The following is a 57533-nucleotide window of genomic DNA, read 5'->3' as shown; positions in this document are numbered from 1 at the left end:
TGATCACCACCCCGTCGGTGGCAAACGGCAACGGCCCGTTAAACCAGCTATCGCGCCAGTAGGCGGCATCACGGCGATCATCCAGCGGATACGTATACTCAGCGGTGTCAAAGCCCAGCGCACTCAGTTGGGCTAAGCGGCTTTCCATGTCAGTCGGGCCATCCGGCCAGCCCCAGACAAACAGGCCAATGCGCTCGAGAGTGGCCGCTGTGGGGGAGGATTGCGCCATTGCTCCCGCCACCGCCCCCCGGGCACCCGATGCGGGTGAGCGTGACTGCACGTGTTGGGTTAACCGCCAATACAGCTCGCCTTGGAGTACTGCAGAAACAGGCTCGGGTAGCGTATTGGGAATGGCAGGTATCTGTTGGGCACGGGCTGTCCAGTCCTGGCCCCGCTCGCCGTCGCCACGGCTAACGGCTTCGACCAGTTCACCAGCGGCATAGCGCAGCGTAATCGCCACGCCATCCACTTTGGGCTGGATCCACAGGTCTTCGCGGCGACTGGTAAAACGCCTGACGCCATCGTCATCGGCTTTATCAAGCCCACGCTGCGCCGCCGGGTGCTCAAGGGTGCCGCTACTGTGTGTAACGCGCGTAAGCGGGCGATGGTCAGGTACATTGCCCAGGCAGCGCTGCCAAGTGGCTAGGCGCTCAACCGCTTGGTCGTAAAGGGCGTCATCGATCAGCGCAACGCCTTCGTCGTGGTAGGCGGTGTCCCAGCGGTGAACCTGCTCGGCCAGCGCCTGGCTTTCGCGGCTTAGGCGCTCCTCCGGCCAATCAGGGCATTGGGCAGCCTGTGCGGAAAAAGTGACAAGCCCGATAAGGCCGCCCAATAGCCATGTTCGTACACTCAACAACATTCCTTACCCCCGCGGTAACACATCAGCCTTTAGGCTTAGCGTAGCGCAGGGGGTTGAAACAGCGCATAAAAAAAGCCCCCGGCCGAAGCCAAAGGGGCGATTTAATCCATTTCTTACAAAGGGTATAGCAAATCTCTTACAAACCGGCGGCCTTACGCAGTGCGTCAGCTTTATCAATCTTTTCCCACGGGAAGGCGGTAAAGGTTTCGGTATGCGCTTGGCCTTTATCGTCGCTCCAGGTGTAGCTGTGCTCGAACGGTGCCCGGCCAAAGTGGCCGTAAGCGGCGGTGAGCTGATACATCGGGTGCAGCAGATCGAGCATTTTGGTGATCGCGTAGGGGCGTAGATCAAAGTGCTCGCGAACCAGTGCAACGATCTTGGCATCGTCAATTTTACCGGTGCCGAAGGTATCGATTGAGACCGAGGTCGGCTCGGCAACGCCAATCGCGTAGGAGACCTGAATCTCGCACTTGTCAGCCAGGCCTGAGGCCACCACGTTCTTAGCCACATAGCGGCCCGCATAGGCGGCGCTGCGATCCACTTTAGAGGGGTCTTTGCCGGAGAACGCACCGCCACCGTGGCGAGCCATGCCGCCGTAGGTGTCGACGATGATTTTGCGGCCAGTCAGACCACAGTCGCCTACCGGGCCGCCAATCACAAATTTGCCGGTCGGGTTGATATGGTACTGGGTGGTGTCATCCAGCCACTCGGCGGGGATGACTTGCTCAATGACCTCACGCTTGATCATTTTGCGCAGGTCTTCCTGATCGATCTCTGGGTCATGTTGGGTAGAGAGAACGATGGCATCGACACCGCAGGGCTGGCCTTCGGCGTTATAGCGGAAGGTAACCTGGCTCTTGGCATCCGGGCGCAGCCACGGCAGCAGGCCATTTTTACGCAGTTCGGCCTGACGCTCGACCAACCGATGAGAGTAGTGGATCGGCGCGGGCATAAACGAGTCGGTTTCGTTAGTTGCGTAGCCAAACATCAGGCCCTGGTCGCCAGCACCCTGATCTTCCGGCTTGCTGCGGTCAACGCCCTGGGCGATATCGACACTCTGCTTGCCAATCAGGTTAACCACGCCGCAGGTCGCGCCGTCAAAGCCGACATCAGACGAGTTATAGCCAATGCTGATAATCACATCGCGCACCAGGGTTTCTAAATCAACCCAGGCGGAGGTGGTAATTTCGCCGGCAATGATCGCCACCCCGGTTTTCACCATGGTTTCACAGGCAACGCGGGCCTGTTTATCGCGGGCGATAATGGCGTCTAGCACTGCGTCAGAGATCTGATCGGCAATCTTATCGGGATGACCTTCGGAGACGGACTCGGAGGTAAACAGGGAATATTCGCTCATCGCGCACTCTACCCTCTGTATGACGGCTGTATGTAATCCACAGCATCAGCAGGAAATCATGGCAGGTGACCCCTGCCCGTATTAGTGAAGCGATAGCATTACTTTTCTACCGCGTCGGGAGGCAGAGTCTACACGCTGTCGGCGATGCTTCCCAGAACGTGATCCCGAGAATTTGCCGCTACATTTGCCGCAACATGGGAAGTCAGCGACAATAGCGCCTTTATAATTTCTGTTTTCAGGCGAGGAGCACCCCCATGCCGTCCCGTTTTGAGCTAGCCAATGCCATTCGCGCCCTGTCCATGGATGCCGTTCAGAAGGCCAAGTCCGGCCACCCGGGCGCCCCCATGGGTATGGCTGATATTGCCGAGGTGCTATGGAATGACTACCTCAAGCACAACCCCGAAGACCCCAAGTGGGCCGATCGTGACCGCTTTGTGCTCTCCAATGGCCACGGCTCCATGCTGCTTTACTCCCTGCTCCACCTCAGCGGCTACGAGCTAAGCCTGGAACAGCTGCAGAATTTCCGCCAGCTGCACTCGCCCACTGCGGGCCACCCGGAATTTGGCTACGCCCCGGGTATTGAGACCACTACTGGCCCGCTGGGTCAGGGTTTTGCCAACGCAGTAGGCTTCGCCATTGCTGAAAAAACCCTGGCGGCGCAGTTTAACCGCCCCGGCCACTCCATCGTTGACCACCACACATGGTGCTTTGTAGGTGACGGCTGCTTAATGGAAGGGATCTCCCATGAAGCAGCCTCCCTGGCCGGTACCCAGCAGTTGGGTAAGCTAATCACTGTATACGACGACAACGGCATCTCTATCGATGGCGAAGTGGAAGGCTGGTTTACCGACGATACCGCCAAGCGCTTTGAAGCTTACGGCTGGCACGTAGTGCCCAATGTGGATGGTCATAAGCCTGAAGAGGTGAAAGCCGCGATCGAGCTGGCCAAGAGCCACGACGATAAGCCGAGCCTGATTATCTGCAAAACCATTATCGGCTTTGGCGCCCCCAACAAGCAGGGCAAAGAGGACGCCCACGGTGCGCCCTTAGGCGATGACGAAGTGGCCCTGGCCCGCACCCAGCTCGACTGGCCCCATGCCCCGTTCCATATTCCCGAGCCGATCTACTCCGCTTGGGATGCTCGTGAAGCTGGCAAAGCGGCTCAACAGGCGTGGGACGCGCGTTTCGCCCGCTATGCAGAAGCCTTCCCCACGGAAGCGCGGGAATTCACCCGCCGCATGAAGCGCCAGCTGCCGACGGAACTGCCCACCGAAGCTTTGATTGAGCAGGCCCAAGAGCGTGGCGAGACCATTGCCTCACGTAAAGCCTCGTTTGAAGCGCTCAATGTGATCGGCCCGCAAATGCCGGAACTGCTGGGCGGCAGTGCCGACCTGGCGCCGTCTAACCTGACCTTCTGGAAAGGCGCCAAAGCGATCACCCCGGAAGACGCCAGCGGTAACTACCTGCACTACGGTGTGCGTGAGTTTGGCATGGGGGCGGTCATGAACGGGATCGCCCTACACGGCGGCCTGGTACCTTACGGCGCGACCTTCCTGATCTTCATGGAGTACATGCGTAACTCGATCCGCATGGCGGCGTTGATGGGCCAGCAGGTGATTTATGTGTTTACCCATGACTCTATCGGTCTGGGCGAAGATGGCCCGACCCACCAGCCCATTGAGCAGCTCACCAGCCTGCGCACGACGCCGAATCTAAACACTTGGCGCCCCTGCGATGCGGTCGAAACCGCCGCCGCCTGGGATGCGGCGATTAAGCGTCACTCCGGCCCCTCGGCGCTGGTGCTGTCACGCCAGAATCTGCCCCATCAGCAGCGCACGAAAGCGCAGCTGGCAGCGATTCAAAACGGTGCGTATGTTCTGAAAGATAGCGAAGGGACGCCGGAGTTGATTCTGATTGCCACCGGTTCTGAAGTCGGCCTGGCCATGGACGCCGCCGCCGAGCTCGAACAGCAGGGCAAAGCGGTACGCGTAGTCTCCATGCCCTCGGCCTATCGCTTTAACGGTCAGGACGCCGAGTACCGTGAGAGCGTACTGCCCAAAGCGGTGACCAAACGTATCGCCATCGAAGCCGCTCACGCCGACTACTGGTACAAGTACGTGGGCCTGGAAGGCCGCGTGATCGGCATGACCACCTACGGGGAATCCGCGCCGGCGGGTGATCTGTTCAAACACTTCGGCTTTACCGTCGAGAATGTGGTCAAGCAAGCCAACGAACTACTCGGCTAAGCCATGCCAGTACTCAGTGGCTTTCTGTGGTTGATTAGCTACTGGCTTATCGGTGAAGTGGTGATCCACTTCACCGCTTTGCCGATCTCGTCAGGCGTGATCGGCATGCTGCTGCTCTGCGCGACGCTCGCCGTTCGAGGCCGAGTCCCTACCAGCATTGCCGCTGCTGCCCAACCACTGATTGCGCTCCTTGCTATGCTGATTATGCCCGGCGTTGTGGGGGTATTTTTCATCATCGGTGAACTGGCCGGTCAGTGGACGGCTATCCTAATCGCCCTGGTGGTAGGCACGCTACTCAGTGTGGTGACTACTCTGTGGCTGCTCAAGCGACTAATCGGGCAACCCAATGTCCGCTGATACACCGCTGCTTACTCTATTAACCACCACCCCGCTGTTTGCGGTGGGGTTAACGCTCACCGCTTATTTGCTGGGTAGCTCTCTGTTCCAACGTTTAAGGCGCCCTTCTTGGCTGCCCGCTATTTTGATCGCAGCGCTGCTGCTGGCGGGAGCGTTAGCGCTAATAGGGCTGCCGTACACTACCTATCAGCAGGGGGCCACATGGTTAACGGTGCTGTTGGGGCCAGCCACGGTGGCGCTGGGGATGCCGCTTTATCAACAGTTGCCGCGGATCGTTGAGCTATGGCGGCCTTTGGCGATATGTTTGCCCATCGCCGCGACGCTGGCGGCTTGCTACTCGCTGGCAATTGCTTGGTTACTGGGCAGCTCGGACATCATACTCGCTTCCATTGCCGCTAAATCGGTGACGGCGCCTATCGCTATCGGTATTACGGAGCAGCTTGGCGGCACCACGGCACTGCTGTTGGGCGCGCTGTTGGTGACAGGGGTGATCACCATTCCCTGTGTCAGCCTCGCTGCGCGTTGGCTGCATATTGACGACGAGCGCTTGATCGGTTTCGCTCTGGGGCTTAACGGGCATGCCATTGGCACGGTAAGAGCGTTTGAGATCAGCCCCACCGCTGGGGCTTTTGCATCACTGGGTATGAGCCTTACCGGTATTTTCACTGCAGTGCTGCTGCCACTCGCCTGGCGATTAATAAGCATGGGCAGCTGATAGGAACGGCCGGTTGATAAGAATCGTCGGCTGAAATACGTTATCATCGCAACGAGTTCTAGCCTATTTCGATCATTGTTGAATCACTTTTAAGAGCCACCCGTCTGCATGGCTAATTCTGCTCCCAGGTATCGCATCGCCATTAACGGTTACGGACGCATTGGCCAATGCGTGTTGCGGGCGCTCGTCGAGCGGCGACACCCCGAACTTGAAGTGGTCGCTATCAATGAACTCTCTGATCTCGCGACCATCACCTATCTAACCCGTTACGACACCACCCATGGCCGCTTTCCCGGTGACGTCGAGAACGACGGGCAGTACCTCATCATCGACGGCCAGCGCATCCAGGTACTCTGCGAACAAGACCCACGCAAGCTACCCTGGAAGGCGCTTGATGTGGATCTGGTGCTGGAGTGCTCAGGGAGCTTTAAAGATCGTGCCACCGCCGAGCTGCACTTAGCAGCAGGCGCTAAACGGCTGCTGTTTTCTCAGCCAGCGGAAAATGATGTCGATGCCACCATTGTGTGGGGCATTAATGAAGGCGAGCTGTCGCTTTCTCAGCGCGTTCTGTCTGCCGCTTCGTGCACCACAAACTGTCTTGTGCCGCTATTGACCGTTCTGGATGAAGCTCTAGGCCTTGAGCACGGTGTCACCACGACGATTCACTCGGCGATGAACGACCAGCCGGTGATCGATGCCTACCACCAGACCGACCTGCGTCTTACTCGCTCGGCAATGCACTCTATTGTGCCAGTGGACACCGGCTTGGCGCTGGGTATTAGCCGCTTGATGCCCAATCTTGCGGGCCGCTTTGAATGCCTGCACGTACGCGTCCCCACGATCAATGTCTCTGCCATGGACGTGGCGCTCACCGTCAGCCGCGACACCCACCGCGACGATGTGAATACGCTACTGCTGGCCGCCAGTCAGCAGCGCTTAAAGGGCGTACTTGGCTATACTGAAGCGCCTATGGCGTCGGTTGATTTTAATCACGACCCTCGCTCAGGCATCCTGGACGCTACCCAGACACGGGTAGCGGGCAAGCGCCTTATCAAGCTGCTGTGCTGGTTCGACAACGAGTGGGGGTTCGCTAACCGTATGCTCGATATTAGCCAGCGGCTGGCCAGACTTTCGACAGAAACGTAACCTATTTGCATTAGCTGTTTATATTGAGTTCCACGGCCTAAACACGAGGAAACCGCTTCCATGAATGTAAACAAGATGACTGACCTTCCCCTGGAAGGACAACGCGTGCTGATTCGTGAAGATTTGAATGTGCCCATCAAACACGGCCGCGTCTCCAGCGACGCCCGCCTGCGTGCCGCACTGCCAACAATCCAAGCCGCCGCAAAGGCTGGGGCGAAGGTGATGTTGATGAGTCATTTAGGACGCCCCACCGAAGGTGAGCCCGCCGAAGAGTTTTCCCTGGCGCCGGTGGCTGAACACCTGAGTGAACTGTTAGGCCGCCCAGTGCCGCTGATTAAAGCCTATCTCGGCGAAACGCTGGATCTCGCCAACGGCGACGTCGTACTACTAGAGAACGTACGCTTTAACAGCGGCGAGAAAAAAGACGATGAACAGCTGGCGAAACAATACGCCGCGCTGTGCGATATCTTTGTGATGGATGCCTTTGGCACCGCCCACCGTGCTCAAGCCTCTACCCACGGCGTGGCACGTTTTGCCCCCAGCGCCTGCGCTGGCCCTTTGCTTGCCCAGGAACTCGATGCGCTTGAAAAAGCGCTAGCGCACCCGGCCCGACCCATGGCAGCCATCGTCGGCGGCTCGAAGGTCTCTACCAAGCTGGATGTTCTCACCGCGCTGGCGGATAAATGCGATCAACTGATCGTCGGTGGTGGTATCGCCAACACCTTTATTGCCGCGGCGGGGTACAATGTCGGTAAATCGCTCCATGAGGCCGAGTTGGTGGGCCAAGCCAAAGCGCTGATGGAGAAGGTCTCGATTCCGCTTCCTACCGATGTTGTCGTCGCCACCGAGTTTTCTGAGTCGGCCAAGGCGGTTGTCAAACCGGTAGATCAAGTAGCTGACAACGAGATGATTCTGGATATCGGCCCAGATACCGCTGCTCACTTGGCCAGCATGCTCAAAGACGCCGGCACCATATTGTGGAACGGCCCCGTCGGTGTATTTGAAATCGATCAGTTTGGTAAAGGCACTCAGGTAATCGCGCAGGCTATCGCCGATAGCGCAGGTTTCTCTATTGCCGGTGGCGGCGACACGTTAGCGGCCATTGATAAATATGCCATTGCGGATCGTGTTTCGTACATTTCTACCGGTGGTGGTGCCTTTCTTGAATATGTAGAAGGCAAGCAATTACCTGCTGTCGCTGCACTCGAAGCCGCAGCCAAACGCGGTTAACATTGCACGTCTTGAACCTGAACGCTCAGTCTCTAAAACCCAGTCTCTAAAACATAGATAAGGTAACTTCATGGCTCTGATCAGCATGCGCCAGATGCTCGACCACGCCGCCGAATACGGTTACGGCATTCCGGCGTTCAACGTCAACAACCTTGAGCAGATGCGCGCCATTATGGAAGCCGCTGATGCCACCGATTCGCCGGTCATCGTGCAAGCATCTGCCGGTGCACGTAAGTACGCAGGCGCACCGTTCCTGCGTCATCTGATTTTGGCGGCCGTTGAAGAGTTTCCGCATATTCCTGTGGTCATGCATCAGGATCACGGCACCAGCCCTGCGGTCTGCCAGCGCTCTATTCAGCTCGGCTTCTCATCGGTGATGATGGATGGCTCGCTGGGTGAAGATGGCAAAACGCCAACCGACTACGACTATAACGTCAACGTTACTCGTCGCGCGGTAGAGATGGCTCACGCCTGTGGCGTTTCCGTCGAAGGCGAGCTGGGCTGCCTGGGCAGCCTGGAAACCGGTATGGCCGGTGAAGAAGACGGTATCGGTGCGGAAGGCAAGTTGGATATGGAGCAGCTGCTGACCGACCCGGAAGAAGCCGCGGAGTTTGTGAAAGCGACCCACGTGGACGCACTGGCGATTGCCATTGGCACCAGCCACGGTGCTTACAAGTTCACTAAGCCGCCTACCGGTGACACGCTCTCTATCCAGCGTATTAAAGAGATCCACGCGCGGATTCCGGATACTCATCTGGTCATGCACGGCTCCTCTTCTGTTCCCCAGAAGTGGCTGGAAGTGATTAACCAGTACGGCGGCGAGATCCCCGAAACGTACGGCGTGCCCGTCGAAGAGATCGTTGAGGGTATTAAACACGGCGTGCGCAAGGTCAACATCGACACCGACCTGCGCTTGGCATCTACCGGTGCAGTGCGTCGCTTCCTGGCTGAGAACCCGTCAGAATTCGACCCGCGTAAGTTCTTGAAAGAAACCGTTACCGCGATGCGCGATCTATGTATCGCCCGCTACGAAGCCTTTGGCACGGCTGGCAACGCCAGTAAGATTAAGCCGCTCAGCCTGGAAGAGATGTTCCTGCGCTACGAGCGCGGCGAGCTCGCGCCCAAAGTAAAATAAGCGTGTCATTGACACACTTTTGAAAAAGACGACCAACCGGTCGTCTTTTTTTGGGCTAATTAAATAGATGTTGCAACGCAGCATTGATAGGCTAACACTGAGGGTGAGGCCACGACGTCTCGTGTTCCAGCAAGGAGGCCACAACGCTGATGAAATCGACAACTCCCCTTTCCCTAATGCCCACTACCCCGGTAGCGATGTTCGATATATGGAAAGTCGGCATCATGGCTTTTGAGCTATGGTCGACGTCTTTATCGACAATCACTATGCGAAATCATTTATGGCAAACACAGCCGTTTTTCAGCCCTAAAATGATGCAAGAGAATCAACGCATGGTCACTGAAAAACTCGAGGCCAGCATGGAAGCTGGCCTCGTTATGCAAAAAGCGCTGCTCAACTCAATGAGCGGTAAGCAGGCCCCCTGGTGGGTTACCAGCCAGCGCACGATGAAGCCTTACCACCAGCGTAGTAGCGCGAACTCGCGCAGACTCGCCAAGTAGCGCTTAGGCACTGACGTTACTCATTATCGTCGGTGCCTTCTTCATCATCTTCGCTATTCTCTTCTTCGCTGCTGTGAATGGCATCTTCCGGGCTACCAGTGCCGCCTGTGCCAGCCTCTGGGTTGCGATCTTCACTCTTTCCAGGCTCAAGCTCGACATCAGCCTCGCCCTCGCTGGTGGCTACTTCTTCGTTTTTCTCTTCCTCCTCTTCCTCTTCACGAACACGTGCCTGCTCGTCAGCGCTTTCTGAACCGCTAGAAGAAGTGCCTTCATCTTCATCACGCTTTACTGATCCCGCTTTAATACCGTACTCCTCTTCAAGCGCTTCATCGTCCAGAGGCTCGTGCTGCTCGCCCTCTGACTCATGGCTATCAGCAAACACATAGCCAGTGGTCGTTAGCAAAGCAGCGCTGAGCGCAAAGGGTAGCAACCAAGGGGTTAGACGCATTGGGCGTTCTCCATGTTGTGGTTATGACAAGATAGTGTATCCCTACAATCTCTTCAGCGCAGCTTGGCCATTTCCAACGCTAACGCAACATTGTTTCCCGATGTTAGATCGCATCAAACAGCCCACTAAAACCAGTGTAGCCGTTTAAGCTGGCTCAAGAGTCGCGATCAGGCAAGCAAAAAATAACAAAACAGTGTTCACAAATGACGTAAAATCCCGTTCAATAGCAGTATGGATGGCTTCAACTAACACTGGCAGTGCATAAGCCGCTGCAAGGAATCACAATGCCGCTCCCACTTTTGCTGTTTGACTGTGATGGCACTCTTGTCGATAGCGAGCCGCTACTGGCCGAAGAAATGGCTGCCGGGCTCAATTCAGTAGGCCTGCCTTTCGCGCCTGCTGATTATCTTGGCGAATTTCGTGGAGCGCGCTTTCGACGCATCGTTGCTGAACTGCAGCAACGCTATGGTGACGTTGACCCTGAACAGCTTGACCGCATGGAAGCCTCTATGCGGGCCAATCTAGCCACCCGGCTTGCTCAGGAGTTGATGACCATACCAGGCGCCCACGAAGCACTGGATATATTGTCGGCGTATCCCAGTGCCGTGGTGTCTAATGGACCTGAAAGCAAAATTCGCACTGCATTAGAGGCTACCGGACTCAGCCACTATTTTGGCAAACGCTTTTTCAGTGGCTACACCGCCAATTGCTGGAAGCCCGAACCCTGTTTACATTTACACGCAGCGAGTATCATGGGCTATTCAGCGCGTGACTGCATTGCCATAGATGATGCCTTGGTAGGTGTGCGCGCGGCGCTTCAAGCGGGAATGACGGTGATCCACCTAAACCGTTTCCCTGATGCTGAAACAACGCCTGAAAACGCTATCATGATCAGTAACATGTTTCAGTTACCCGCCGTGGTGGAGCGGCTTACACGTGAATATTGGCAAACGCCCGTGCCTCAACACTCGATTGGAGGATGATAATGGCCTCTTTACGTGACCAGCTTGGTGGGCTGGTTTACTCCACCGAACATGGCAAAATCTGCCCCAACTGCCGTGAACCACTCGATGACTGCCACTGCGATGATTTGAGTGAGCAGCAACGGCTAGCGGCACTTGATGGCGTGGTGCGCATTCGCCGCGAAACGAGTGGCCGTAAAGGCAAAGGTGTTACCACCGTCAGTGGCATTCCTTTACCGAGCGAAGAGCTGAAAACGTTAGCTAAAACGCTTAAAAAGCGGTGTGGAACGGGTGGCGCAGTTAAAGAGGGTATTATTGAAATTCAAGGCGACCACCGCGATACCCTGCATCAGGAGTTAAGCGCCCTTGGCTACCAGGTTAAATTCGCTGGAGGTTAGGCCTCTACCCCACTATGACTTACCATCAGGGCTTACCATTGAGTAAGTCTCTATAGAGCAAGGCACTGCAATGGCTTGGCTGGAATACGTGCTACCCCTGATTTTTTTATTCCCCATGGCGGCAATGGCCAGTATTGTCCTTGCGCTGCGCAGCCTGCATGATGCTCGCGTTCACTCCCCATTCAACGCCCCCCTTCGTGAGCCGGGCCAAGCGCTACGGCATCGCCTTGATCAAGCGTTTTCCAGCCTTTTTTTAAACGGTGCATTAGGGCCCATTATCAGCCTCGCCCCGCTAGTTTACGGCATGGGACGCATGCTGTTTGTGGATAAGCAGGACTGGGTTGAGTGGGCGCTGTATGGGCTGCTTAGTACGTTGCTGGTACTGACTTTTTCACTACTGTTGGTTCGCGACTATCAGCGTATCCGGCGCTTAAAACTAGGCTTAGCTTGCGAACTCGCTGTTGGCCAAGAGCTAGAGCGCTTAGTCCGCCCTGATGCCCACCCTTACTATGTATTTCATGATGTGCCCACCGATAGCTTCACGATTGATCACGTCGTCGTAACGCCGCATGGGGTATTTGTGGTCGAGACACGGGCAAGAACACTCGCGATCGGCACCGATGGTAATGAGCTCAACACCGTAGCGGTGGAGCGCGAGCGGTTGCGTTTTCCGCACTGGCAAGAGCGTCGTCCGCTGCATAAAACACGCCAAGGGGTTAGCTGGCTGACTCACTGGCTCGAGCGACGCTGCGGCGTGCCCGTCCCCGTACGGGGCGTATTGGTGCTGCCGGGTTGGAAAATAGATAACAGCGAAGCTGCCACGGATATTCTGGTGGTAAGCGGTGATACCCTTGCAAAGCAGATAACCGAGCTAACGCCAGCCCCACTCAATGATGACATCCATGACAAGATCATTAATGTTCTACTTGAGCGCGCTCAGTTGATGGAGTTGAAACACCTGAGCCAACCTTCAGTTTAAGTGTTCTCCCCTCCACTCAATCGCCGCGTAGTCGGCCGCCCATCTCCTGGGCCAAATCCACCGCATAGTGGTCTGTCATCCCACCAATAAAGTCCAGCATTCGTCGATAGCTATCGTAGAGTGACCAAGATGGCAGGGGAGTATTTTCGCCGATCAGGGCCAGCACACGCTGATGTTTAAACGATGAGTGCCCTGTGTGATGAAGCTCGTGTGCAGCGCCAATAAAGGCTTCCAGCAGGATACCCAGCGTCGTATAGGCGCCAATCTCCAGCTTTGCCTTACGCTCATTCTGGAAAATACGCTCTCGAGCCAACTGCTTAGCCGCCTGAACGCCCCACCCCAGGTCGGGGTGACACAACTCTAAAAGGTCATCACTGAGCGAGCCACTCAGCAGGGCCTGCTCATGCTGCACAAACACCGCACCGACATCATTAACCGCACGCTCCATGGCAGCGCCTCGTAGCAGCGCAATACGGCGACGCTGAGACACGTTACGGGCTTGCATATCGGCATACTCGGGCGGAAACTCCCCAGCTATTTGGCGTAGTATTTCGACTACCTCTTCATAACGCAGGATGCCCATTTCTAAACCGTCTTCCAGATCCAACAAGGCGTAACAGATATCATCGGCAGCTTCGACAAGCCAAGCCAACGGGTGGCGACACCAGCGTTGCTCGCCTTGGGGCAATAACCCCACCGCTTCAGCCACTTCTTTTAACAGCGCCTGCTCTGACTGGTATGCACCAAACTTGCCTGCGCGCCCGCTGTAGCGAACTGTCCAAGGATATTTAAGCAGCGCCCCCAGTGTGGCCGCTGATAGCCGCATGCCGCCATTAAACTGGTTATATTCGATCTGGGTAATTACCCGAAAACCTTGAGCGTTACCTTCGTAGGTCAGTAGATCCTCGCGCTCAGCGTCTGAAAGACCCTCTAACAAGCCGCTGCTCTGAGCACGCTGAAACCAGTCGCGAATAGCATACTCACCAGCATGACCAAAAGGGGGATTACCAATATCGTGGCCAAGGCAGGCCGTTTGTATAATGACTCCAAGGTCAGCGGGAGTAATCCATTCAGGCAGTCGATCATGCAGCAACTCGCCCACAATCATGCCCAAGGAACGACCTACACAGCCAACCTCTAGCGAGTGAGTTAGGCGAGTATGGATATGATCGTTTTCAGTCAGCGGATGCACCTGGGTCTTACGCCCAAGGCGCCTAAACGAACCTGAGAAAACAATTCGGTCGTGATCTTTATGAAACGGGCTACGGCCAATTTCACGGGTGCTTGTTGAGCGTTGATCGTGAAGACGACGTGGGGAAAGTAACTGTTCCCAGCGCATCTGAGTCATGGGCATTTCTCCTTGAGGAGTACATTCTGACATAAAACGCCGGAAAACCGTACGTTATGGTGAAGAGTGAAGAGTCAGTGTGAGGTTTTTCTACTCACGATTCACGACTTACCCCTTACGCCTCACCATTCACCTCACAAGCAAAAAAAATCCCCCAAGGCATCAGCCCTGGGGGATTTTTCATAATAAGTGCCTGACTATGAGCCGGCCGGCGCTCCGGGACTTTACTCGTCTCGTCCTGAAACTCGCTCTTCGGGCCCGCTAAAGCGGTTCCCGTTTGTTCCCGACAAACGGGTTCATGGGGAGACCCCTTGTTTTTCTTTCGCGCAAACAAAAAACCCAGCCGGTTGGCTGGGTTTCTTGTTAAATAAGTGCCTGACGATGACCTACTCTCGCATGGGGAGACCCCACACTACCATCGGCGCTAAGCGGTTTCACTTCTGAGTTCGGCAAGGGATCAGGTGGTTCACGCATGCTATGGTCGTCAGGCGTAACTGTTAATGCATATCATGCTGACTGTTTTAACTAAATTGTGAGCGTCTCATTGCCTGCCGCCCTGGCAGTCTGTTGCCTGGGCCACACGCTGCGTATCCGGCATTCATTCACGTCATCATTACGACCAGACCCCTTGGGTGTTATAGGGTCAAGCCTCACGGGCCATTAGTACACGTTAGCTCAACGCCTTGCAGCGCTTCCACACCGTGCCTATCAACCAGCTGGTCTCGCTGGGCCCTTCAGGAGGCTCTAGGCCTCAGGGATGTCTCATCTTGAAGGGGGCTTCCCGCTTAGATGCTTTCAGCGGTTATCCCGTCCGACCATAGCTACCCGGCAATGCCACTGGCGTGACAACCGGAACACCAGAGGGTCGTCCACTCCGGTCCTCTCGTACTAGGAGCAGCCCTTCTCAAACATCCAACGCCCACGGCAGATAGGGACCGAACTGTCTCACGACGTTCTAAACCCAGCTCGCGTACCACTTTAAATGGCGAACAGCCATACCCTTGGGACCGACTTCAGCCCCAGGATGTGATGAGCCGACATCGAGGTGCCAAACACCGCCGTCGATGTGAACTCTTGGGCGGTATCAGCCTGTTATCCCCGGAGTACCTTTTATCCGTTGAGCGATGGCCCTTCCATACAGAACCACCGGATCACTAGAACCTGCTTTCGCACCTGCTCGACGTGTCTGTCTCGCAGTCAAGCACCCTTATGCTCTTGCACTCAATGCACGATGTCCGACCGTGCTGAGGGTACCTTCGTGCTCCTCCGTTACTCTTTAGGAGGAGACCGCCCCAGTCAAACTACCCACCACACACTGTCCTCGATCCGGATAACGGACCTGAGTGAGAACGCCAATGATGCCAGGCTGGTATTTCAAGGTTGGCTCCGCCCGAACTGGCGTCCGAGTTTCAAAGCCTCCCAGCTATCCTACACAGGCAACATCAGCGTCCAGTGTGAAGCTATAGTAAAGGTTCACGGGGTCTTTCCGTCTAGCCGCGGGTACACCGCATCTTCACGGCGATTTCAATTTCACTGAGTCTCGGGTGGAGACAGCGTGGCCATCATTACGCCATTCGTGCAGGTCGGAACTTACCCGACAAGGAATTTCGCTACCTTAGGATCGTTATAGTTACGGCCGCCGTTTACCGGGGCTTCAATCAAGAGCTTCGCCTTGCGGCTAACACCATCATTTAACCTTCCGGCACCGGGCAGGCGTCACACCCTATACGTCCGCTTGCGCGTTAGCAGAGTGCTGTGTTTTTAATAAACAGTTGCAGCCACCTGGTATCTTCGACCGGTTCGGGCTTAGAGAGCAAGTCTCATCACCCTACGCCGGCGTGCCTTCTCCCGAAGTTACGGCACCATTTTGCCTAGTTCCTTCACCCGAGTTCTCTCAAGCGCCTTGGGATTCTCACCCTGACCACCTGTGTCGGTTTGGGGTACGGTCGCACATGATCTGAAGCTTAGAGGCTTTTCCTGGAAGCGTGGCATCAGTGACTTCCTGACCGTGGTCAGTTCATCTCGTGTCTCGGCCTTAAAGGATCCCGGATTTACCTAAGATCCAAGCCTACTCACTTTCACCAGGACAACCAACGCCTGGCTCACCTAGCCTTCTTCGTCCCCCCATCGCAACCATGTCCGGTACGGGAATATTGACCCGTTTCCCATCGACTACGCCTTTCGGCCTCGCCTTAGGGGCCGACTCACTCTGCTCCGATTAGCGTCGAACAGAAACCCTTGGTCTTCCGGCGAGGGAGTTTTTCACTCCCTTTATCGTTACTCATGTCAGCATTCGCACTCGTGATACCTCCAGCGAACTTCTCAATTCACCTTCATTGGCTTACACGACGCTCCTCTACCGCGAATCCATATCGAAATATGAACTCACCCGTAGCTTCGGTACCTGGTTTAGCCCCGTTACATCTTCCGCGCAGGCCGACTCGACTAGTGAGCTATTACGCTTTCTTTAAAGGATGGCTGCTTCTAAGCCAACCTCCTAGCTGTCTGAGCCTTCCCACATCGTTTCCCACTTAACCAGGATTTCGGGACCTTAGCTGACGGTCTGGGTTGTTTCCCTTTTCACGACGGACGTTAGCACCCGCCGTGTGTCTCCCACGCTCTACTCACCGGTATTCGGAGTTTGCCTCGGGTTGGTAAGTCGGGATGACCCCCTAGCCGAAACAGTGCTCTACCCCCGGCGGTAATACGTGAGGCGCTACCTAAATAGCTTTCGAGGAGAACCAGCTATCTCCGAGCTTGATTAGCCTTTCACTCCGATCCACAAGTCATCCAAATCTTTTCAACAGATCCTGGTTCGGGCCTCCAGTTGATGTTACTCAACCTTCACCCTGCTCATGGATAGATCGCTCGGTTTCGGGTCTATATCCAGCGACTGTGTCGCCCAGTTAAGACTCGGTTTCCCTACGGCTCCCTATACGGTTAACCTCGCCACTGAATATAAGTCGCTGACCCATTATACAAAGGTACGCAGTCACAGAACAAGTCTGCTCCTACTGCTTGTACGCACACGGTTTCAGGATCTATTTCACTCCCTCTCCGGGGTTCTTTTCGCCTTTCCCTCACGGTACTGGTTCACTATCGGTCAGTCAGGAGTATTTAGCCTTGGAGGATGAATTCCCCGTCTTCAGTCAAGGTTTCTCGTGCCCCGACCTACTCGATTTCACATGATCAGATTTTCGACTACGGGGCTATCACCCGCTACGGCCAGACTTCCCAATCTGTTCGCCTAATCATTCACATGCTTAAGGGCTGAATTCACGTTCGCTCGCCGCTACTAGGGGAATCTCGGTTGATTTCTTTTCCTCAGGGTACTTAGATGTTTCAGTTCCCTGGTTCGCCTCTTACACCTATGTATTCAGTGTAAGATACTGACCTTATGGCCAGTGGGTTTCCCCATTCAGAAATGTCCGGGTCACAGGTTGTTGCCACCTCACCGAACCTTATCGCAGGCTACCACGTCTTTCATCGCCTCTGACTGCCTAGGCATCCACCGTGTGCGCTTAATTGCTTGACCCTATAACCCGAAGGAGTCTGGGGTTCGCAATAATCACGTTTCATTTTGCCGGATACGCTGACGCGTATCACAATTTAAGAAGCACTTCTTGCGAAGTGTTCTTGTCAGCATGATATACATTGTTAAAGAGCGACTGCTATAAGCAGTGATAAGCGTTTTTTCACTTTAAAAAAAGAAGACCTTTTTCTTTTTCTAAGCTAGAAAAGCATTCGCTTATCACTGCTCATACAACAGCTATCTGATCAGGTAATTCATTGTGGACGCTTACCGACTGTGACGCATCGTTTAAGGAGGTGATCCAGCCGCAGGTTCCCCTACGGCTACCTTGTTACGACTTCACCCCAGTCATGAACCACACCGTGGTGATCGCCCTCTTGCGTTAGGCTAACCACTTCTGGTGCAGTCCACTCCCATGGTGTGACGGGCGGTGTGTACAAGGCCCGGGAACGTATTCACCGTGACATTCTGATTCACGATTACTAGCGATTCCGACTTCACGGAGTCGAGTTGCAGACTCCGATCCGGACTGAGACCGGCTTTAAAGGGATTCGCTGACTCTCGCGAGCTCGCAGCCCTTTGTACCGGCCATTGTAGCACGTGTGTAGCCCTACCCGTAAGGGCCATGATGACTTGACGTCGTCCCCACCTTCCTCCGGTTTGTCACCGGCAGTCTCCTTAGAGTTCCCGACATTACTCGCTGGCAAATAAGGACAAGGGTTGCGCTCGTTACGGGACTTAACCCAACATTTCACAACACGAGCTGACGACAGCCATGCAGCACCTGTCTTACAGTTCCCGAAGGCACACCAGAATCTCTTCCGGCTTCTGTAGATGTCAAGGGTAGGTAAGGTTCTTCGCGTTGCATCGAATTAAACCACATGCTCCACCGCTTGTGCGGGCCCCCGTCAATTCATTTGAGTTTTAACCTTGCGGCCGTACTCCCCAGGCGGTCGACTTATCGCGTTAACTTCGCCACAAAGTGCTCTAGGCACCCAACGGCTGGTCGACATCGTTTACGGCGTGGACTACCAGGGTATCTAATCCTGTTTGCTACCCACGCTTTCGCACCTCAGTGTCAGTGTCAGTCCAGAAGGCCGCCTTCGCCACTGGTATTCCTCCCGATCTCTACGCATTTCACCGCTACACCGGGAATTCTACCTTCCTCTCCTGCACTCTAGCCTGACAGTTCCGGATGCCGTTCCCAGGTTGAGCCCGGGGCTTTCACAACCGGCTTATCAAGCCACCTACGCGCGCTTTACGCCCAGTAATTCCGATTAACGCTTGCACCCTCCGTATTACCGCGGCTGCTGGCACGGAGTTAGCCGGTGCTTCTTCTGCGAGTGATGTCTTTCCTAATGGGTATTAACCACTAGGCGTTCTTCCTCGCTGAAAGTGCTTTACAACCCGAGGGCCTTCTTCACACACGCGGCATGGCTGGATCAGGGTTCCCCCCATTGTCCAATATTCCCCACTGCTGCCTCCCGTAGGAGTTCGGGCCGTGTCTCAGTCCCGATGTGGCTGATCATCCTCTCAGACCAGCTACGGATCGTTGCCTTGGTGAGCCATTACCTCACCAACTAGCTAATCCGACATAGGCTCATCCAATAGCGGGAGCCGGAGCCCCCTTTCTCCCGTAGGACGTATGCGGTATTAGCCTGGGTTTCCCCAGGTTATCCCCCACTACCGGGCAGATTCCTATGCATTACTCACCCGTCCGCCGCTCGTCAGCATCTAGCAAGCTAGATCTGTTACCGCTCGACTTGCATGTGTTAGGCCTGCCGCCAGCGTTCAATCTGAGCCATGATCAAACTCTTCAGTTTAAGATCTATGCGGTTCTTACCTGCCACCCTAAAGCGACAGAAGCGAACCAAACTTGGCTCAAGGTTCAAACGAATTCATTCAAAACAGATTCCAAAGGACGAATCCTTTAAAACCTTATTGCTTGAGTCGCTTGCCTTGATATTGGGTGATTTGTCACCAACATCAGCAAGCGCCCACATGAATTACCTGATCAAATTGTTAAAGAGCTGTTTCGCTGTTAGATTGCTATGAAAGCAACCGGGCTGCCGTTGACTTGGCTTGCCTCAGCGAGGAAGGCGCATTCTACGCATTTCCTGGTGTTTGTCAAGGGCGTTGTTTTCGATGCAAACCTGACCACATCCAAAACCGCTGGCTTTCGTAAAAGCACTAACTACCTGACAAACCGAAGCTTTTACACTTCATTCACCGCTGGTGACGCTTGGCGTCCCCGGCAGCGGATGCGTACTTTACGGTTTCGTTGCCGAGTTGGCAAGCGGTTTTGTAGAAAAATTACAGATTGGTCGCCATGAGCGAATGAAAGCCCTTCGGCACTACCCTTATTGGCGGTTACACTAGCGCTATCTACCACCTTACTGAGGTCCGCCATGAGCCACCACCTGCTAACTGTCGACTCATTAAACCGCGAAAGCGTTGATCATTTACTGCGTGTGGCTGCACGCATGGAGCCAATCGCTCAGCAGCGCCAGGTGACACGCGTGTTGGAAGGGGCGGTACTCGGCAACCTGTTTTTTGAAGCCAGCACCCGTACTCGGGTAAGCTTCAATGCTGCCTTTTGTCGTTTAGGTGGCAGCGTTTGCGACACCACGGGCTTCACCTTCTCCTCTATGGCGAAGGGGGAGTCACTATACGACACCAGCCGAGTAATGAGTGGCTACTGCGACGCCATTGTAATGCGCCACCCCGACCAGGGCTCGGTGGCTGAGTTTGCTGCGGCGACGAATGTACCGGTGATTAATGGCGGCGACGGCCCCGGTGAGCACCCCAGCCAAGCGCTACTTGACCTTTATACGATTGATAAAGAGTTCCAGCGCCTGGGCAAATCACTGACCGGTGCGCATATCTTACTTACCGGCGACTTGAAGTATGGCCGTACCGTTCATTCACTGATTAAGCTTTTATCACTCTATGACCCGCTGCGCATTACCCTGGTGTCGCCGCCGGGTCTTGAGATGCCTTCCAAACTGATTGACTTAGTAGCCTCTCGCGGCCACCGCATTGAGCAGCGCGATTCACTCGCTAGTGATTTTGCCGATTTAGATGTGGTGTACACCACGCGGATTCAGAAGGAGCGCTTTACCGACGAGATGAATGAGAGCTTTCAGGAGCTCTCTGACGACTTTATGGTTAACCGCGATTTTCTCGATCACCGCTGCAGCCAAAGCACCATTGTGATGCACCCGCTGCCCAGGGATAGCCGCCCCGGCGCGAATGATTTAAACGTCGACCTTAACGGCGACCCGCGTCTGGCGATTTTCCGCCAAACCGATAACGGCATCCCCATGCGAATGGCGATTTTCGCGACACTGCTCCAAGTCGATGAGCTAATCGAAAAAGAGCTACGCCCCGTGCGCTGGTACGTACCCACCCAAACGGGCACGTTGGATCGATAAAGCGCAAAAGCTTAAGGGTAGGAATTTCAAGACAGGAATTATAAAGAGAGGCGTCCGCCAGGTAAGCCTTCCTGGTGGGCGAACCAGCCCTCAAGAATAAGAATGGCCGCGATGCCATCGACACTGTCTTGACGATAGTTGCCTTTATGGCCCGCCTCACGAGCGATTAGCTTGGCTTCCCGCGTGGTGCCACGCTCATCGACCATTTCACACGGTTTACCAAAACGACCATGCAAACGATTTCCGAACTTGCGAGCGCGGGTGCTCATATCTGACTCGCTGCCGTCCATATTAAGCGGCAGGCCCACCACTAACAGATCCGGCTGCCACTCGTTAAGCAGCCGTGACACGACATTCCAATCGGGAATCCCATCCCTTGCCGTCAGCGGAGTGAGCTCACGCGCACTGCGCAGCAGTTCGTTGCCCACCGCCACACCGATACGCCGAGTGCCGTAGTCAAAGGCCAGGATTAACCGCTGCCCCGCTTCGGCCATCAGGCGTGCCCCGCGTCTCGGGTCATCAGGTTCAGATCAATACCCAGTAAACCTGCCGCCGCGGTTAAGCGCTCAACGGGTGGTGTGTTGAAGAGCACGCTGCTCTCGGCTTCAACCGTTAGCCAGCTGTTCTCCTTCAGTTCCTCTTCCAACTGCCCAACTTCCCAGCCCGCGCAGCCTAAGCAGACTAAAAAGTGCTCTGGCCCCTCGCCAGCGGCAAAGGCCTGGAGAATATCCAACGAGGTGGTCAGCGCAATGCCATCCTCCACCTGAATACTCGAGTCCCACTGCTGGCTATCGCCAACATGCAGAATGAAGCCACGGTCTTTATGCATCGGCCCGCCGTAATAAACCGGCGCGTTACGGTGTGGACTCGCTTCACCGCCTAATTCCAGCTGATCAAACAGCGCCTCAAGCGTGATCTCTAACGGTCGGTTAGTGATCACCCCCATGCAGCCGTTGTTATCGTGATCGCAAAGATAGATCAGACTACCGGCAAAATTAGGATCTTCTAAATGCGGCATAGCCATTAGAAAGTGATGTTTCAAACTTTGCATGCGTCTCCCACTGCCTGCTGGCATCCAGCAGGCATAGCGTAATAAGTGTCATTATAAGAGTGAAGCCGTGCTTAGGCTAAGCGGCGCTCAATGGCATCCAGCAGTAAACCGGCAATATTAGTGCCCCGCTGATCATCAATTTCACGCACACAGGTGGGGCTGGTAACGTTGATTTCAGTAATATAGTCACCGATGACATCGAGGCCGACAAACATTAAGCCTTTATCACGAATCATGGGCTGTACCTGCTGAATTAGCCAGCGATCACGATCAGTGAGCTCGCGACTCACGCCCCGCCCACCGGCAGCTAGATTGCCACGAGTCTCGCCCGCAGAGGGTATACGCGCCAGTCCAAAAGGAACGGGCTCACCATCGACCAACAAAATACGCGTATCGCCATTCTTAATTTCCGGCAGGTAGCGCTGGGCCATAATTTGCCGCTGCCCGCGCAAGGTAAGCTGCTCAATGACCGCGCCGATATTACGGCCTTCCGGGCCAATATGAAAAATGCCGGTGCCGCCCATGCCATCCAGCGGCTTGAAGATGACATCGCCGTGCTCCGCATGGAAAGCGCGCAGTACATCGTCGCGGCTGGCCACAAGCGTCGGCGCGCAGCACTGAGGGAACTGTTGCGCAAACAGCTTTTCATTACACTGCAACAGCGCTGCCGTGGGGTTAACCACCAGCACACCTTCACGCTCAGCAAAGCCCAGCAAATGTACAGCGTTAGTAAAGTCAGCGTCGACGGGCGGATCTTTACGCATCAACACCACATCCAGCTCAACCAGTGGACGCGCAGAGGGCTCGCCCAGGTCGTACCAGTGGTTCGGATCACGATGCACTGTTAACGGCCGCATACGTGCGTAGGCTTGCCCTGCATTCAAGAAAAGATCCTCCTGCTCCATATAATGCAGGGTGTAGCCGCGATCCTGGGCGGCCCATAGCATGGCCATGGTGGTGTCTTTCTTGTAAGCGATGTCGCTGATGGGATCCATCACAACGCCGAGCTGCAGATTTGATTGGCTCATCGGGGGCACTATCCAAACATGAACAATAGAGGCCCAGTATGCCGCACTGCCCGCTAGGCTCCAACTGCCCTAGCTCACTACTCGCTGAGCGCACCAGGTACTAAGCGAATAGCGTCAGGCTCCAGGGTGATTAACTGCTGCTTATAAAGCCGTCCAATGGCCTGTTTATAGGCGCTTTTACTTACCCCTAAGCGTGCTTTAACTTCATGGGCAGGGCTTTTATCCCCCAGCGCCAAATAGCCGCCGCTTTCACGCAATGCCTGCAGTATCTTATCGCCTACCACATCTAAACGAGCAGCACCTGGCGGTAGCAGCGAGATATTTAGGCGACCATCTTCACGACGCTGCTTCACGTAGCCCTTGACTGATTGACCACGGCGCAATGGCTGAGTGACGTCGTCCTGATAAATAAGCCCCCAGTAACGGTGATTCACCACCACCTTCATACCCAGATCAGTACGCTCCGCCACCACGACGGCGACTTCGTCACCCTTTTCCATGGCCCAGGCGTCATCGGTCAAAAAACGATCCAGCTTCATCGACGCCACTGGCCGCCCCTGATCGTCGCTATACAGCATGACCAGTACCCGTTTACCGGGATCAGGGCGGAACTGCTGCTCACTAAACGGCAGCAACACATCTTTCGGCTGCCCCCATTGTAGAAACGCGCCGATGTTATTGACGGCCGTGACCGTTAGGTACGCCACCTCTCCCAACTGGGCGGCTGCATCGCTGGCGGATCGGGGGGATGAGTGTGACTCACGCACCATGGGTGTCGTCCTTAAAGAAATAGATAAACATTATGGTGCCTAAGATAGATAAGGCAAAGCGCGGCAGGATAAGAGTGAAAAAAAACAGCCACGCTTGATGATAGATGGCTTTCACTAATAGTAAGTACTTACAAATCGCCAAAGTAGTGCTGCAGCAGCGAAAGTGCCACAACAGGAGCCGTCTCTGTACGCAACACCCGTGGGCCGAGAGTCAGCGGCGTAAAGCCAGCGGTTTGGGCAGCGGCAATATCATTCTCGCTTAAACCGCCTTCAGGGCCGATAAGCAGCGCTACCGACGCCGGGCGGTCTTGGCGATCGAACGCATTGCCGGTCGCTAGATGCAGCATCAAGCGCAGCGGCTCCTGACGTTCTGCAAGCCATGCTGATAACGGCATCGGTGAATGCACTTGGGGCACCACCGCACGACCACTCTGCTCGCAGGCGCTAGCAGCCACTGCCTGCCAGTGGGCGAGCTTTTTATCTTCGCGGTCGCCCTTTAAGCGAACGTCACCGCGCTCGGTATAGAGCGGAGTAATCGCCGCAACGCCCAGCTCGACGGCCTTCTGAATGGCGTAATCCATTCGGTCGCCTTTAGAGATGGCCTGGCCTAGATGAACCGACAGCGGCGATTCACCACTGCCCGACCATACAGCTTCGACCCGCGCTAGCGTCTGCTTGCGGCTAACGTCTGCCAAACGCACCCCCGCCTCAAGACCTTGGCCATCAAATAGCACCAGCGGCGCGCCTTCACCCATGCGCAATACGCGGGTGATATGGCGCGCCGGGCCGTCAGGCAGTACGACGTCACTGCCTGCTACGAAAGCAGCAGGCACATAGAGTCGTGGCATTTTGCCATGCCGAGCATACCAATCAGCGGCGTGCGTTTCTGACGACATCGCTTAGTGGGTATTCTCTTCTGCTTTCTGAGCCTGCTGTGCTTCGCGCTGCTTACGCTGGGCGTACATCGCTTCGAAGTTAACCGGTGCCAGCATCAGCGGCGGGAAACCACCACGGTTGACCAGGTTATCCACGCACTCGCGGGCATAGGGGAACAGCAGGTTAGGGCAGAAGGCACCTAGCGTTTGATCCAACTGCGCACCTTCAATACCGGCAATACGGAAAAGGCCCGCCTGCTCCACTTCCGCTAGGAAAGAGGTGGTACCGGTTTCGTTGTCGTTCACCTGGGCAGTGACTTTGACCACCACTTCATACTGGTCATCAGCAATTTTAGTGCTGGTTGTATTAAGATCCAGGTTCACCTTGGGTTTGAACGCCTGCTTGAACACCGAGGGCGAATTGGGCGCTTCAAAGGAAATATCTTTTACATAAATACGCTGCAGCGAGAATTTGAGCTGCGGTTTTTCGTCTGCCGCGGCGCCCGCCTGCGGTGTGTTGTTATCTTCCGCCATGAGAAAACTCCTAATTGTTGATTAAATAAAGGTAGCGTTGGTTACTTTTTAACCACCGGAAGGCCGTCGCCTTGCCACTGCGCCATACCGCCTCTCAACTTGTAAGCGCGCTCAAAGCCTGCTTTGGTGAGCTTGGCCTGTGCGGCGCCAGAACTCTGACCGTGCTTGCATACCACGATGATCGGCTGGGCTTTCACTTTATCCAGTTCGCTCATGCGGCTATCGAGGTTGCTCTGCGGGATGTTGCGCGCCCCCGCGATATGCCCGGCTTTGAAGTCTTTGTTTTCACGGATATCCAGCACCACCGCGTCTTCGCGGTTGATAAGCTGAGTGGCCTGCGAGGCGGTCAGTGCATTTGTGGAGGCGCTGCGCGTTTCATAAATAATCCACGCTATCAGCACCAGCAAAAATGCCCCAACTAGCAGGGGGTGGTTCTGTACGAATTCGAACACCTGATCGATCATCGCGAACACAATCTCTTGGTCTATGCAGAAAAAAGCGGCCTAACCGCTGCCAAAACGCGACAAGTATACACGTCAGATAGCTTCCCGCGCAGGCCAGGAGGCTGTCCGGCTTGGCTGATCGTCGCGAGAAGCACGGATTTTGATCCAAATTTATCGATCGATTGAGGCGAATAGCGCGCTATTTAACGAAATCGATCGACTAAAGTTGGCCAAAATACCGGGATTCGCAGTAGATCAGTGTTAAGCCGGACAGCCTCCTAAATCATGACGCCTGGCAGTTGCCTGCGTTATGATGCCCCAAGCGTGCGCCTGTCGCGACCCCGAATTTTCGAGTCGTTCGGCTTGCCAATCTTAACGAGGTTTTTTATGGATACTTCTCGCACCCCGCGCCCCGTGGCGCTGATTATTCTCGACGGCTACGGCCACAACCCCGAGAGCGACCATAATGCGGTGGCCGCTGCCCATACGCCGACGATGGATAAACTGTGGGAAAGCCGCCCTCACGCCTTCGTTCATACCGATGGCCTTAACGTGGGGCTACCCGATGGCCAGATGGGCAACTCTGAAGTCGGCCATATGAATATTGGTGCCGGACGTATCGTTTATCAGGACTTCACCCGTATCAGCAAGGCGATTGAAGACGGCGACCTGGATGTTAATGACAACCTCACCCAGCCAATTGACGAAGCTGTCGCCAATGGTCGGCCGGTACACTTAATTGGCCTACTCTCCCCCGGCGGCGTCCACAGCCATGAAGACCACTTCATTGCCATGGCCGAACTCGCGGCACGCCGTGGGGCCCAGCGTATTTTTATCCATGCTTTCCTCGATGGTCGCGACATGCCACCGCAGAGTGCGTTAGCTTCGATAGAGCGCGCCAATGCTCGCCTGGCCGAGCTGGTGGGCGCTGATAATGGCTTTGTGGCATCGATTATTGGCCGTTTCTACGCCATGGATCGCGACAACCGCTGGGAGCGGGTTGAGCAAGCCTACCGCCTGCTCACCGAGGGCCAAGCGGAGTACTACGCCACCAGCGCTGAAACTGCGCTCCGTGACGCCTACCAGCGCGGTGAAACCGATGAATTTGTGGCGGCTAGCAGCATACCGCTCAAAGATGGTTCCAAAGAAAATGCGATTACATTGCAGGATGGCGATGCAGCGATTTTCCTTAACTTCCGCTCCGACCGCGCCCGGGAGCTGACCCGCGCCTTTGCCGAGCCGGATTTCAACGGCTTCGAGCGCCGGGTATGTCCCAAGCTTGCCGGTAAAGGACTGGTGATGATGACCCAGTACGCCGCTGACATTCCTGCGCCTGCCGCCTTCCCGCCATCGGATCTCAATGACACCCTGGGGGAAGTCGTCGCCAAGCGTGGCATGAAACAGCTGCGTATTGCCGAAACAGAGAAGTACCCCCACGTGACCTTCTTCTTTTCAGGTGGAAATGAAGCCGAGTACGAAGGCGAGGAGCGCATCCTGGTGCCCTCACCTCGAGATGTGCGCACCTATGACGAAAAGCCTGAAATGAGCGCCTTTGAGATTACCGATAAGCTCGTCGACGCTATTGATGGCGGCAGCTTTGACCTGATCGTTTGCAACTATGCTAACGGCGATATGGTCGGCCACACCGGCGACTTCAATGCAGCGGTAAAAGCCATTGAGACCGTCGATACCTGCGTGGGTCGTGTCGTTGAAGCCATCGAGCGTGCAGGCGGCGCCTGCTTAATTACCGCCGACCACGGTAATGCCGAACAGATGGTTCATCCCAAAACCGGCGCACCGCAAACCGCCCACACCACCTTTGTGGTACCGCTTATCTACGTCGGCGAACGTGCGGCCTCGCTTGAAGAGGGCAAACTATGCGACCTGGCCCCCACGCTGTTGACCATGATGGATCAGAAGCAGCCCGAGGCAATGACGGGTAAACCACTGATCCATTATAAGTAATGTCTAATCGGCTCTATTTGGCAATAACTCTCCTGCTGGCGCTAAGTTATGCGCCAGCAGGCTTCGCCCAACAGGATGAAAATGCGGCACGCCGGCAATTGGATGCGATTGGCCAAGAGATCGAGTCCGTTGCCCAACGCCTCAGCGCCACTGGCGAGGCCCGCGATAACGCCGAACGCGAGCTCAAGGAAGTCGAAACCAAACTAGCCGAGACTCATCAGCGCTTAGACACGCTACAAGCTGAGCGCCGCCAGTTGAATGATGAAACGACCCAGCTCCGTCAACATCGTGACCGACTGGAGAGCGAGCGTGCCGATCAATATGCCGCCTTAGGCCAGCAGCTCTCAGCGCTTTACCGCCTTGGCCCAACGCCGCAGCTCAAACTGCTGCTTAACCAGGGCGACCCGTCCGAGCTTGATCGTATGCAGGCGTATATGAATCGGCTAACTGAAGCACGCAATCGACGCTTAAATGCTATCGCCCGCCTCGATACGGCGCTCGCCGATACCCAAAAGGAGCTAAGCGAGCGACAGGCCCGCCTCGATACGCTGGCCGATGAGCTAGAAGAGCAAAGCGCGCTGTTAGCCCAACGCACCACCGAACGGCGAGGCGTTGTTTCCAACCTGGATGACCGCTACGGCAGTGAAGAGGAGCGGCTGGCCGACCTCAATCAGAGCCGCGAAGAGGCCGAGAGGGTACTCCGTAATATCCAGGCGGAGATGGCAAAACTTGCTGAACCCACGCCTACTACGCATATTGTAAGCACCCAAGGTGATTTGCCTTGGCCGGTACAGGGTTCAATCAGCAGCAATTTTCACCATCGCGACGGCGTGCACTATAACGGTATTGTGATTCAGGCCAGCGCTGGCACCCCGGTTACTGCCGTACACACTGGCCGAGTGGTATTCGCTGACTGGATGCGCGGGTTTGGTAACTTGTTGATTATCGACCACGGTGACCAGATCATGACGCTGCATGCTCACCTGCAACAGTTTAGCGTCAGGCCTGGTCAGCAGGTCAGTCGCGGTGATGAAATTGGTCGCGTAGGTGATAGCGGTGGTCAAACCCGCGCGGCGCTCTACTTCGAAGTTCGCCGCGGGGGTGAACCAATTAATCCACAGCGTTGGATTGCGCGTCGCTGACGGGATAAGCTGCATGACTATTGATGTCTCAATGTTCATTTTCAACTAAACATTTTCCACGACAGGGTGCGCGCTATGGCGCCACCTATCGCCCTGCGGAGTCTGCATGACGCTATCAGTTACCGGGGTATCAGCCCCCGCCAAGCGCTTCTTGGCTACCCTGCTCCCGATTGCTTTACTGTCGGCCCCGCTACCGCTGCTCGCCCAACCAGCTGGTAGTGGTGCGGGGGATGAGCCATCCTACGAACTACCCCTGGAAGATATTCAGACCTTCGCCGAGGTGTTCGAGCGCATTAAGCGTGCCTACGTTGAGGAGGTCGATGACAGCACGCTGCTACGCAACGCTATGCGCGGCATGCTAAGCGAGCTAGACCCCCACTCCGCCTACTTGGATGAGGAGGAGTACCAGAGTCTGCGCGAGTCGACTCAGGGCGAATTTGGCGGCATCGGTATCGAGGTGGGCACCGAGAATGGCCAGCTCATGGTGATTACGCCTATCGATGACACACCCGCTTCCCGCGCGGGGCTACTTTCTCGTGATGTTATCGTCGCCATTGATGGCACACCCACCGACAGCATGTCGCTGCAAGAGGCCGTCACCCTGATGCGCGGCGAGCCGGGCACCGACCTACGCATTAGCGTGCTGCGTTCAGGCGAAGATTCACCGCGGGAATTTACCTTGACCCGCGAGGTTATTCGCAGCGAAAGCGTTAAACATGAGCTGCTCGAGCCCGGTTATGGCTACCTGCGTGTTAGCCAGTTCCAGTCGCGTACCCCGGAACAGGCGCGCGATGCGCTTGAGCTTATGGCTCACGAGCAGCCTTTAGAAGGATTGATACTCGATTTACGTAATAACCCCGGTGGGGTGCTACAGGCCGCCGTCGGCATTGCCGACCTGTTCCTGGATGAGGGCTTGATCGTGTACACCGAGGGGCGCCTTTCGGATACCGAAATGTCGTTCTCCGCCTCACCCACCACGCCCGCTGCCGATGTGCCGCTGGTCGTGTTGATCAATGGCGGCAGTGCGTCAGCGGCGGAAATCGTCGCCGGGGCGCTGCAGGATCAGCGGCGTGGCGTGATTATGGGCACCGATAGTTTTGGTAAAGGTTCAGTGCAGCAGATTATGCCACTCGGTAATGGCGAAGGACTCAAACTCACCACGGCGCTCTACTACACTCCCAACGGACGCTCCATTCAGGCCCAAGGCATTGAGCCCGATGTGGACGTCGTGCGTGGCCGTTTAGAAGTGGCAGAAAGCCGTCGTGAAATTCGCGAATCCGATCTTGAAGGCCACCTAAGCGCTCAGCAGGCACCCCGGGATCGCCAGGAAATGGCCGAGCGACTACTTAATGATTACCAGCTCAGCGAAGCGCTTAATCTGCTTAAAGCACTCAATGTAGTCGACCGTCAGCGACGTTAACGACGCCTGATTTAACGACAGCTAAGCGGCAGGCGGCCGCGCTCCCCGGTCGCCTGCCGCATCAATACCCGCTTTAGCGGCACCAACTGGTTCATGCCACTCATTCCCAGGTTACGCGCCAGCGTCAACGCCGGATCGTGGCTGCCGAACAGCACTTTAAACCCCTTCATCAGCCCCAGCATGGCGCTGTTATCAAAGCGCCGCCGGCGCTCATAGCGCCTCAAAGTACTTAACTCTCCCCAGGGCGCACCGCGCTGCCAAGCATGCACCACCTCTTCTGCCAAGACCGCCGCATCCATAAGGCCTAAATTGACGCCCTGGCCCGCCAGCGGATGAATGCTGTGGGCAGCGTCTCCCACCAGTGCGAAATGCGGCTGCACATAGTGACGGGCATGGCGCTGCACTAACGGAAACCGGTGGGCCTTATCGCAGACCGTTACCTCACCTAGGCGATGGCCAAACGCCCTCTCGAGCGCCTCCCCAAGCGCTTGGCTGGGCAATTCACTAAGCTCAGCTGCGTGCTCCGGCGTGGTCGACCATACGATGGAGCAGTAATGGTCATTCCCTTCCACGGTTAAAGGCAGAAATGCCAGTGGGCGACCGTCAATAAACGCTTGCCGAGCAGCGCCACCATGGGACTTGGCGCACATAACGGTGGTCACCACAGCCTCCTGCTGCATATCGTCGCTGGCCACCTCGATACCGGCCATTTCGCGTAGCACCGAGTGGGCACCATCTGCGGCGATGATTAACGGCGCATGTAGCTGTCGCCCATCGTCAAGTATCAGCCAGTCGCCACTTGAGGCTGGCTTTGAAGTAGGTGAGCTTGTGCGCTGCAACGCCTGTAGGCGAGCGCCAAAAAATGGGGTGACATTGGGATGGCCAACGACCTGGCTATTGAGCGCGGCCAGCGTGACCGCGTTCTCAACAATATGGCCCAGCACCGCGACACCCGCCTCGTCGGCAGAAAAGGCAATTTCACCACTGCCTTCGGCATCCCATACCTGCATACCTTGGTAGGGAGTCACTCGGGATTTCTGCATTGCAGGCCAAGCGCCCAAATGGGTTAGCAAACGCTGAGAGACCGGCGTTAACGCGCTTACCCGCGGCGCTGGCAGCTGGCTAGTGGCATGTTCAAGGCTTAACGGCGCGGGCTTTGCTTCCACAAGCGCTACCTGCATGCCCGCCTGGGCTAACAGCGCGCAGAGCGCAGTACCGACCATGCCTCCGCCAACAATAATCGCTTCAAAGCTTTCCACCGACGGCTTCGCAATAGAAGAGTCCGTATGCATAGCGTTCCCTTGTTCATATTCATAGCCTAGGATGTATAAGCTTAACGTTCTAAGCCCATGGCGCGTCGAGCCAGCCCTCGCCGCAGGGGCCCAACCAGATTCAAGCCGATTAACCCCGCGGCCCGGGCATGGGGCAACAGCGGGAAGGAGAGCCCGAATAGCCGCACCAGGCCGTCGCTAAAGCGAATCACATTGGCGCGGTCTCGGGAGCGCTGCTTCTCAAAGGCTTGCAGCGTACTCATATCGCCCAACGGCCGCTTGGCCTGCTCGCCCTGCTCCAGCGCTTCGACCAGATCCATTACCCCACGCAGGGCCAAGTTGAACCCCTGCCCCGCGACCGGGTGCAAAGCGTGGGCAGCGTTACCCAATACCGCCAGCCCTGGGCGCACCGGTTCTTCAGCGGTGACCAGTGAAAGCGGATAGGCGTGTCGGGTGCCTACGCGGGTAAAGCGACCCACCCGGTCGCCAAAAGCACGCTGAAGTTGCAGCAGAAATTCACGCTCGGGGAGCGCCATACGCGCTGTTTCGCTGCCACTGGGGTGCGTCCAGATTAGCTCCATGGCCTGGCCGGGCAGGGGCAATAGGGCCATTGGCCCTTGGGAGGTAAAGCGCTCGTAAGCGACCCCAAGATGGGGCTGGCTTACCCCCACGTGTGCAATCAGCGCCGTCTGCTGGTAAGACTCATGGCGGCTGCCAATGCCTAATTGCTCTTTAAGACCAGAGCGCCCTCCATCGGCCAGTACCGTTAACCCTGCGGTTAGCTGGCTACCGTCAGAGAGCTGCAGCTCATGCCCATTAGCGACGGGGGTAAGTTGCTCAACCTTCGCCGGGCAGTGCCACTCCAGCGGCAGTTGAGCAAGCCGTTGGTGCAGCACACGGCCCATCCACGCATTGGGGATGACATGACCCAACGCGGCGACGCCTAGCTCGTCAGCGCTCAGCCGTGTCGCTCCTAAGCGGCCGCGCTCACTGATGTGAATGCGCCTGATAGGCGTGGCCTCGCCGCGCATCGCTTCCCACACGCCCAACTGCTGGAAGCGCTGGGCTGAACCTTCTGCGATCGCGCTGGCCCGGGCATCAAAACTGGGCTGCCAGGTAGTTTCCTGCGGCTGAACAGCCAGAGGCGCCGACTCAATGATCGCCACACGCCAGCCATAGCGCTCAATCAACGGCGCCAGGGCGCAGCCTAAACTGGCGCCTACCAAGCCCCCACCCACAATCACGATGTCATGCGTCAGCGCTCCCTTAACCGCCTGATTAGACTGCTGCATTGGCTTCTCCCGACCACGACGCCACTTCATAAAGAGGCACTAATAATTTCGTAACGTAAATTACATAAAGGCCATTGCAAACATTTATGACTGGTTATTTTTTAGCCATTAATGCTTCGATTTCGACGATCTGCTTAGGCACGTCTGCGGTCAGCACTTCATGACCTTCGTTAGTGACGACCACATTGTCTTCAATTCGAATACCAATGCCCTGATAGGCGTCAGGAATATCGTCATCATTAGGAATATACAGGCCTGGCTCCACGGTGAGCACCATGCCTGCGACCAGTGGCCGAGGTGTTTGCTCATCCAACCGGTAGGTGCCGACATCGTGTACGTCCAGCCCTAACCAGTGTGACGTTGAGTGCAGGTAAAAGCGCCGATAACTCTCGTCATCAATGCGCGCCTGAACCTCGCCTTCCAGCAGGCCAAGCTCAATCAACCCGGCAGTTAAGTCATGCACCACGCCCTGGTGGATATCAGCAAGGGTGGCACCCGGCTGGACGGCACTCACAGCGCGCTGCTGGGCGTTGAGCACCACTTGGTAGAGCGCTCGCTGGGCATCACTAAACCGCCCAGACACCGGGAATGTGCGGGTGATATCACCGGCATATAACTCAAACTCGGCACCCGCATCGATTAGCACCAAGCCGTCTTCACACAAAGGTGCACTATTTTCAATATAGTGCAGTACGCAGGCGTTGGCACCGCTACCCACAATCGTACTGTAGGCAGGGCCACTGGCCCCATGCCAGACAAACTCATGCTCTAGCTCGGCCTGGAGCTGAAACTCGCTCAACCCGGGGCGAGACACCTGCATGGCGCGCCGGTGAGCATGGGCAGATATCAGCGCTGCATGCCTGAGCAGGGCAATTTCAGCATCGCTTTTGATTAGCCGCATGGCGTGAATCAACGGACTGATATCAAGCCAACCTTTTAATGGCGGCCGGCCACGTCTAAGCCCGGTCTGGGCTTCCTGCAAAGCATCTTCAGCCATACTGACGGCTTCGGCGTTGTCTAGGGGCAGATAAATTAGCTCACGACCTGCCAACAATTCGAGCAGCCGTTCATCGCGTACTGCGTTTTCAAACGCCTGATTAATGCCGTATTCGGCGACCACGCCTTCGGCACCTAAACGGCGCCCCGTCCAGGCTTCCATGGTGGGGTCGCGATCCTGACAGAACACCACGCTTTCACCTTCAGCGCGCCCTGGGAGCAGCACCAGCAGCGCATCCGGTTCGCGTATGCCCGTCAGGTAGTAAAAATCGCTGTTCTGACGGAAGGCAAATTCACTGTCCCGTGAACGGGTCATCAGCCCGGCACCGGGAAGAACCACCGCTGCGTTATGTGGCAACTGGGCCATTAAGGCGTCACGGCGGTGGCGATACTCGGCCACGCTGACCGCAGGGGGACGAGGTAACATTTCGGGCCGCATAGAGGCTCCTAGCATAGAGATTCAGACTGAGGCGATTAATGAACGGGCGCGTCGGTTTGTTCGACTTGCGGCATCCCAGGGTGTTGCTCGGTATACAGCAACATGGCGGCCATACGGGCATGCTCGGTAAGCGCAAACAGATCGTTTTCATTTTCGGGGCTGTCGTCGATATCGGTATCTATACGGCCCAGCGCCTGCAAGTCATCAATCGCCTCACGGAGCGCCTGAGACCAGCGCTCACGCAGCTCGTTGTCGGCTACTTCATCGACCACTTCGATAAAGCCCAGCGTCCACTCTTTAAGCCCTTGCGCCTGCTCGCCCAGGGAGAACAGCTCGTCGGGTAGCAGCGGCGTATAGTCCAGGTCGCTAGCGCTGAGCGCCTCTACGGTTTGCCGCCGCCAGCCTAGTAGCCGCTCGGCGCTTGCCTGATCGCGAGGCTGCTCAACGCCTAGGCTCTGGCAGACTTCGTCCAACCAAGCCTCTGCATTCACATCGCGTAGTGCCAGCAGCGCACATAAACGACCATCCAAAAAAGCTGGTGACTGCATTCTGCCATGGAGAAGAAAGACATCTGCGACATCGGAGAAGTCCTGACGCTCATCAATCAATGACATAGTATTTAATAACCTCGTATTCACTGGGCGTGTGATGGATAGGGTGGCGTCAATGGTACGAGATGCACTCGCCGCGCGTTGACCGCGCACAAGCGCCTCTCTTATAGTGAGCGACACCTATCTTCCTATGCTGTGATGTTAACGCATTGGGCCCCTTGCTGGCCCGTGCTGGAGTCTTTGATGAGCAACGCCAAGCGGCCAACCAAAGAAATAACCCTGTTAGGGCGCGGCTATATCATTGCCTGCGACACGGGCGAAGAGGCCAAACTTGATCGCGCCGCGCGCTACTTAGACCGCGCCATGCAGGGTATAAATGCCCAAAGCAGCGTGTTGGGGAGTGAGCGTGTGGCGATCATGGCAGCCCTCAATATCACCCACGAGCTTCTTGAAGCCATGGATGAACACCGCGCCGGTGAAGAGAACCTGCACCGCCTAAATGAACGCCTTGAGCGAGCATTGGCCAAAACGCGCCCGTCCTAGGCTTTACCTGAAAGTGCTGTCAGCGATTAAAGACTCGGCGAACGTTTAACCCAGACCTTTGGCATTAGCCGTCGCTCTGTTAGGATGGCGGGGTTCTCTGGGGTGTACGCCAGTCGTTATAGTCCCTCGAGCCTATGCGTAATACCCAGGGGGCCAAATGCTAGCCAGGCCCGTGTGCATGTCCGTGCGTCGGAAAGCCTGACGGTCTGGCTGCGGCCACCCACCTGAACCAGTAGGTTCAGGGCCAGAATGACAGCGGCACTCTGGAGAACACCCGAACATAGCTGTGAGAAAATATAGGGCATAAGAGAACATATGCATGGAACGCCTGCATCCGGAAGAGGATAAGCGCGCGCTACGCCGCTTTTTACGTCGCCAACGCCGAGCCCTTTCTCAGCATGAGCAGCGCCTTGCGGCAGAGCGCTTGTGCCAACGATTAAAAACCCTGCCTGAAATACGCCGCTCACGGCGCTTAAGTCTTTATCTGCCTGTCAACGGCGAAATCGATCCTACCCCGCTTATTCCCTGGTTACGCCAGCGTAACGTCGATATTTACCTACCTGTTTTACGTCCGTTTAGCGCTAACCACCTGTGGTTTGTTGCCTATCGCTCTGACACCCCAATGGTGAAAAACCGTTTTGGGATTTGGGAGCCTGATGTGCGATTCAGCGCCCAGCGGCGTAATCGGCTGCCCGCTTGGGCACTAGAAACGCTGATTGTTCCGCTAGTCGGATTTGATGCTAATGCGAACCGCATGGGCATGGGGGGCGGGTTTTACGACCGCAGCTTAGCGTTTATGCATCGCCCCGGCCCATCGCCGACTTTGATTGGCGTCGCTCATGCCTGTCAACAGGTGGCTTCTCTGCCTGTGGAGCCATGGGATGTGCCTTTACAGGTAGTCGTCAGCGACCAAGGCTGCGTACGCCGCCAATAAACCGCTACAAAAAAGGCCGACCCAATAAAGGATCAGCCTCTCTCATCTGCTATTTGTCACCTTGCGGGGATTAGCTTCCCGACAACGCCTGCGCATAGCCGGTAGCAAGTACACCTAATGCAAAAACCACCATCAACGCCATTACCATATCAGGCTTCTTCCGCCGCATGCCGCTTCTCCAACACCTTTGCCGTTGCCGAATGTGCTAAATCCACCACACTTTACGGTTTTAAAAGGGTGGCAGATTTGCTTAATTTCGCTCACGACTATAGGGCTATTAGGCCACCGTTGACAACTGGTTTAACGACATTTTTTAGCCCCATTTCTGAGGATTAAGTTACGTTAAGCCACTAGCAGTTCTGACGTTTAAGGTGAGCAACTACTTACACAAAACTATTTACGCAGACCTTTTACTTACCGCGCGGCAACGCTAAGCCATAAATAGCCGATAGGCCGGATTATCACTTTCGCGCCAATAACGGTAGCCGATGGCATCTAAATACTCCGCCACATGGGTACGGTCACCGTTGGGCACTTGCATACCCACCAATACGCGACCATAGGCTGCGCCATGGTTGCGATAGTGAAACAACGAAATGTTCCAGTCGTGGGGTAACTGCGTCAAAAAGTTCATCAGCGCACCGGGGCGCTCGGGGAACTCAAAACGGTACACTTCTTCTTCAAAACGCTCGCTGGGACGGCCGCCGCTTAGGTGGCGAATATGCAACTTCGCCAACTCATTGTCGGTCAGGTCTTCCACTTGGTAGCCACCGTCACGCAGCTTGTCGATTACTGCCTGACGATCTTCACCGCCGGGCTTCACCTGCACGCCTACATAGATATGCGCTTCGCTGCTGTCAGCGTAGCGATAGCTAAACTCGGTCACCATGCGCTTGCCCAGCGTGCGGCAAAACTTTTTAAAGCTGCCGGGGTTCTCGGCAATGGTCACCGCCAGGATCGCTTCACGCTGCTCGCCTAGCTCTGTGCGCTCGGCAATGTGCTGTAGGCGGTCAAAATTGGTATTGGCGCCTGAGTTAATGCACAGCAGCGTTTCGCCCTCAGCACCGGTCTGCTGAATATATTTTTTCAGCCCCGCCAGCGAAAGCGCGCCAGAAGTTTCTGCCACTGCACGGGTATCTTCAAAAATATCTTTCACCGCCGCACACATTTCATCGGTATTAACGGTGATAACGCCGTCGATCAGATCTTTGATCAACGAAAACGGCACCTCGCCGATTTGCGCCACCGCAACGCCTTCGGCAAATACGCCCACTTGGTCGAGCACCACACGCTCACCCGCCTCCAATGCGGCTTTTAGGCAGGCACTGTCTTCGGCTTCCACACCGATCACTTTGATATCCGGGCGTAGGTACTTCACATAAGCCGCGACACCGGCGATCAACCCACCACCACCAACCGGCACGAAGATGGCATCTAAACGCCCAGCGTGTTGGCGCAGAATTTCCACGCCGATGGTGCCTTGACCGGCCACCACATCGATATCGTCAAACGGCGGAATATAGGTGTAGCCATGCTCTTTGATCAGCTCTTGTGCATGCTCGACGGCAGCGGCGAAGGCATCCCCTTTGAGGACGACCTTGGCGCCCCGGGCACGCACCGCCTGCACCTTGATATCGGGGGTTATGCGCGGCATCACAATGACGGCTTTGACCCCCATCAGCTTGGCGGCCATGGCCAGCCCTTGGGCGTGGTTACCGGCGGAGGCGGCAATGACACCTTTATCTTTTTGAGCCTGGGTGAGCTGCGCCATTTTGTTATAAGCGCCACGGATCTTGAACGAAAATACCGGCTGTAGATCTTCGCGCTTAATCAAAATCTGGTTGTTGAAACGACGCGACAAAAAGGGTGCAGGGGAAATCGGTGTCTCACAAGCGGCTTCATAAACGCGGGCTTGGAGGATCTTTTTGACGGTTGCTTCGAGCATGCGGGTATCCCAAGAGAAAAACGTGAGCGGACAAAGCTTTCATTGGTAGCAGATTACGTATAGCGGCGTCTAGCCGCGTTTCCATCGGCAGGCAACGTTTAGGTCGTTATACTAGCGCCACTATCTCTTTTCTCTAACTCTCCTCTGACTCACAAGGCTTTTTATGAACCAAGCTATGAACCAGGATGAATTAAAGGCCGCCGTGGCGGATGCCGCCATTGCAGAAATTAAATCTCAATTGGAAAAGGATACCATCTTAGGCATTGGCACCGGCTCCACGGCTAACCTGTTTATTGATCGCCTGGGCCCCCTACGCCATCACTTTAAAGGCGCGGTGGCGAGCTCTAAGGCAAGCGCCGAGCGCCTTGAGAAACTGGGCATTGAGGTGTTTGAGCTCAACAGCGTTGGCACAGTCCCTTTTTACATCGATGGCGCAGACGAAGTAAATGCCAACTTACATATGATTAAAGGCGGTGGTGCTGCGCTAACTCGCGAAAAAATTGTGGCTGCCTGTGCCGAACGCTTTATCTGCATTGCCGATGGCTCAAAGTACGTGCCTCAGTTAGGTCATTTTCCGCTACCGGTTGAAGTCATCCCCATGGCTCGCTCTTATGTCGCCCGCGAGCTGGTAGCGCTTGGTGCCGAGCCGGTTTATCGCCAGGGGGTAGTCACCGACAATGGCAACCAAATCATCGACTGCTTTGAATTTTTGATCGAAGACCCGGTAGCCATGGAGGCGCGTATCAACGCTATCGTCGGAGTGGTGACCAATGGCCTGTTTGCCGCCCGCGGCGCCGATGTTCTGCTGCTGGGCAAGGAAGATGGCGTAGAGCGCATCGCGCGTTCATAAAAAGACTATTGTCACTCGTTGAGGAATTATCTCTGCCAGAGTGATTTCTGCACGGGTGGGAGGTAGCTTTAGCTCACGACCATTTAAGCGGATAACAAGATAACGGCATATAAATACCTGCACTGGTTACCGGGGCAGCAGGGCTTCCAATCCTGTCAGGGTGAGAGCCAGCGCACCTTTTTGTGCCTCAATCACCGCGCGGCCGGCGCGTCCAGCCTGTTGGGCGCGCTCGGGGTTGGCAAAATAGCCTGCCACAGTGTCTGCCAGGGCCTCCGGGCTATCGACTAAGGTTAGCGCACCTGCCGCTAGAAGCGGCTCAGCCACATCAGCGAAGTTTTCAATTGAGGAGCCGCTAAGCACCGGCCTGCCGAGCGCCGCGGGTTCAAGCACATTGTGCCCGCCCAATGGCACTAGGCTGCCCCCCACAAAGGCCACACGGCCCGCCGCATACAGCATAGCCAATTCACCAAGCGTATCCCCCAGGTAAACCTGCGTTTGCTTTGTGGCAGGCTGCTGGAGGCTGCGGCGGCTGAGTGCCCAGCTTTCTGTTTGGCAAAGCTTAGCCACCTCATCAAAGCGCTGGGGGTGACGGGGCACCAGCACCAGCAACGCGCTCGGATAGCGCCTAAGTAGCTGACGATGAGCTTGAAGTATCAGTGTTTCTTCGCCATCTCGGGTTGAGCCCGCCACCCAAACCGGACGCTCTCCCCAGTCTTGAAGTAAGTGCTCACCCTCTTTCTTCGCCTTATTTTGGCTAGCCATTTCAAATTTCAGCGAGCCGACTATGCGGGTGATACCCGTGCTGCAGCCAAGGGCATTAAAGCGTTCGGCGTCTGCCGATGATTTTGCAGCTAGCCAGCTAATCTCGGCGAGCGTGCTGGCCATTAGCGGGCGCAGGCGTTGGTAGCGCTTAAAGGCGCGGGGCGATAGGCGGCCATTCACCACTGCCACCGGCACATCCTGCTGGCGGCAGGCGTGGATCAGATTGGGCCACAGCTCGGTTTCAAACAGGATCGCGAGTTCGGGCTGAACGCTGCGTACAAAGCGTCTGGCAGCACCGGGAAAATCCAACGGTAGAAAGCGATGGGCAAGCCTTGCTTGATCGCTTGGGGTTTGCTCGCTAATAAGCGCTTGAGACTGCTGGGCGCCGGTAGCGGTCATGGTGGTGAGCAGCAGGCTATGCATTGGGTGACGCGCTAGTAGTCCCTCAATCAACGGTCGAGCAGCGCGGACTTCTCCCACCGAGGCGCAGTGCAGCCAAATGCGTGGCGCAGGGGGAAGCGGCTGCAGGCGTAAACCCAGCCGTTGAAGGCGTGAGTAAGTGGGTACTTGCTCACGCCAGATGCGCCAGCCAATCAGCGGTGAGAGCGCATACAGTGCCGCTGAGTAGGCAAGCCGAGGCCAGGCAGGTGAAGACATCAGAGGTTTCTTAACGCTCACGATCTAGAATCGAACTAATCATCGCCGAGGTCGACACGCCATCTTCAAAGCCCAGTACTTTAACCTCGCCACCATTAGCGATAACCGCCGCGCCCCCGGCGATATCTTCTGGCCGGTAGTCGCCACCTTTGACTAATATATCGGGTAGCACCGCTTCGATCAGCGCCTGGGGGGTGTCGTCACCAAACGGCACGACCCAATCGACGGCGCCTAACCCCGCCAACACCTGCATGCGCCGGTTAAGTGGATTAATCGGCCGCTTGGGCCCTTTCAGACGGCCAATAGAGGCATCGTCGTTAACCGCGACGATTAAACGGTCACCCAGGCGTTTGGCCTGCTCCAAATAAGCCACGTGGCCAGCGTGCAGAATATCAAAGCAGCCGTTGGTCATGACCACCCGCTCACCGCGCAGTTGGGCAGCACGCACCGCCTCGATCAATACATTCGGTTCAATCACCCCAAACTCAGCCAGCTTATCGCCGTGTAGCGCAGTGTAGAGCTCGGCGATGGAAAGCGTGGCCGTGCCCGGTTTGGCCACTACCAGCCCAGCCCCTAGGTTGGCCAACATCATCGCTTCGGGAAAGGCGTGGCCCGCCGCTAGCGCTAACCCCATTAAGCCAATAACGGTATCGCCCGCCCCTGTCACATCGAAGACTTCTTGAGCGCGGGTAGGCAGGTGTAGCGGCGCATGCCCATCACGAATCAACGTCATGCCCTTTTCGCTGCGGGTAATCAGCAATGCTTCCAGCTCAAGCTCAGCGCGCAGCGCTTCGCCGCGGCGGGATAACTCAGCATCGGTCGCACAATGGCCCACCACGGCTTCAAATTCGGTGAGATTGGGGGTAATTAAACTCGCCCCACGATATTTGCTGAAATCCTGCCCTTTCGGATCGATTAGCACCCGCTTACCCTGAGCTCTTGCATTGGCTATCAAGTTCTCTACTTGGTTCAGCGTGCCTTTGCCGTAGTCGGAAAGGATCACTATGTCGCAATCAGGGAGCGCCTTTTCTACCTGCGTCACTAGCTCAGTGGTATCGACACTGTCCAAGCGCTGCTCGAAATCCAGGCGCAGCAGCTGCTGGTTACGACTCATCACACGCAGCTTGGTAATCGTCGGCACCTCAGCGCTACGCTGAAAGTAAGTACTTACCCCTGAAGCACTCAAGCTGGCTTGTAGAATCTGTGCGTTGTCATCGTCTCCGATCACGCCCGCTAGCACCGCGTGGCCACCTAGGGAAGTAATGTTCAATGCCACATTGGCCGCCCCGCCTGGGCGATCTTCAACATCTTCCACGCGCACCACCGGCACCGGCGCTTCGGGGGAAATGCGCGAGGTACCGCCATGCCAGTAGCGATCTAGCATGACATCGCCGACCACTAGCACGTGGGCATGTTCTAAGGCGGTTAAATCAATCTTCATCAGTGCTCCCTGCGCAGGCGGCAGACACGTTATGCGCCATCAGTGTATCCAGTTTAGCGATAACGTCGTCTGCTTTAATCAGCATCATGGCACTTGGGTGGCGTACCCGTTGGCCCCAGCTCACCTCATCTACCGACTTATGCAGATAAGTACGTACCGCTTCGGGGTAGGCGTTGACCGCAAAATCACGCCACAAATAGGGCGCGGCACGCTGGGGATTGGTCGATGCATAAAGGCCCAATGCCGGCGTTCCCATGGCATTGGCCATATGGATTGGGCCGGTATCCGGCGCTATCACCGCTTGGGCTTGATCGATCAACGCTAAAACCCCTTTTAAAGAGGTGCCGCCAATGGCGTTAATCACACTGGCTGGCTGGCAGAGCGCTTCGATTTGATCGCCGATCTCCCTCTCCAAGGCACTACCACCGCCGGTCAATACGCTTTTAAGACCGTGTTGCACCCAAGCATGTTCAATCACGCTAGCATAGCCTTCTACCGACCAGTTGCGAAAATTACGCAGGCGAACGTTGCTACACGGGTTAATGACGAGGTAAGGGGCCTCACCGCTGATCACCTGAGCCTCATTACGTGCCGTATCGGGCACAGGTAAATCCCACGTTAAGCGGTCATCCTCTACCCCGAGCACCCGGGCGAAGTCCATAAAGGACTCCAGCACATGGGCATTCGGGTGGGGCGCGAGCTGATGCTGGGTGAACCAGTGCTGAGCATCTTTGGCGCGCGCCTTGTCATAGCCCACACGTACGTCGGCCTTCAGCCCAAGTGACAGCACGCTGGCACGTATGGCCTGCTGCATATGCAGTAGTACATCGAAGCGCGTATCGGCAAGCTGCCGCCATAGCGCACGCATACCGGCAATACCGGTCGACTTGTCGTAAACAACGAACTCGACCCCGGAAAGCCCCGCCAGTAGACTGTGCTCCCCCTTACCGATAATCCAAGTAATGCGCGCATCGGGCCACTGGCGCTGCAACGCCCGCACAGTGGGCACGAGATTGCACACATCTCCTAGGGCGGAGAGGCGCAAAATGGCAATGTGGTTAGGCTGAACAGGCAGAGAGGGCTTCATGCGCTTAGCGGCACTCCGGCAGAGAAATTGGCTGATTTTACATGATGTAGACAGTTTATGTGACGCGCCGGGAACACACCAAATTGATCCAGACCTATTCACTCGCGATTACTGGTGTGAACGCGGATTAATTGTGGGCGAAGCGCCTGGCCGGGGCAGTAGCCTGTTTTTACAGGCAACCCCGACCGAGCAGTGGGTATTAAGGCCCTATCGCCGGGGGGGCATGGCGGCCAAACTCAGTGAGAAACGCTATTTATGGACTGGCGCTGAGCGCACCCGGGCATTTCGTGAACTGCGCTTAACCGCCAAGCTTTTTGAGCAAGGCCTACCGGTACCCCGCCCCGTAGCGAGCTGCGTTACCCACTATGGGCTTACTTATGAAGCCGCGTTGATTACCGTGCGCATTGCTGGCGCCAAAGCATTCGCTGAGTTACTCGTCAACGATCTGGCGGATGAAGCGTTATTAAAGCGTGTAGGTGCTATGATTTACAGCTTTCATCAAGCGGGACTTGATCATGTTGACCTGAACGCCCGCAATATTTTGATCGACCCCACGGGCGAGCCTTGGCTGATTGATTTTGATCGCTGCAGGCTACGGTCTCCAGGGAAGTGGGGGAAAGAAAATTTAGAGAGGCTGGAGCGCTCCATCAAAAAGTTCACCGAAGCGCCGTTTATGCCTATCATTTATAAAGGATACCGCTGCTAATTCAGTTGTTACCTAAACCGGGTATCAATTTTGAGTGTTCCTCTCTGGGTTCAGTTCATATAGCTTGATTCTCAAGCTTCCGCTGGCAGGCTTGGTAGCTACCCCATAACACCACAAGCCAAAAAGTGTAAATCATGACCCCGCTATTATGAGTCAAAAAAGCTTGTGAGAGACCAAAATCTATATAAGCGACCGGCAGCAGCGCCCCACCTACGGCTAATGATCGAAGTTCCAGATTAGGCGCATTCAACTGGCGCATAAATAGCCGCAGAGGTACCAGATAAAGTAATAGCAGAGCGGCAAGACCAAGGACTCCTCGTTTAGCGGTCGCATCCACAAACTCATTGTGTGCATGCTCATACTGAACAACGCCTGGATCAATCACACCAACCCCCGCTAGCGCCTGCATTCCGTGTTGATAACCATTGCTACCCCAGCCAAGTAGCGGTTTCTCAATGATTAGATGGGAGGCCCCCTTCCACATCTCAAAGCGCGCTCCCACTGAGGAGGTTCGGCTCTTGCCCGATACATAGCGTTCAATATCTTCGAACGCCTGATGGACACGTTGTTGAACACCTAGCTGAGGCACTGCATATACGCACAACGCCCCCAACAACACTATAGTTAAGGCGCCTATCTTCCAGTGCGTAGCGAGCTCATATCCATAGGCGCGATACAGCACCCAAAGTACAAAGGGAAGCCCTACCCATCCCCCTCTGCTACCGGAAAAGAGCGAACCCAAGACACCTCCCAGAGCCCCCAGAGTCAACAAAAGCAGCCACTGTTTGCGATTGGGCTGCACAATTGCCCAGCCCATACCGGCTAAACATAATATGCCCGTTAACATACTAATGTTCCCAAACTGGATAACATGGGTATACCCGCCTGCGCGCTCAACGCCTATAAGAAGCTTTTGCCAAGCGCCCCAGCTTCCAACAGCCACTCCCCCCACGGCCAGGCCACTCCATAGCCAACCTAGCCGTGGTGGATAGGCCAATATCAACGCTAATACAGGAACTACCAATATAAAACGCAATGGTTTATCCGCACCTCGAAATCCCTGCTCGTCGCTCCAGGCTTCGAATAGCCCCACCAGTGCGTAAAAAGCCAATACACCAATAACCCACCAATCTTGACGGTCAAAGCGTACATTTGTGCGGATGAAGGGCAGCGCAAAAGCGCCAAGCAGCAATAGCCCGGCGCCTACTGAGTAGCCTGAGGGTACAATTAGCGCAATGGCGCCCAGTAGCAACACCGCAACGGAGGTATACCCGCGCATCAGCGAAAAATGAGAGGGCGCAGAAGAGAGTGACGATAAGTCCATAAGTATTTCCGTTTGGGCACGGGGTGGAGAAAAGTCGCTATTCTGACAGACTCTTTACTGCGTGACAGCCAATCCTCTGCCAGGGTTCAATGTGAAGACTAGCTTGTATCTCAGCAGCAGTGGTTATAATTAACTATTTCGACTTCAAGGTTCACAGTCGTGCTTACAACTGTCCAGTCTTTTCAAAATATTTTTGCATTACTAAAAGGCCAATGAGGTGTTCTTGCTGATAATTTAAAAATGGTTTTACATAATCATTAGCATTTTGAATTATTTGCTTTGCCTCACCAAGGTGGCAAGAGTAATAAGCCATCTTCTCTTCTAAATCTGAGTAGTCATCAGCTACCTCAACGTAGTGATAGCCCGGTTTAAGCACTCCTTCCATAAACCAAGTCTCATACTTAGGCTTAGCCATAAAACATAAAGAGTTAGAGGCCATAATCCACTTGAGATTCGTCGCCACATCATTACCCTCTATACTCAGTATAAATTTATACTGCAATTGTTCACTAATACTCATAAACGGGCGTGCACAGGGATCACCTTGGACACCTTTACGTGTGTCTCCTACATCACACAGGGGGTGAGCGTAATACTGTTTAACAAATGCCTGACGGTGCGACTGATGACAGGCCCCACGCCACACCAGCTTATCTCTCTTTTCGTCAAAGCTTAGCGGATCGTTAACAAAATAATAATGTCTCACTCGGTTTAATTTCAGTAGGATAGAGTACTGATTATCTCGAGTAATGGGGCGGCTTTTTACAAAAGCAGGCTCTTGAGGTACGTTACGAACATCACCTGGTAAGAAATGGAATTGTAAGGACTCATTAAACCTCAACAAATAGCGTTTCATATCGATATAGTAAGACCAGCTTTTTTGTTTGGAAAAACTGCCGACTCTTTCCGCTTGCTGATTAAGGACACTCTGTCCAGAGAGCTTGTTATAGTAATTAACTCGACTTTCAATATAATATCGATCTCTACCTAGCGGCATTCTATTAAATGCATTGAGAATTTTTCTCTGCTCATAGTGATAGTATCTTTTAGGCAAGCCAATTTCAAAAACACCTTTACCGTAAAACAAAAATTTATGCTTGTTTGCTTTCCATCGTTTTTTCAAGGACATAAGCTTTAGCCTATACTGTCATAAGAAGTGTCACAGGAGCACTATATGGAGCGGTATAACGGCAAGTAAGCTGCGGCCATTGCATCAGGAGAGTAGTTCTCCAATTGAGCAAAAGCCCTATAAGATAATTCAGCCCTAAGCCGGCTATCATTCATCATTCTCTTGATACCATCGGCTAGCATTGCGGCATTATTTGGGGGCACTAAAAGACCCGTCTGTTCATGCGTTATTATATCAGGAATTCCCCCTACGTCGCTGGCAATAATGGAGACTTTAGCACTCATTATATCTAGGAGTACCGACCCTAATCCTTCATTCCGTGAAGGAAAGGCAAAAAGATCCAATGCTGGCATATAGTCACCAATATTGGCTTTGAAGCCCAACCAACGAACATTACTTAAAGATTCGCTCTCCTGTTGAAGCTTATGCTCATCTTCCCCCTTTCCAAAAAATACAAACAGCACCTCTGGATACGTTTTTTCAAACTGTCGAGCCACCTCTAGCAGTACTCTCTGCCCCTTATGGCGATCCACCAATGCCCCAATATGTCCCACAATAAAGCGTCCTGGGTACGTATCACGTATTTTTTTTGCAACATCAGGATTATGGCGAACAGGTGTATATGCACTTGCGATAACAAATATTGATCGCGGCACTAACGCATTAATCTCACGGGCAATGACATTTGAAATGGCGACACAACAGTGGGCGTAACGATAAAAAACCTTATTACTCCATTTACGTTTAATAGGGGTATCAACTCGGCGAGTAATAATATAAGGCGTACGAAACAGCACGCTATGTAGCCATGCCCAATGAACCGCTTTTGCCTCATGCGCATGGATAATCCCCCCCTTACCAGCCTGCCAATGGCCCGCTAATTGATGATTAGCATTAACAAATTCAACATCGGGAGTATCTGCTAGCTCAGCACGCAGCGGTGATGATGGCTGGCATACGAGCGTCTGGCGCCCTATCTCATCCTGTTTGGCTAATGCTTGTATCAACAGGACTGTTTGGCGTTCACCACCACGAAAGCCTCTGGCCAGATTGACATGAATGATGTGCAAAAGCGCCTCACGGGGGATATGGTAAATACAAAGCCGCTATAATAGCACCCACTACCTACTCACTAACAGGATCGGTATAATTATGCCCGCTGGCGTTAGCGTTGTTATCATCACTCGAAATGCAGCCTCGACGTTGAGACATACGCTGGATGCGCTGCAATGCTTCGAAAACGTTGTGATTTATGATAACGGATCCAGCGACGAGACCTTACCTATTGCAGCAAGCTATCCAAACGTTTCCCTTTACGAAGGTGATTTTCTAGGCTTCGGACCTACTAAACGTCATGCCGTTTCCTTAGCTAAACACGATTGGATACTCTCACTGGATGCAGACGAGGCCCCCTCAAAAGCGCTCATTGAGTCGCTTACATCTTGGGTCAATAGCGCATCACCCAATGACCTTGGTGAAATAGTGCGCGAGAACTGGATGATGGGGCAACCTGTTCGCTACTCTGGATGGGGTAATGACTGGCTCATTCGGGTATTCAATCGTCGCAATCATAATTTTAATGACGCCATGGTTCATGAAGCAATCGCTGTAAGCAGCGTTAGCCGGATACAGCGCTTATCGGGTAGTATTGAACATACGGCTGTTACGGATTTATCGCAGTTTTTAGAAAAAATTAATCGTTACTCTACTCTTCGCGCTGAGTCAGGAAAGCTTAAGATTTATTCAGTGCCGGTCATTTTTTTCAAAGCACTATTCGCTTTTCTGCGCACCTATTTTTTACAGCAAGCTTGGCGCGATGGATGGAGAGGGCTAGTGATAGCAGTATCGAATGCTAACGGCGTATTTTGGAAATATATGAAAAATTATTTGAAGGCTAGACATTAATTTTTAAAACCACTATCAGCAGGTTCTATCATGGAAGAGGTGCCAACCGCCGTTATTGCTATTCGTAAATTGAATAAGACTACTGGCGCAGCAAGAATTGCTTTGCAACAAATTTCTATTTTGAAAAGTATGGGTTATCGGGTCAAAGTTATATGCGAAAAAGCTAATAAAAAAACGGTAGCTTCCTATGGCGCGGATTTGAAGATCATTCCCAAGCTTCCTCTAAGCAGCTTCATAAGACGACTTTGGTTCAGCAAACGTGCAAATGCTTGGTGTCGTCAGCACAGACCTTCACTTGTGATTAGCCATGGAGATATGGAAAATTCAGATATCATTTATATGCATAATTGCATCGACTTAGCGCAGGAAATTATGTGCCCACATGTCGTTGGCAATCAAAGTGACGTATCCAAAATACATCATAGAGTTTTGCAAAAAAGTAAATACAAACTCGTTGTCGCGAACTCTCAAATGATGGCTAATGACTTGATCAAACGCTATAAAATCCCATCGGAAAAAGTTAGCATTTCTTATCCTGGCTTTGACGATCGACAGTTTAACACTTCAGTTAAAACAAGCTCTAGAATGAAACAGCGTGAAGAACTGGGTATTAAAGATAAAGAAAAACTCATAGGACTTATAACCTCGGGAGACTTCAAGAAAAGAAATCTTGACCTCTTTGCCGACATTGCGTATGAGCTAATTCACAACTCAGAGATCACATACCGTTTTTTGGTAATCGGCCAAGGAGATATAACTCCCTATAAAGAAAAAGCTACTAAACTTGGCATTGAAAAGCACTTTACGTGGAAAAAAACCGTTCCTAATGTAGAGTGCTACTATGTTGCTTTAGATGTTTTTGTATTACCTGCTCATATTGAAGAGTTCGGCTGTGTCGTGTTGGAAGCAATGGCGTGCTCAACCATTCCATTAATCTCCGAGCGGGTTGGAGCAGGTGAGTTACTTCAAAATGAATTAAAAGATTTGATTATAAAAGGATATGACTCAAAGGAATGGTTCCAAGCTATTGATAACATAAATCATAGCAATAACAGCAAGATAACAGAAAAATTAGTTAATACTGCAAAAAAATATTCTTACGATTATCAATATAATGTTCTTCAGGGATTGATTTCCCAGCACCTCCAAAATAGCATCAAGGATGAAGCATGTTTTACTCAATTAAAAGAATAGAAAAAGCAATAGAGCATGGCGATGAAATAGTAATTCATGATAATGATATTATATCTTATGGTTCGAATAGGGTTTGTTACTTATACAAGTCCAATCCCACAAAGCTAATAAAAGTTGCCCGGCACCCAGAGGATTGGGAGAGCGATCACAAACAAAGCTTTTCTGAATGGTATGTTTCAAAAAATATCACTTCAAAGGGTATAGAGTGCCGGGTCAGTTTATGCGAAAAGTGGGTACGAACCAATAAGGGGCCTGGTTTGGTGGTAAATAGAATTATTGACAATAAAGGCCAGTCTTTGACGTTAAGAAAACTTCTTTTCAGCAAAGAAATTAGTGTCGAGTCCGCCTTGAATATGATTGAAAAAATTATAAAGAATTTCTCTGAAATTGGCATCCCTGCCTCCGACTTCAATATCGACAACTTCATTTTTGAGGGTGATATTAATAACAGAAAGTTAATAATGGTTGATGGTTTTTCTCCTAAAAATCTTAACTTAAAAACTCATTTGCTTTTGCATAGTAAAGTATTGTCGAATTACTATACCAAGCGGAAATGGCGAAAAACAAAATCGAGATTCACCTATTGCGCAGAAAAAGTTTATGCTGGGAACTATCGCTTTGCGGCAGCGACTCCGCTACACGACATCACTCCTAGATACTCTAATAGCTCACCGAGGTGAATTCGTCATGGGTAATTGATTTAATAGCCAAATGCGCCTGATGACCAACATTCGCTTGATACGTAGGTTACATATGAATCCTCATGCTATTCAAAAAATAGCGATAATAACTATCGGCCTCTGCCTGGGTTATACCGTCACAGTAATGACCCGCCTGCCCTGGTGGACGCTATTTTTTGTAGCCGCAGCATGGATTGGTGTAGGGCATAAGCTACGCTGGGGCCGACCTGCCAACGCCCGTTATCGTAAAATGTGGCCCTGGTCACTGGTACCGTTAAGTCTTTGGGGTGTTTACGTTTACTTGGCGGATAGCTTTGGCATTGTCGATCTGGGTGCGGTGTTTTTTCACCTCCAGGCAGGCATGGCCGAGCATGGTGGCGCAGGCAAAATGATTTCAGCGGTGCTCTATACGTTGATAATGATCGGCGTACTAGCAGCCGTGACGTGGCTATCACGTCACGATCAGCGCTGGCGGTTAGCCGAGCGCTTTTTCGCTATTTTGTTGCTGGCTAGCAACCCGCTACTTTATGGCCTAGGTCAACGCAGCGCGTCGATAGTCACTGATGATGGCGCCTGGCTAGACCGACGCTATAAGCCACCCCCCACTGAACATTTAAGGGACGCACCTAACCTGCTCATCCTATATCTGGAAAGCATAGAACGCACCTACTCCAATGATATATTTGGGGATGCTTACGCCAGCCTCAACGAGTTGGGGAAACGGGGTACCGTCTTTGAGGGCGTGCGTCAGATGGATAATACGGGCTGGACGATGGCGGGCATGATTGCCAGCCAGTGCGGCGTGCCATTGATGCCTGCAGGGCTCCTTCATGACAGCCAGTTTGAGCCTCTTTCCAAGGTTGTCCCTGGCGTCGATTGTTTGGGCGACATCCTTGCTGAACAGGGCTACCAACTAAGCTATCTAGGCGGTGCTAGCACTCAGTTCGCGGGTAAAGGACTTTTCTATCGCGGCCACCAATTCAATACGGTGAAAGGGCGTGAAGATTTAGAGCCCCTGCTAGAGAATCCTGAGTATGTAAATAGCTGGGGCCTCTATGACGACACGCTGTATGACATCACCGCCGATGAAATCCGGCGTTTAGATAAAGAAGATAACGGCCCCTGGGGTGTGGTTAGCCTGAATTTAGCAGGCCATGCCCCCAATGGTTATCCCTCCCAATCATGCGTGGAACGACAAGGTGAGTTTGACGGCCAGGACATTCTTTACTCGGTGGAGTGCGCGACTTGGCTGGCTCAAGATTTGGTTGAACGGTTGGATTCTGAGGGTCTTCTCGATAATACCTTGGTGGTCATACTGAGCGACCATCTGACGATGCGCGTTTCTGTGTGGGATCAATTGACCGCGCTAGACCGCGACAACACGCTGATAATGCTGGGCAACGATATCGAGCCACAGCGTATTCGCCGAGACGCTACCATGCTGGATGTTTTCCCCACGATACTCGATGCGCTGGGCTTTAGTTTAGAGCGCGACCGCGCTGGATTGGGCACTTCGCTTTTCAGCAATAATCGTACGCTGGTAGAGGCCCACGGCATCGAAGTGCTTAATGAGCGTTTACGGGAAGAGACGGCGCTTCAGCACCGCCTTTGGGAGGGCATTTCCCCTCAGCGGCGCGAGCCCGATGAGCCTCCTCAAGAAGCCACTCAAGAGCAAACCCTAGAGACGCCTGCTGACGCGGCAGACGAAGTCGAGCTCATCCATTAACGATCACGCTCTCCCACTGATGAGCCGCGTGAATCTGTTGGTAGACTTGCTCAACGCTGAGCAAATTCAGGCAATTGGTATGCCCCAACGGGCAGGTACGCTGAAAGCAGGGAGAGCAGGAGAGCGCTAGGTAATGAATGACGGCGTTATCGGTCAGCGGCGGTGTGTAGGCGGGCGACGAAGAACCGTACAACGCATGGATACGAACGCCTACCGCTGCGGCCACATGCATTAATCCCGAGTCGTTGGTGACTACCTGTCTGCAGTCCGCCAACAAATCAACTGCATCGGCCAGCTGCGTTTTACCACACAGGTTATGCGCATGGGAAAGCCCCTGTGTGATCTCCTCTCCCGCTGGGTGATCCTTTGCCCCACCGAGTACGCGCACTTCGAACCCCTCTTCCACCAGCCGTTTGGCTAATGCATGAAAATAACTAACCGGCCACTGCTTGGCAGGGCCGTATTCCGCGCCAGGCATCATCCCAATCGCCGAACGCGATGAAAGCGAGTGCGTCAGGCGTAAATTAACCAGATTATCGCGGTCTATCTGCAGGCGTGGCTTAGGCACCGCAAAATCGCCGCTAGCCGCTTCTTCAAGCGGTAAACCCAGCGATACAAAGCGCTTTACCGTTTGATCCAGCACCTGTTTGTCGAGTTTGCGGCGCTCTTTAAGGAGCCCATAGCGATGTTCGCCTAAAAAACCTATACGCTCAGGAATGCGTGCCATAAAGGGAACCAGCGCGGCTTTCCACGAGCGTGGCAGTACAATGGCACGATCAAAACGTCCACGCAGGCGATTGGCGAGTTCACGGCGGCTGGCCAAGCCAAATTCACCGTGCCCCACTGCCAGTGGCAGCACTTCGTCCACTTCGGGCATCCGCTCTAAAATAGGCTGTGACCATGCTGGTGCAACCACGCCTATCGTCGTGCCTGGCTGACGGGCTTTTAGGGTCATAAACAGGCTCTGTGCCATGACCATATCGCCTACCCAAGAGGGGCCAATCACCAGCAAACGCTGAGCTGAGTTAGCCATTTAACCACTCCAAGTAGGCCTTTACCCCTTGAGCAACGGTTTTAAACTCCACATCGCAGCCGCTTTCGCGTAGCTGGCCAATATCAGCACGGGTATAGCTCTGATAACGTCCTTTCAGCTCTTCCGGGAAGGCAATGTAGTCAATCTCACCTTTACCATAAAAGTCGGTAACCGCCTCGCCAATGGCTTTAAAAGGCTCGGCCCGACCGGTGCCAAGATTGAAGATACCTGACTTGTCGGGATGATCTAAAAACCATAGGTTCACATCGACTACATCGCCCACATAAACAAAGTCGCGACTCTGCATGCCTGCCTCGTAGCCGTCATAACCGCCAAACAGCTTGAGCGTTTCGCCATTACGAATTTGCAGATGGTTGTGATAGGCCACACTGGCCATTTTGCCCTTATGCTGTTCACGGGGGCCGTAGACATTAAAATAACGAAAGCCCACTACTTGAGTGGTTAGCTCGCTCCAGCGCGAACGCACGTGCTGATCAAACAGCAGCTTGGAATAGCCGTATACGTTAAGCGGCTTTTCGCACTCGGGCACCTCTTTAAATACCTCGCTGCCGCCATAGGTGGCGGCTGACGAGGCGTATAAAAAAGGAATACTCTGCTGCTCGCAGTAATTAAGCAGCACTTTGGAGTACTCAAAGTTATTTTCCATCATGTAGTGGCCATCCCACTCGGTGGTATCTGAGCAGGCGCCTTCATGGAAAATAGCATCGATCTTAGGTAGCTCGACGTTATCACCGCGCAGGGCAGCTTTTACCCTGGCAAGAAAATCGTCTTTATCGAGATAATCCGCCAGCGTGCAGTCGGCTAAATTGACGAATTTGGTGCCATCGCGTAAATCGTCAACGACCATCACGTCATTTCGACCACGGGCGTTCAATGCTTTGACTATGTTGGCCCCGATAAAACCGGCACCGCCTGTTACCACAATCATACTGTTCTCCTTACCTAAAGCGGCTTGTTGGCATACTTGCCTATAACCCATCTGCCTAGGATTGTATACTTGACGCCTTATGAATTCATGGCCAACGGTGCTTTCCGCGATGAGTGTCTCGACAAACCAATCGACACCTGATGTGTCGACCTTTCAAGGCTTGATCCTTGCTCTGCAGCAGTACTGGGCAGAACAGGGTTGCGTCATCCTGCAACCGCTCGATATGGAAGTCGGCGCGGGCACCTTTCACCCCGCCACCTTCCTGCGAGCGATTGGTCCCGAAAGCTGGAATGCTGCCTATGTACAGCCTTCCCGCCGTCCTACTGACGGCCGCTATGGCGAAAACCCTAACCGCCTCCAGCACTATTACCAATTCCAGGTAGTGATGAAGCCATCACCAAGCAACTTTCAGGATCTCTATCTGGGCTCACTCAAACGCCTGGGTCTCGATCCGCTGGTTCACGATGTGCGCTTTGTCGAAGATAACTGGGAATCCCCTACCCTCGGCGCCTGGGGCCTGGGCTGGGAAATCTGGTTAAACGGTATGGAAGTAACCCAGTTTACCTACTTTCAGCAGGCCGGTGGCATCGAATGCTACCCGGTCACCGGCGAACTGACCTATGGGCTTGAGCGTATCGCCATGTACCTGCAGGACGTCGACAGTGTTTATGACCTGGTTTGGGCCATTGCCCCCGATGGCAGCAAAGTGACTTATGGCGATGTTTATCTGCAAAACGAGCGTGAACAGTCCGCCTACAATTTCGAACATGCCGATGTTGACCAGCTATTTGCTAACTTTGACCACCAGGAAAAAGAGTGTGGCAAGCTGCTCGTCGCCAGCCTGCCGCTGCCGGCCTACGAACAAGTTCTGAAGGCATCGCACACATTCAACCTGTTGGATGCCCGTCACGCCATCTCGGTCACCGAGCGTCAGCGCTTTATACTGCGCGTTCGCACCATGGCTCGGGATGTCGCCACTGCTTACTTTGAGTCGCGTAAGGCCGAAGGTTTCCCCATGGCGCCAGAAATTCTTCGCCGAGAACTGTTACAAGAGCTACTCGCCGATCAGGGAGACGACTAATGGCTGTTAATACGCTTTTACTAGAACTCGGTGCAGAAGAGCTACCGCCCACGGCCCTGGACGCTCTTTCCGACGCCTTCGCCGCAAGCATTGAGAAAGGCCTGCAAGAAGCCGATGTTCCCTTCGCCAGCGTTACCGCTTTTGCGACGCCACGGCGTTTAGCGGTGCAGGTGCATGAACTGGCCGATAAACAGCCTGACCGTGACGTTGAGCGCCGTGGCCCGGCGCTGGCAGCTGCCTTTAAGGATGGCGTTGCCACTAAAGCCGCGGAAGGCTTTGCCCGCTCTTGCGGGGTGAGCGTCGATGAGCTAATTCATTTAGAAACCGATAAAGGTACTTGGTTAGGTTTCCGTGAGCAGCAGCAGGGAGAGTCAATTCAAGCACTGCTGCCCGAGATTATCCGCAAATCAATCAGCACCCTCCCCGTGCCTAAAAACATGCGCTGGGGCGCTTCACGGGTTGAATTTTCCCGCCCCGTACACTGGCTGGTAGCCATCTACGGTAGCGACGTAGTGGCCGCCGAGGCACTGGGTCTAGAGGCTAGCTGTACCACCTACGGACACCGCTTCCACGCCCCTGATGCTATTCAGCTGGCGCACGCCGATGAGTATGTGGCGACGCTGGAAAATGCCTATGTACTGGTGGATCGTGAGCAACGTCGCGAGCGCATCCGCGAACAGGTATTAGCAGAGGCCGAAGTGCAGGAGGCCAATGCGGTTATCGACGAAGAGCTTCTAGTAGAAGTGAGCGGCTTGGTGGAATGGCCAGTCGCCCTTACCGGTAGCTTCGATGAACGCTTTCTGGAAGTACCCGCCGAGTGCTTGATCTCCTCAATGCAGGCTAACCAAAAATATTTTCACCTGCTGGACGACGCGGGCAAGCTAAAACCGCTATTTATCACCGTTGCCAATATCGACAGCGCTGACCCCGACCAGGTCATTGCCGGTAATGAGAAAGTCATTCGCCCGCGCTTAGCCGATGCAGCGTTTTTCTACGATACCGACCGCAAGCGCACATTAGCCTCGCGCATACCGCAGTTAGAGAGCGTGGTATTCCAGCAGCAGCTTGGCACCCTGGCGGATAAAGCTCGCCGCAGTTCGGTTATTGCGACGTTTATTGCCGAGCGTATCAATGGCAACGAAGCTCACGCCCAGCGCGCCGTGGCGCTCGCCAAGTGTGACCTTGTGACTGAGATGGTGCTCGAATTCCCTGAGCTCCAGGGCATTATGGGACGCTACTATGCTCAGCAGGATGGCGAACCCGCGGAAGTTGCCCAAGCCCTTGAGGAGCAGTACCTGCCCCGCTTTGCAACTGATACGATTCCCCAAAGTGCTACAGGCAAAGCATTAGCCCTGGCGGATCGCCTGGATACCCTGGTAGGCATCTTCGGGATTGGCCAACGTCCAACCGGTGCGAAAGATCCTTTCGCGTTACGTCGCGCTTCGATTGGCGTGCTTAACATTCTGGTCAAAGGCGAGTTGGATCTTGACCTTCGCGAGCTGCTTACGGTTGCCTCTGAGCAGCACCAGGGCCTCCCCAAGGCTGAGGGATTGGTTGAGGACGTGCTGACGTACATGCTGGATCGCTTCCGCGCCTGGGGCCAGGAAGAAGGTATCAGCGCGGAGATGTACCTTGCCGTACGTGCACGCCCAGTCACAAACCCGCTCGACTTCGCTCGCCGCTTGCGCGCGGTGAAGGCCTTTGCTCAGCGTGACGAAGCATCAGCGTTGGCAGCTGCTAACAAGCGCGTTTCGAATATTTTAGGCAAGCAGGAGCATGACGGCAGCACAGAGGTCGATCAACACTTGCTGCAGGAAGATGCCGAGCGGGCGCTGTTCGACGCTGTGACAGGTAGCCAAGCACAGGTGGCACCACTATTTGCTGCCGGTGACTACCAGCGTGCACTCGACTCACTTGCCACACTACGCGATCCAGTGGATGCCTTCTTTGATCAGGTGATGGTGATGGCGGACGACCCGGCTATTCAGCGTAATCGATTGGCGCTTCTTGCTTGCCTTCAAGCGCTGTTTTTAGAAGTCGCCGATATATCGCTGCTCCCTCAGTAGTCGTCGACTAATTTGTTCGCAACCCAAGCCCAGCCCTACCGGCTGGGCTTTTTACTGCTTGGGGTATAGGTGTTTCACGTGAAACATCTTTGCTAGATCGGGGTAAAATATTCATTCATCTCGCGGGCAGCATGCATCGCCGGCAACCGTACAAATAGGATCACTATGCTAAGTGCAGATAACCTTGTCATCTTGGATCGAGACGGCGTCATCAACCATGACTCTGATAACTACATCAAATCTCTCGACGAGTGGGTGCCCTACCCCTCTTCAGTCACTGCCATTGCCCGCCTCACTCGCACGGGATACACCGTTGCCGTCGCAACGAATCAATCAGGCATTGCCCGAGGCTATTATGATGAAGCAACCCTCCATGCGATGCATGAACACTTAATTTCGTTAGTAGAAGCGGAAGGCGGGCATATTGCTCATATTGCTTACTGCCCCCATGTGCCAAATGATAATTGCCAATGCCGTAAACCATTGCCAGGAATGCTAATACAGATCCAGCAGATCCTGGGGCTAGAAAGTTTAACGGGAAGCTGGATGGTCGGAGATAGTCTACGGGATATTCAGGCGGGCGAGGCAGTAGGCTGTAAAACAGCGCTGGTGAGAACCGGAAAAGGAGTTAAGACGGAGCAAAAAGGCGTTGGCCTTGAAAAAACCAAGGTCTTCGATGATTTAGCGCAATTTGTTGAGTGGCTCATTAAATAGCTAAACGACACCGAGTTGAAGAGTTATAACCGCTTTATGTTGCCTGCAAAACTTTGCCTAAAAGGAACTACCCTCTCCTGCTAAAGCATGCTGCTAATTTATTTACCAATAAAAGCGCCGCTATGGAATACATAGCGGCGCTTTTCATAGTGACATTAAATCATGTTAAGGCAAGACTCGTTAACGTAGTGTTTCACGTGAAACACTTGCTAGCACATCCATATCTTACACGTCTAAATTCGCCACCAGTGCGTTGGTCTCAATAAAGTCACGACGCGGCTCAACGTCATCACCCATCAGGGTGTTGAACATCATATCAGCCCCCACGGCATCTTCAATCGTCACCCGCAGCATGCGGCGGCTATCGGGATCCATGGTGGTATC

Annotated in this window: 50 protein-coding genes, 3 rRNA genes and 1 other RNA gene (2 of these 54 cut by a window edge); 26 read left to right on the top strand and 28 right to left on the bottom strand. The window is 54.3% G+C overall.

The annotated features are described in order from the left end of the window. Positions 1–853, bottom strand: partial view of an NAD-dependent DNA ligase LigB gene (ligB, locus tag KF947_RS11895; RefSeq protein ID WP_413614104.1) — the 5' portion only. It extends 818 nt beyond the left edge of the window; only the first 853 of its 1671 coding nucleotides appear in the window; its start codon is at positions 851–853; its stop codon lies beyond the left edge, outside the window. 142 nt (positions 854–995) lie between these two features. Next, the gene (metK, locus tag KF947_RS11890) at positions 996–2216 is read right to left on the bottom strand and encodes a methionine adenosyltransferase (RefSeq protein WP_133733588.1); all 1221 of its coding nucleotides are present in this window, start codon (positions 2214–2216) and stop codon (positions 996–998) included. Between the two features lie 254 nt (positions 2217–2470). Here metK and tkt point away from each other — a divergent pair, with 254 nt between their 5' ends. From tkt to KF947_RS11855, 7 genes are all read left to right on the top strand, one after another. After that, positions 2471–4462: a transketolase gene (gene tkt / locus KF947_RS11885; protein ID WP_227404064.1), complete on the top strand. Its 1992-nt coding sequence runs from the start codon at positions 2471–2473 to the stop codon at positions 4460–4462. A gap of 3 nt (positions 4463–4465) precedes the next feature. Continuing rightward, entirely contained in the window at positions 4466–4819 is a 354-nt protein-coding gene (locus tag KF947_RS11880; RefSeq protein ID WP_133733586.1) for a CidA/LrgA family protein, read from the top strand. Beyond that, entirely contained in the window at positions 4809–5534 is a 726-nt protein-coding gene (locus tag KF947_RS11875; protein WP_227404063.1) for an LrgB family protein, read from the top strand. The genes KF947_RS11880 and KF947_RS11875 overlap by 11 nt, the downstream gene beginning before the upstream one ends. 108 nt (positions 5535–5642) lie before the next feature. Continuing rightward, positions 5643–6680 carry a type I glyceraldehyde-3-phosphate dehydrogenase gene (locus tag KF947_RS11870; protein WP_227404062.1) on the top strand — a complete coding sequence of 346 codons (1038 nt, stop codon included), beginning with the start codon at positions 5643–5645 and terminating at the stop codon, positions 6678–6680. A 60-nt stretch (positions 6681–6740) separates the two neighbouring features. Then, positions 6741–7910, top strand: coding sequence for a phosphoglycerate kinase (locus tag KF947_RS11865; protein WP_223289201.1), 1170 nt, complete (start codon positions 6741–6743; stop codon positions 7908–7910). A gap of 70 nt (positions 7911–7980) precedes the next feature. Further along, positions 7981–9045 carry a class II fructose-bisphosphate aldolase gene (gene fba / locus KF947_RS11860; protein ID WP_133733582.1) on the top strand — a complete coding sequence of 355 codons (1065 nt, stop codon included), beginning with the start codon at positions 7981–7983 and terminating at the stop codon, positions 9043–9045. Positions 9046–9194: 149 nt separating this feature from the next. Continuing rightward, positions 9195–9545, top strand: coding sequence for a hypothetical protein (locus KF947_RS11855; RefSeq protein ID WP_022520988.1), 351 nt, complete (start codon positions 9195–9197; stop codon positions 9543–9545). Positions 9546–9561: 16 nt separating this feature from the next. Here the strand turns inward: KF947_RS11855 and KF947_RS11850 are convergent, their stop codons facing one another. After that, entirely contained in the window at positions 9562–9993 is a 432-nt protein-coding gene (locus KF947_RS11850) for a hypothetical protein (protein ID WP_133733581.1), read from the bottom strand. Between the two features lie 284 nt (positions 9994–10277). On the opposite strand from KF947_RS11850, the gene KF947_RS11845 reads away from it, so the two are divergent. The 3 genes from KF947_RS11845 (at position 10278) to KF947_RS11835 (ending at position 12332) form a co-directional block, all read left to right on the top strand. Next, the gene (locus KF947_RS11845) at positions 10278–10976 is read left to right on the top strand and encodes an HAD family hydrolase (RefSeq protein WP_133733580.1); all 699 of its coding nucleotides are present in this window, start codon (positions 10278–10280) and stop codon (positions 10974–10976) included. 2 nt (positions 10977–10978) lie between these two features. Next, on the top strand, positions 10979–11353 hold the full coding sequence (locus tag KF947_RS11840; RefSeq protein WP_223289199.1) for a translation initiation factor Sui1: 375 nt from the start codon (positions 10979–10981) through the stop codon (positions 11351–11353). Between the two features lie 70 nt (positions 11354–11423). Then, positions 11424–12332 (top strand): nuclease-related domain-containing protein, encoded by a 909-nt coding sequence (locus tag KF947_RS11835; protein WP_133733578.1) that lies wholly within the window; start codon positions 11424–11426, stop codon positions 12330–12332. A 16-nt stretch (positions 12333–12348) separates the two neighbouring features. On the opposite strand, the gene KF947_RS11830 is transcribed toward KF947_RS11835, so the two are convergent. The 4 genes from KF947_RS11830 to KF947_RS11815 all read right to left on the bottom strand — a co-directional run bounded on the left by KF947_RS11830 (position 12349) and on the right by KF947_RS11815 (position 19035). Next, a complete protein-coding gene (locus KF947_RS11830) occupies positions 12349–13680 on the bottom strand; it encodes a deoxyguanosinetriphosphate triphosphohydrolase (RefSeq protein WP_133733577.1) in 1332 nt (443 codons plus the stop codon). Between the two features lie 373 nt (positions 13681–14053). Continuing rightward, positions 14054–14169 (bottom strand): 5S ribosomal RNA (rrf, locus tag KF947_RS11825). Positions 14170–14319: 150 nt separating this feature from the next. Then, positions 14320–17215 (bottom strand): 23S ribosomal RNA (locus KF947_RS11820). 286 nt (positions 17216–17501) lie between these two features. After that, positions 17502–19035: ribosomal RNA gene (locus KF947_RS11815) — 16S ribosomal RNA — on the bottom strand. The 16S, 23S and 5S rRNA genes sit together here, the layout of an rRNA operon. Positions 19036–19620: 585 nt before the next feature. Here KF947_RS11815 and pyrB point away from each other — a divergent pair. After that, a complete protein-coding gene (pyrB, locus tag KF947_RS11810; RefSeq protein WP_227404061.1) occupies positions 19621–20646 on the top strand; it encodes an aspartate carbamoyltransferase in 1026 nt (341 codons plus the stop codon). 38 nt (positions 20647–20684) lie between these two features. Here the strand turns inward: pyrB and ruvX are convergent, their stop codons facing one another. The 7 genes from ruvX to KF947_RS11775 form a co-directional block, all read right to left on the bottom strand. Beyond that, on the bottom strand, positions 20685–21140 hold the full coding sequence (gene ruvX, locus KF947_RS11805) for a Holliday junction resolvase RuvX (RefSeq protein ID WP_022520995.1): 456 nt from the start codon (positions 21138–21140) through the stop codon (positions 20685–20687). Beyond that, positions 21140–21697, bottom strand: coding sequence for a YqgE/AlgH family protein (locus tag KF947_RS11800; protein ID WP_133733094.1), 558 nt, complete (start codon positions 21695–21697; stop codon positions 21140–21142). The genes ruvX and KF947_RS11800 overlap by 1 nt, the downstream gene beginning before the upstream one ends. Before the next feature lie 71 nt (positions 21698–21768). Next, positions 21769–22725, bottom strand: coding sequence for a glutathione synthase (gene gshB / locus KF947_RS11795; RefSeq protein ID WP_223289097.1), 957 nt, complete (start codon positions 22723–22725; stop codon positions 21769–21771). Positions 22726–22802: 77 nt separating this feature from the next. Then, positions 22803–23495, bottom strand: a complete 693-nt coding sequence (locus tag KF947_RS11790; RefSeq protein ID WP_133733096.1) for a S1 RNA-binding domain-containing protein — start codon at positions 23493–23495, stop codon at positions 22803–22805. Between the two features lie 128 nt (positions 23496–23623). After that, positions 23624–24391: a 16S rRNA (uracil(1498)-N(3))-methyltransferase gene (locus KF947_RS11785; protein ID WP_227404060.1), complete on the bottom strand. Its 768-nt coding sequence runs from the start codon at positions 24389–24391 to the stop codon at positions 23624–23626. Positions 24392–24394: 3 nt separating this feature from the next. Next, a complete protein-coding gene (gene secB, locus KF947_RS11780; RefSeq protein WP_133733098.1) occupies positions 24395–24904 on the bottom strand; it encodes a protein-export chaperone SecB in 510 nt (169 codons plus the stop codon). 41 nt (positions 24905–24945) lie between these two features. Further along, on the bottom strand, positions 24946–25368 hold the full coding sequence (locus KF947_RS11775; protein ID WP_022521003.1) for a rhodanese-like domain-containing protein: 423 nt from the start codon (positions 25366–25368) through the stop codon (positions 24946–24948). Between the two features lie 366 nt (positions 25369–25734). Between KF947_RS11775 and gpmI the strand changes: the two genes are divergently transcribed. From gpmI to KF947_RS11760, 3 genes are all read left to right on the top strand, one after another. Further along, positions 25735–27312, top strand: coding sequence for a 2,3-bisphosphoglycerate-independent phosphoglycerate mutase (gpmI, locus tag KF947_RS11770; RefSeq protein WP_227404059.1), 1578 nt, complete (start codon positions 25735–25737; stop codon positions 27310–27312). After that, the gene (locus KF947_RS11765; protein ID WP_227404058.1) at positions 27312–28454 is read left to right on the top strand and encodes a murein hydrolase activator EnvC family protein; all 1143 of its coding nucleotides are present in this window, start codon (positions 27312–27314) and stop codon (positions 28452–28454) included. The genes gpmI and KF947_RS11765 overlap by 1 nt, the downstream gene beginning before the upstream one ends. 106 nt (positions 28455–28560) lie before the next feature. After that, a complete protein-coding gene (locus KF947_RS11760; protein WP_227404057.1) occupies positions 28561–29874 on the top strand; it encodes a S41 family peptidase in 1314 nt (437 codons plus the stop codon). A gap of 11 nt (positions 29875–29885) precedes the next feature. On the opposite strand, the gene KF947_RS11755 is transcribed toward KF947_RS11760, so the two are convergent. The 4 genes from KF947_RS11755 to KF947_RS11740 all read right to left on the bottom strand — a co-directional run bounded on the left by KF947_RS11755 (position 29886) and on the right by KF947_RS11740 (position 34486). Then, positions 29886–31166 carry a UbiH/UbiF/VisC/COQ6 family ubiquinone biosynthesis hydroxylase gene (locus KF947_RS11755; RefSeq protein ID WP_227404056.1) on the bottom strand — a complete coding sequence of 427 codons (1281 nt, stop codon included), beginning with the start codon at positions 31164–31166 and terminating at the stop codon, positions 29886–29888. 41 nt (positions 31167–31207) lie between these two features. Further along, positions 31208–32437, bottom strand: coding sequence for a 2-octaprenyl-6-methoxyphenyl hydroxylase (gene ubiH, locus KF947_RS11750; protein ID WP_227404055.1), 1230 nt, complete (start codon positions 32435–32437; stop codon positions 31208–31210). A 94-nt stretch (positions 32438–32531) separates the two neighbouring features. Next, complete coding sequence (gene pepP, locus KF947_RS11745; RefSeq protein WP_227404054.1) at positions 32532–33872, bottom strand: Xaa-Pro aminopeptidase; 1341 nt, start codon at positions 33870–33872, stop codon at positions 32532–32534. A gap of 35 nt (positions 33873–33907) precedes the next feature. Continuing rightward, complete coding sequence (locus tag KF947_RS11740) at positions 33908–34486, bottom strand: UPF0149 family protein (RefSeq protein WP_227404053.1); 579 nt, start codon at positions 34484–34486, stop codon at positions 33908–33910. A 180-nt stretch (positions 34487–34666) separates the two neighbouring features. Between KF947_RS11740 and KF947_RS11735 the strand changes: the two genes are divergently transcribed. The 3 genes from KF947_RS11735 to KF947_RS11725 all read left to right on the top strand — a co-directional run bounded on the left by KF947_RS11735 (position 34667) and on the right by KF947_RS11725 (position 35900). Further along, on the top strand, positions 34667–34966 hold the full coding sequence (locus KF947_RS11735; RefSeq protein WP_071694902.1) for a cell division protein ZapA: 300 nt from the start codon (positions 34667–34669) through the stop codon (positions 34964–34966). 91 nt (positions 34967–35057) lie between these two features. Continuing rightward, positions 35058–35240, top strand: a non-coding RNA gene (ssrS, locus tag KF947_RS11730) — 6S RNA. 45 nt (positions 35241–35285) lie between these two features. Further along, on the top strand, positions 35286–35900 hold the full coding sequence (locus KF947_RS11725; protein WP_227404052.1) for a 5-formyltetrahydrofolate cyclo-ligase: 615 nt from the start codon (positions 35286–35288) through the stop codon (positions 35898–35900). Positions 35901–36330: 430 nt separating this feature from the next. On the opposite strand, the gene ilvA is transcribed toward KF947_RS11725, so the two are convergent. After that, complete coding sequence (gene ilvA, locus KF947_RS11720; RefSeq protein WP_133733107.1) at positions 36331–37845, bottom strand: threonine ammonia-lyase, biosynthetic; 1515 nt, start codon at positions 37843–37845, stop codon at positions 36331–36333. A 175-nt stretch (positions 37846–38020) separates the two neighbouring features. Between ilvA and rpiA the strand changes: the two genes are divergently transcribed. Beyond that, entirely contained in the window at positions 38021–38695 is a 675-nt protein-coding gene (gene rpiA, locus KF947_RS11715) for a ribose-5-phosphate isomerase RpiA (RefSeq protein ID WP_133733108.1), read from the top strand. A gap of 126 nt (positions 38696–38821) precedes the next feature. Here rpiA and waaA read toward each other — a convergent pair whose 3' ends face one another. The 3 genes from waaA to KF947_RS11700 are packed head-to-tail and all read right to left on the bottom strand — an operon-like array spanning position 38822 to position 42642. Further along, complete coding sequence (waaA, locus tag KF947_RS11710; RefSeq protein WP_227404051.1) at positions 38822–40114, bottom strand: lipid IV(A) 3-deoxy-D-manno-octulosonic acid transferase; 1293 nt, start codon at positions 40112–40114, stop codon at positions 38822–38824. A 10-nt stretch (positions 40115–40124) separates the two neighbouring features. Next, positions 40125–41555 (bottom strand): bifunctional D-glycero-beta-D-manno-heptose-7-phosphate kinase/D-glycero-beta-D-manno-heptose 1-phosphate adenylyltransferase HldE, encoded by a 1431-nt coding sequence (hldE, locus tag KF947_RS11705; protein WP_227404050.1) that lies wholly within the window; start codon positions 41553–41555, stop codon positions 40125–40127. After that, a complete protein-coding gene (locus KF947_RS11700) occupies positions 41545–42642 on the bottom strand; it encodes a glycosyltransferase family 9 protein (protein ID WP_227404049.1) in 1098 nt (365 codons plus the stop codon). The genes hldE and KF947_RS11700 overlap by 11 nt, the downstream gene beginning before the upstream one ends. On the opposite strand from KF947_RS11700, the gene KF947_RS11695 reads away from it, so the two are divergent. Next, positions 42641–43348, top strand: coding sequence for a 3-deoxy-D-manno-octulosonic acid kinase (locus KF947_RS11695; RefSeq protein WP_227404048.1), 708 nt, complete (start codon positions 42641–42643; stop codon positions 43346–43348). The two genes, KF947_RS11700 and KF947_RS11695, sit on opposite strands and share 2 nt — an antisense overlap. Positions 43349–43403: 55 nt before the next feature. Here KF947_RS11695 and KF947_RS11690 read toward each other — a convergent pair whose 3' ends face one another. The 3 genes from KF947_RS11690 to KF947_RS11680 all read right to left on the bottom strand — a co-directional run bounded on the left by KF947_RS11690 (position 43404) and on the right by KF947_RS11680 (position 46871). After that, positions 43404–44672, bottom strand: a complete 1269-nt coding sequence (locus KF947_RS11690) for an O-antigen ligase family protein (RefSeq protein ID WP_227404047.1) — start codon at positions 44670–44672, stop codon at positions 43404–43406. A 163-nt stretch (positions 44673–44835) separates the two neighbouring features. After that, positions 44836–45801 carry a glycosyl transferase family 90 gene (locus KF947_RS11685; RefSeq protein ID WP_227404046.1) on the bottom strand — a complete coding sequence of 322 codons (966 nt, stop codon included), beginning with the start codon at positions 45799–45801 and terminating at the stop codon, positions 44836–44838. A gap of 41 nt (positions 45802–45842) precedes the next feature. Continuing rightward, entirely contained in the window at positions 45843–46871 is a 1029-nt protein-coding gene (locus KF947_RS11680) for a glycosyltransferase family 4 protein (RefSeq protein WP_227404045.1), read from the bottom strand. An 82-nt stretch (positions 46872–46953) separates the two neighbouring features. Here KF947_RS11680 and KF947_RS11675 point away from each other — a divergent pair, with 82 nt between their 5' ends. The 4 genes from KF947_RS11675 to KF947_RS11660 all read left to right on the top strand — a co-directional run bounded on the left by KF947_RS11675 (position 46954) and on the right by KF947_RS11660 (position 51306). Further along, positions 46954–47706: a glycosyltransferase family 2 protein gene (locus KF947_RS11675; RefSeq protein ID WP_133733114.1), complete on the top strand. Its 753-nt coding sequence runs from the start codon at positions 46954–46956 to the stop codon at positions 47704–47706. Positions 47707–47736: 30 nt separating this feature from the next. Next, positions 47737–48900 carry a glycosyltransferase family 4 protein gene (locus KF947_RS11670; protein ID WP_227404044.1) on the top strand — a complete coding sequence of 388 codons (1164 nt, stop codon included), beginning with the start codon at positions 47737–47739 and terminating at the stop codon, positions 48898–48900. Beyond that, positions 48876–49580 carry a YrbL family protein gene (locus KF947_RS11665; protein WP_227404043.1) on the top strand — a complete coding sequence of 235 codons (705 nt, stop codon included), beginning with the start codon at positions 48876–48878 and terminating at the stop codon, positions 49578–49580. Before KF947_RS11670 ends, KF947_RS11665 begins: the two co-directional genes overlap by 25 nt. A gap of 73 nt (positions 49581–49653) precedes the next feature. Then, entirely contained in the window at positions 49654–51306 is a 1653-nt protein-coding gene (locus tag KF947_RS11660; protein ID WP_227404042.1) for a sulfatase-like hydrolase/transferase, read from the top strand. Here the strand turns inward: KF947_RS11660 and waaF are convergent. Then, positions 51296–52339: a lipopolysaccharide heptosyltransferase II gene (gene waaF / locus KF947_RS11655; protein ID WP_133733118.1), complete on the bottom strand. Its 1044-nt coding sequence runs from the start codon at positions 52337–52339 to the stop codon at positions 51296–51298. The genes KF947_RS11660 and waaF overlap by 11 nt on opposite strands. Next, complete coding sequence (gene rfaD, locus KF947_RS11650; RefSeq protein WP_133733119.1) at positions 52332–53288, bottom strand: ADP-glyceromanno-heptose 6-epimerase; 957 nt, start codon at positions 53286–53288, stop codon at positions 52332–52334. Before rfaD ends, waaF begins: the two co-directional genes overlap by 8 nt. A gap of 109 nt (positions 53289–53397) precedes the next feature. Here rfaD and glyQ point away from each other — a divergent pair, with 109 nt between their 5' ends. The 3 genes from glyQ to gmhB all read left to right on the top strand — a co-directional run bounded on the left by glyQ (position 53398) and on the right by gmhB (position 57149). Then, entirely contained in the window at positions 53398–54369 is a 972-nt protein-coding gene (gene glyQ / locus KF947_RS11645) for a glycine--tRNA ligase subunit alpha (RefSeq protein WP_133733120.1), read from the top strand. Then, positions 54369–56435, top strand: coding sequence for a glycine--tRNA ligase subunit beta (gene glyS / locus KF947_RS11640; protein ID WP_227404041.1), 2067 nt, complete (start codon positions 54369–54371; stop codon positions 56433–56435). Before glyQ ends, glyS begins: the two co-directional genes overlap by 1 nt. 165 nt (positions 56436–56600) lie before the next feature. Next, positions 56601–57149: a D-glycero-beta-D-manno-heptose 1,7-bisphosphate 7-phosphatase gene (gmhB, locus tag KF947_RS11635; protein WP_133733122.1), complete on the top strand. Its 549-nt coding sequence runs from the start codon at positions 56601–56603 to the stop codon at positions 57147–57149. Positions 57150–57374: 225 nt separating this feature from the next. Here the strand turns inward: gmhB and gyrB are convergent, their stop codons facing one another. Then, positions 57375–57533, bottom strand: partial view of a DNA topoisomerase (ATP-hydrolyzing) subunit B gene (gyrB, locus tag KF947_RS11630; protein WP_133733123.1) — the 3' end only. The gene runs 2262 nt beyond the window's last position; the window shows 159 of its 2421 coding nt (coding positions 2263–2421); the start codon falls outside the window, past its right edge; its stop codon occupies positions 57375–57377.

It is taken from the genome of Halomonas sp. FeN2 (assembly GCF_020595105.1).
Lineage (GTDB): Bacteria > Pseudomonadota > Gammaproteobacteria > Pseudomonadales > Halomonadaceae > Vreelandella > Vreelandella neptunia.
This window is presented reverse-complemented; position numbering and strand designations above follow the sequence as displayed.

Excerpts from the sequence above, each read along its gene's own strand:
- metK (WP_133733588.1), bottom strand. The coding sequence starts at position 2,216 with ATGAGCGAATATTCCCTGTTTACCTCCGAGTCCGTCTCCGAAGGTCAT.
- tkt (WP_227404064.1), top strand. The coding sequence starts at position 2,471 with ATGCCGTCCCGTTTTGAGCTAGCCAATGCCATTCGCGCCCTGTCCATG.
- KF947_RS11880 (WP_133733586.1), top strand. The coding sequence starts at position 4,466 with ATGCCAGTACTCAGTGGCTTTCTGTGGTTGATTAGCTACTGGCTTATC.
- KF947_RS11875 (WP_227404063.1), top strand. The coding sequence starts at position 4,809 with ATGTCCGCTGATACACCGCTGCTTACTCTATTAACCACCACCCCGCTG.
- KF947_RS11870 (WP_227404062.1), top strand. The coding sequence starts at position 5,643 with ATGGCTAATTCTGCTCCCAGGTATCGCATCGCCATTAACGGTTACGGA.
- KF947_RS11865 (WP_223289201.1), top strand. The coding sequence starts at position 6,741 with ATGAATGTAAACAAGATGACTGACCTTCCCCTGGAAGGACAACGCGTG.
- fba (WP_133733582.1), top strand. The coding sequence starts at position 7,981 with ATGGCTCTGATCAGCATGCGCCAGATGCTCGACCACGCCGCCGAATAC.
- KF947_RS11855 (WP_022520988.1), top strand. The coding sequence starts at position 9,195 with ATGAAATCGACAACTCCCCTTTCCCTAATGCCCACTACCCCGGTAGCG.
- KF947_RS11850 (WP_133733581.1), bottom strand. The coding sequence starts at position 9,993 with ATGCGTCTAACCCCTTGGTTGCTACCCTTTGCGCTCAGCGCTGCTTTG.
- KF947_RS11845 (WP_133733580.1), top strand. The coding sequence starts at position 10,278 with ATGCCGCTCCCACTTTTGCTGTTTGACTGTGATGGCACTCTTGTCGAT.
- KF947_RS11840 (WP_223289199.1), top strand. The coding sequence starts at position 10,979 with ATGGCCTCTTTACGTGACCAGCTTGGTGGGCTGGTTTACTCCACCGAA.
- KF947_RS11835 (WP_133733578.1), top strand. The coding sequence starts at position 11,424 with ATGGCTTGGCTGGAATACGTGCTACCCCTGATTTTTTTATTCCCCATG.
- KF947_RS11830 (WP_133733577.1), bottom strand. The coding sequence starts at position 13,680 with ATGACTCAGATGCGCTGGGAACAGTTACTTTCCCCACGTCGTCTTCAC.
- pyrB (WP_227404061.1), top strand. The coding sequence starts at position 19,621 with ATGAGCCACCACCTGCTAACTGTCGACTCATTAAACCGCGAAAGCGTT.
- ruvX (WP_022520995.1), bottom strand. The coding sequence starts at position 21,140 with ATGGCCGAAGCGGGGCAGCGGTTAATCCTGGCCTTTGACTACGGCACT.
- KF947_RS11800 (WP_133733094.1), bottom strand. The coding sequence starts at position 21,697 with ATGCAAAGTTTGAAACATCACTTTCTAATGGCTATGCCGCATTTAGAA.
- gshB (WP_223289097.1), bottom strand. The coding sequence starts at position 22,725 with ATGAGCCAATCAAATCTGCAGCTCGGCGTTGTGATGGATCCCATCAGC.
- KF947_RS11790 (WP_133733096.1), bottom strand. The coding sequence starts at position 23,495 with ATGGTGCGTGAGTCACACTCATCCCCCCGATCCGCCAGCGATGCAGCC.
- KF947_RS11785 (WP_227404060.1), bottom strand. The coding sequence starts at position 24,391 with ATGTCGTCAGAAACGCACGCCGCTGATTGGTATGCTCGGCATGGCAAA.
- secB (WP_133733098.1), bottom strand. The coding sequence starts at position 24,904 with ATGGCGGAAGATAACAACACACCGCAGGCGGGCGCCGCGGCAGACGAA.
- KF947_RS11775 (WP_022521003.1), bottom strand. The coding sequence starts at position 25,368 with ATGATCGATCAGGTGTTCGAATTCGTACAGAACCACCCCCTGCTAGTT.
- gpmI (WP_227404059.1), top strand. The coding sequence starts at position 25,735 with ATGGATACTTCTCGCACCCCGCGCCCCGTGGCGCTGATTATTCTCGAC.
- KF947_RS11765 (WP_227404058.1), top strand. The coding sequence starts at position 27,312 with ATGTCTAATCGGCTCTATTTGGCAATAACTCTCCTGCTGGCGCTAAGT.
- KF947_RS11760 (WP_227404057.1), top strand. The coding sequence starts at position 28,561 with ATGACGCTATCAGTTACCGGGGTATCAGCCCCCGCCAAGCGCTTCTTG.
- KF947_RS11755 (WP_227404056.1), bottom strand. The coding sequence starts at position 31,166 with ATGCATACGGACTCTTCTATTGCGAAGCCGTCGGTGGAAAGCTTTGAA.
- ubiH (WP_227404055.1), bottom strand. The coding sequence starts at position 32,437 with ATGCAGCAGTCTAATCAGGCGGTTAAGGGAGCGCTGACGCATGACATC.
- pepP (WP_227404054.1), bottom strand. The coding sequence starts at position 33,872 with ATGCGGCCCGAAATGTTACCTCGTCCCCCTGCGGTCAGCGTGGCCGAG.
- KF947_RS11740 (WP_227404053.1), bottom strand. The coding sequence starts at position 34,486 with ATGTCATTGATTGATGAGCGTCAGGACTTCTCCGATGTCGCAGATGTC.
- KF947_RS11735 (WP_071694902.1), top strand. The coding sequence starts at position 34,667 with ATGAGCAACGCCAAGCGGCCAACCAAAGAAATAACCCTGTTAGGGCGC.
- KF947_RS11725 (WP_227404052.1), top strand. The coding sequence starts at position 35,286 with ATGGAACGCCTGCATCCGGAAGAGGATAAGCGCGCGCTACGCCGCTTT.
- ilvA (WP_133733107.1), bottom strand. The coding sequence starts at position 37,845 with ATGCTCGAAGCAACCGTCAAAAAGATCCTCCAAGCCCGCGTTTATGAA.
- rpiA (WP_133733108.1), top strand. The coding sequence starts at position 38,021 with ATGAACCAGGATGAATTAAAGGCCGCCGTGGCGGATGCCGCCATTGCA.
- waaA (WP_227404051.1), bottom strand. The coding sequence starts at position 40,114 with ATGTCTTCACCTGCCTGGCCTCGGCTTGCCTACTCAGCGGCACTGTAT.
- hldE (WP_227404050.1), bottom strand. The coding sequence starts at position 41,555 with ATGAAGATTGATTTAACCGCCTTAGAACATGCCCACGTGCTAGTGGTC.
- KF947_RS11695 (WP_227404048.1), top strand. The coding sequence starts at position 42,641 with ATGCGCTTAGCGGCACTCCGGCAGAGAAATTGGCTGATTTTACATGAT.
- KF947_RS11700 (WP_227404049.1), bottom strand. The coding sequence starts at position 42,642 with ATGAAGCCCTCTCTGCCTGTTCAGCCTAACCACATTGCCATTTTGCGC.
- KF947_RS11690 (WP_227404047.1), bottom strand. The coding sequence starts at position 44,672 with ATGGACTTATCGTCACTCTCTTCTGCGCCCTCTCATTTTTCGCTGATG.
- KF947_RS11685 (WP_227404046.1), bottom strand. The coding sequence starts at position 45,801 with ATGTCCTTGAAAAAACGATGGAAAGCAAACAAGCATAAATTTTTGTTT.
- KF947_RS11675 (WP_133733114.1), top strand. The coding sequence starts at position 46,954 with ATGCCCGCTGGCGTTAGCGTTGTTATCATCACTCGAAATGCAGCCTCG.
- KF947_RS11670 (WP_227404044.1), top strand. The coding sequence starts at position 47,737 with ATGGAAGAGGTGCCAACCGCCGTTATTGCTATTCGTAAATTGAATAAG.
- KF947_RS11665 (WP_227404043.1), top strand. The coding sequence starts at position 48,876 with ATGTTTTACTCAATTAAAAGAATAGAAAAAGCAATAGAGCATGGCGAT.
- KF947_RS11660 (WP_227404042.1), top strand. The coding sequence starts at position 49,654 with ATGAATCCTCATGCTATTCAAAAAATAGCGATAATAACTATCGGCCTC.
- waaF (WP_133733118.1), bottom strand. The coding sequence starts at position 52,339 with ATGGCTAACTCAGCTCAGCGTTTGCTGGTGATTGGCCCCTCTTGGGTA.
- rfaD (WP_133733119.1), bottom strand. The coding sequence starts at position 53,288 with ATGATTGTGGTAACAGGCGGTGCCGGTTTTATCGGGGCCAACATAGTC.
- glyQ (WP_133733120.1), top strand. The coding sequence starts at position 53,398 with ATGAGTGTCTCGACAAACCAATCGACACCTGATGTGTCGACCTTTCAA.
- glyS (WP_227404041.1), top strand. The coding sequence starts at position 54,369 with ATGGCTGTTAATACGCTTTTACTAGAACTCGGTGCAGAAGAGCTACCG.
- gmhB (WP_133733122.1), top strand. The coding sequence starts at position 56,601 with ATGCTAAGTGCAGATAACCTTGTCATCTTGGATCGAGACGGCGTCATC.